The sequence below is a fragment of the Micromonospora sp. ATCC 39149 genome, assembly GCF_000158815.1.
GTDB lineage: Bacteria > Actinomycetota > Actinomycetes > Mycobacteriales > Micromonosporaceae > Micromonospora.
Map to the genome: position 1 here is coordinate 255,058 of NZ_GG657738.1, position 42,570 is coordinate 297,627.

Below are 42,570 nucleotides of genomic sequence, written 5' to 3' on the forward strand. Positions count from 1 at the left end.
CGCTGTTCCTGCCGGCCCGGGCGATGCTGCCCTTCGCCTACGCCACCGACCTGGTGCAGCGGGTGTGGCCGTGGCACATCCCGGCCGAGTACGGGGCCTGCTACGTCTGCGCCACCGACGCCCGCCCGCAGGACGTGACCCGGTCGGCGGGGCCCCCACCCCGGCCGATCGGCGAGACGATCGTCGACACGGTGCGTTGGCTGCACCGTACGGGACGGCTCACCGCCGCCCAGGCCGGCCGGGCCGGCGCACCTGTCGAGCCCGCCGCGCCCGCGTCGGGTTCCGTCGAAGCCGCGGCGCCGCCGCGGGAGGAGGCACGACCATGACCATCGTCGAACCGCACCGGCCCCACCCGTCCGGGGCCCCCGCCGTCGCCGCCTACCGTCAGGTCCGGCGGGCCACGGCGCAGCTAGTCGCCCAGGGGCCGCCCGGGGTGGGCGCGCTGCCGGTGGCGCACTGTCCGGATTGGACGGTACGGGATCTCGTCGCGCACCTGGTGGAGATCTGCGCTCGGGTGCACGGTCGGGTCGCCGGCTCCGCCGCCGCAGCCGTGCCCGACGGCGGGCTGCCGGAGTTGCTGGCCGAGTGGGAGCGGCTGAGCGGGCCGGTGGAGGAGTTCCTGGCCGGCGGGGAGTCGATGGACCGACACATCCTGGTGATGGACGCGTTCACCCACGAGTTGGACCTACGTCAGGCGCTGGGAGTCGCGCCGCCGGTCGACCACCCGGCGCTGCCGGTGGCCTCCGGCGTCCTGTTGAAGGGGTTGTCCGCTTCCCTCGACAACCATGGGCTGCCGCCGCTGGCGGTACAGACCGAGCACGGGCTCACCGTGGCGGGCACGGGCGAGCCGACAGTGACCATGGCCGGCCCGTGGCACGAGGTCTATCTGTCGCTGGCCGGTCGGCGCAGCACGGCGCAGATCCGATCGTTGCGGTGGAGCGCCGATCCGGGTCGCTGGCTGCCGGCATTCACCTGGGGGCCGTTCCGGGTGCCGGAGTCGTCCGTCGCCGGCTCCATGCGCTGAGTCTCTACCACCGCTGTCGGCTGACGGCCGGTGCCCCCGTTCCACCGGCCTGCCGCCATCTTCGAGAGGGGTGTGCCTGGGCGCGTGGCCGGGTCCCGTTCGGCCCGCGCCCTCATTCCCCGGTGGCAGCCGCGCCGCCCGGTCCGCGTCCCCGTCCCGGCACCGGCTCGCGGCTCGGGGTGCGGGTTCGCCACCGCCCGGGGGCGACGGTCAAGACTTGGCCCGGTGCAGCATTCGCGACGACCGGGCAGGGCGTCGGTCGTTGCGGGCGAAGGCGTGCCGGTTGCGGCTGACGGGGTCGGTGCTGTCCAGTTCCGGCAGCGCGATCAGGATGGGCAGGTCGAACACCCCGGTGTGGTGCAGTTCCAGGTCCACCGTGACGTTGGCGCCGGCGGCCACGGTGAGCGCGTCGTACGAGCCGACCGCCAGGGGGCGGCGCATGGACGGACGGGCCGCGATGTCACCGAGCGCTATCGCCGCGGCACGCAGGTACCACTCCCCCTCCGGCACGTCGCGCAGCACGTATTCGCCGGAGGCCTCCAGGATGTCGCAGGAGGCCGGCAGGCCCTGCACGATGGGGCTGTCGAAGACGCCGACGTACACCTTGACCGGCACGTCGACCGGGGGCAGTGCGAGCCGGCCGGTGATGGTGGCCCGCCGCCGCGGACCGGCCGTGCGGGTGCGGGACAGTTGCGGGATGCCGTGCTCGGCGAGCCAGCGGTAGCGGGCCGGTGAGATGCCCACGCTGCGGGTGAACCGGCTGATGAACGTGCCCAGGCTGTTGTAGCCGACCGCGTAGGCGATGTCGGTGACGCTCATGTTCGTTTCGAGCAGCAGGTTCTTGGCCTTGTAGAGCCGGATCGCGGTCAGGAAACGCCCCGGCGAAGTGCCCGTCTTGGACCGGAACAGCCGAGAGAAGTAAAAGCGGCTGAGAAAGGCAGAATCGGCCATAGCATCGAGTGACAGAGGTTCATGGTATCGATCCCACATGATCGAGATGGCTCTTTCGACGGCGTTGTGCATGGCCAATCACTCCATTCAGTGAACACGTTGCGGACACTCCGGCCATACCCGGCAATGCCTGACCGGGTATGGGGTCGCCGGTCGCGGGGGTGGCCCGCGACCGGCGACGTGGTCCTGCCAGGGTCGCCACGACATCGTCGTCGTCGCACCGCAGGGGAACAGGTGTTCGATCGCCCGACGAGAATTGCGGGAGAAATGCCAGCCCACCGACCTGGCCAGGCGGTGTAAGTACGGACCGAAAGTTATCGGACCGCACTTACTGTGAGTATCCCAAGTGGTCCGGATGGAGTAGGACGATACCATGCACAGAGATCAATCAATATGGGGTTTCAAATGTTCCCACACCCGGCGAGGCGATTTAATCTGACAGACGCAGCGAATATCCGAATTGGTCGGCGATGCGAGTCCTGTCCGGAGGCCATCAGCACGGACCCGTGAGCTTGCCGCCCAGCCACCGGGCCGCGGCCATCGCCGACCAGGAGGAGATCTCCACCAGCATCCGGTCGTCAGCGCCGGTTACCCGGCAGTCCCGCACGACCGTCGGGTCCACCTGGTAGGAGGCGAAGGCGACCAGCAGGGCCAGCCGGGCGACGGGCCGCTGAGGCTCGGGCAGCCCGGTGACCAGTTCCTCCACCCAAGCCCGGCTGATCCCCCGCGGACCGCCGTGCCAGCCCACCAGGTTGACCAGCACCAGGTCGCGGACCTCCTCGGGCACCGAACGCCGACCCGCCTCGTCGATCGCGGCGCACGCCCGGCCGAACGCCTCCGCGATCGTCGGGTGGCCGGCCGCCCAGGACAGGTCCGCCGGCAGCGGCGCGGCCGGCAGCAGGTCCAGCGAGAGACCCGGCCCGTGCGGGCGTCGGGACGCGCCCATCATGGCCCAGCCGAGCACCCGCAGCACCACGGGCAGCGCGAACTCCGGCACCCCCGGCGGCAACGGCACGTCGCGCAGGAACACGTTCACCACCCGGTTGAGGTAGTGCAGCAGCACCGCCACCCCGGCCAGTTCCGGTGTCTGGGCGGCGGGGAACGGCGGCCCGTCCAGCGGCGTCCTCCCGCCGGCCGGCATCGCCCAGCCGACGATCCCCTCCAGCTCCGCCCCGCCGCCGGCAGGCCCGGGGTCGGACCCGGCCGCCCCGTCGATGCCGGCGCCGGCGAGCAGACCCAGCGCGTTGTTGTGAATGGTCGCGCAGTACGGGCAGGCGTTGCCCAGCGAGACCGCGGTAGCCACCGCCTCCTTGGCCGCGCGCGGGGCGGCGCCGGTAACGATCAGCGTCTCCCGCAGCAGCACCCACGCGGCGGCCAGCACCTCCGGCGCCGGGGCGTGCAGGGCCACCGGTGGGGCCAGCACACCGAAGTCCCTTTCCACCTGCCTGTACACCTCGGCCACCAGACCACTGGCCCGCCCGCGACGCACCGCGTCGACGTATCGGATCTGCGTCAACCCGAGCGCGCCCAGCACCGGTCGCAGAACACTTGCCGGCATCACGCACCTCATCCATCTCTGCGAATTGAAAAACAGGTTATCTGCGAAAAGTGGCCTGAGCCAGTAGGCAGTACGGTTCAACCCCGCCGTCGGTTCAACCACCGGACAGTTCCCGCACTAGGCAATCTGGGAGAGCACTGGAGCTGCGACGACGTGCCATCATGGGCCAGCGGAATCGCTGCCCGACCGCCGTCGCCAGCGTTTCCGTGTTGCCCCGCAGCCCCGTCGGAGATTGCTGCGGCCAGCGCCGACAGCGACCATGCTTCGTCGTGGAACGCAACGTCGCTCGCCTGGCCCGGGATCGCCCGAGCAACGAGGAGATGGCTCATGGAAACGACGACGAGACAGCCGGGAATCAGAGTCCCGCTGATTGACGAGGATCAGGCGCAGGGCCGCACCGCCGAACTCTACGAAGAAATCAAGACGGTCACCGGGTTGCCATTCGTGCCCGACATGTTCCGGCTCACCTCCACCAACCCGCGGCTGCTCGCGGTGGTGCTCGCCGGCTACGGCGGCGTCTTCGGCGGGGACACCCTGCCCCGCGACATCAAGGAGCTGATCTCGGCCTGGACGTCCAAGCTGAACGGCTGCCCGTACTGCGTCGGGACGCACAGTTGGTTCCTGAGCCAGTTCGGCGGCAGCGACGAGTTGCTGGAGGCGGTGTCGAACGCCAACACCGCCGAGGAACTGCCGGTCGACGAGCGCACCATGCCGCTCATGCAGCTGGTGACGAAGGTGAGCACTGGCGCGTACAAGATCACCGACGCGGACTGGGAGAAGGCGGCGGCGGCCGGCTGGAGCGACGCCGAGATGCTGGAGGCGGTCTTCTGCGCCTGCCTGTTCGCGTTCATCAACCGGCTGGTCGACGCCACCGGACTGGGCTCGTCGGTCGACCGCAGCCGCATCGCGCGGCTGGGCGACGAGTGACCTCCGGCCGGGAAGGGACGCCCTCATGACCCTGTCACGCGCCATCCTGCTGACCGGCGCCTCGTCGGGCACCGGCATGTCCTCGGGCAGCGGCAAGGCCACCGCGCTGCGGCTGCACCGCGCCGGCTGGCCGGTCTACGCCACCGGACGCAACGTGGAGGCCCTGGAAGACCTGGCCGCCGAGGGCATCACGGTGCTCTACCTGGACGTCAACGACGAGGAGTCGATGGCCGCGGCGGTCAAGCGGATCACCGACGAGCACGGGGCGGTCGGCACGCTGATCAACAACGCCGCGTACAGCCTCAACGGCACCATCGGCGAGACCCCGATGGACGAGGTCCGCGCCCAGTTCGAGACGAACGTCTTCGGGCTGTGCCGGCTCACCCAGATGGTCCTGCCCGGCATGCGGGAGCAGGGCGGTGGCCGGGTGATCATGATGTCGTCGATCTTCGGCATGTTCGCCACCCCGGGGCGGGGCTACTACCAGGCCACGAAGCACGCGCTGGAGGCCATCAGCGACTCCCTGCGCCTGGAGGTGGCCCCCTTCGGCATCAAGGTGGTGGTGCTCCAGCCGGCACCCATCCTGGGCGGCTTCGTGCCCGACAGCGTCGCCGACCTGGGCATGGACTCGCACGAGAACCCCGCGCTGTACCGGGACTTCTGGGAGCACTTCGTCGACTGGCACCAGGCTTACCGGCTCAGTGACAACCCGCCGTTGCGCGGCAAGATCGCCGTGCGCGCGGAGAACGTCGCGAAGGTCCTCGAGACGGCGGTGTCCACCCCGAACCCGCGCATCCGCTACCGGCTCGGCATGCCGCCGCGGCTGCTGCCGAAGATGCGGGCGATCATCGGTGAGCGTGGGTGGGAGAAGTTCGTACGCGCGTTCTTCCCCATCCCCTGACCGCGAGCACGGGCGGCGCCGACGGATCTCGTCGGCGCCGCTCGGCGTTGCCCGGGGGTGCCGTCATGTGGTGCCGCCCGTCAGTTCCGGGAATTCGTCGACGCCGCAGGACCATCGGCCCGGGCCGCTGGCGCGGACGCAGCCACAGCAGGGCGAGTACCGCGGCCACGACCGCGCCGTCGACGAACAGCAGGAAACGCGCTGAAGCCGTCGATGCCGTGCCCGTGCGCGTCGACGACCACGTCCGTGCTGGCTCGGCGCGCGGCGTCGTCCAGGGGGGCCGGAGCGACGCCGGTGCCCACGCTGAACCGGTGCGCCCCGGTGACGGCCGTGCCGTCGGCGAAGGTGACGTGGTAGGCGACCGTGTAGTCGCCGGGGGCGTCGACGCGCAGCGGCAGCCCGCAGCCCGGCTGGAGCCGGCACGGATCGGCTCGGCGTCGGTGACCCGCCGGCTCGCGGCGTCGAGCACCGCGACGTGCGACTGCCCCTCGTCGACACCGGCGTCGAGGTCCAACGTCACCTCGGCCGGCGCGGCGGTGAGCACCGCGCCGGCCGGCGGGTCGGCGGAGACCAGGCCACCGTCGGCCCGGGCCACGCCGGGGGCGAGCGCGAGCAGCCCGGCGACCGCCGCGAGCACGGCGGCGACGGCCGCCCGTCGACGGCCGCCGGACGGAGGGCTCAGCTCACGCGGCATGGGGCACGAGGGACCGGCCGGCGACGTGGTGCCCGCCGCAGCTGCACGTCATGAGCTCCTGCTCGCGCCGGTTGGGGCGCAGGTGCAGGTACATCGCGATCACCATGGGGATGAACACCACCGAGTTGTAGAACAGGTGCAGCTCCACCCGCGGCAGCACGAGCTGGAGGATGCTGGTCGGCACCTTCTGGCCGAAGAACACGGTGCCGGCCTGCGCCTGCCACAGCAACAGGAAGTGCTCGACGTGGTGCCAGAACTGGATGGCCAGCGCCACCGTCCACCAGGTACGGGCGCGCCCGACGAAGCCCCGGCGTAGCGCGAACAGGAGGACCAGCATCACGATGGCGTAGCCGTAGTGCAGCCACTCGGAGGAAACCAGCCACGGGAAGAACTGGCCCAGCACGCCCCGCGACTTGGGGCGGGGCATACCGAGCACCCAGATCTGGTACGCCTGGACCAGGTGCTCGGCCCAGTGCGCCAGCACGACGACGAGGAAGACGTTGAGGGCCGCCCGGTGGTGGGCCCCGTTGAGCCGCGCGAGCAGCCCCGAGGACGGAGCGGCGGCGAGGGGTTGGGTCATCTTTGGCACCTTCCGTGGATACGTGGGGGATTCCGCACTACGGTCCGAGGAGGACGGGACAGCGGCTTGCCGCGAAGCTAACCGGCCGCCCCACTCCGCGGTTCCTCCAGATTGCCCAGCTGCTGTCGGCTATCTGCTCCTCCGGGGGACAACTCCGGATGCCGATCCGCCGGCAACACCGCCGCGATCGACCTCGATCGACCTCGACCGGAGCCGAAGCCGGGTCAGGACCCGATCCAGTTGGCGTGGAAGCCGCTGGGCACCCGGCCCGGCAGGTGCACCACGGCGACCGGCGGGCCGGTGAAGTCGCCGGCGTCGAGCACGACCAGGTCACTGCGGTCGGTGCGCCCGTCGTGGACGTAGGTCAGCAGCCACCCGTCGTCCTCCGCCGAGAGCGGGCCGCGCGGCACGAACACCGCCTCCCCCGCCTCCCGGTACGGCCCGAAGTCGTGCACCGCCACCTCCCTGCGCAGCAGGTCGTGACGCAGCAGCGCCGAGCCGCCCAGTACCCCCGCCCCGGACTGCATGGCGACGGTGTAGGCGTACCGGTGCGGCATCGTCTTGCGGCGCTCGTCGATGCGGGGGAACTCCTGCGGGATGTCGTCGAGCTGCTCGGCGGCGACGGTGCCGCGGGTCAGGTCCAGCGTCCAGCGCCACAGGGTCGGCGCGGACTCGCCGGGGGCGTGCAGGTCGCGGTCGAAGACCCGGTCGTGGCGCACCACGTCGACCACGCAGGTGTCGTCGAACTTCGTAAGGCTTTGACGGGGTGGAACACGTAGCAGGGGTCGACGTCGAACCAGCGCACGTCGGCCCCGCGCCCCTCCCGGGGCAGCAGCCCGATCCGGGCCGGCCGCCCGGGCGACCACGCGTACGGGAAGCGGGAGCCGGCCTGGGCCAGCGCCGGCCGGAAGGTGACCGGAAGGTCGAACAGCACCGAGTGCCGGTCGGTCAGCGCCAGCGAGTGCATCAGCGGCGGCCCGGTGACGTCGACGCGCTCGCTGCGGCGCACCCGCCCCTCGGGGGTCAGCACGAGGTGCTCGACGTACGGCAGCTCGTGGTAGTAGGCCACGGCGAACAGCTCCCCGGTGACCGGGTCGCACTCGGCGTGGGCGGCGAAGCCGTGCGGCAGGGTGGCGTCGAAGTCGAGCCGGGCCACCGAGCCCAGTTCGTCGTCCAGCTCGACCGGCAGCACGCCCGCCTCGCCGAGGGCCAGGGTGCGCCCGCCGTGCCGGATGACGTTGGCGTTGGCGTTGTCGGACAGCCCGTGCCGGGGGCCGGGCAGGGCGAGCTCGCCCAGGGCGCGGGTGGCGCGGTCGGTGCGGATCCACCGGTTGCGGTACCACAGCGCACGGCCTTCGCGCAGGCGCACCCCGTGCACCATTCCGTCGCCGACCAGGGCGTGGCCGGGCCGGTCACCGCCCATCGGGTTCGGCCCGATGCGGACGAAGCAGCCGTCCAGCTCGGCGGGCAGCCGCCCGGTGACCGTCAGGTCGAGCTCCGTCGCCTCGGTGGCGACGGGGCGCCGGTTGTCGTTTCGGGAGAGGGTCTTGGGGGCGGGGGCGACGACGCTCATTGGATCCTCCACAAGGTGGCGCGATCTTTTACGTATCGTGGTTACGTAACATTGTTACTCCATCGAACGTACGCCGGGCGTGAGATCATGTCAACGTGAGTCCGCGCCGAATCGACCCGACCCTGGCGACCGCCCTGCTGGAGGCCGCGGCCCGACTGCTGGCCGAGGAGGGCGCCGCCGGCCTCACCACGCGCCGCCTCGCCGCCGCCGTGGGCACCTCGACCACGGCGGTGTACACGCACTTCGGCGGCATGGACAACCTGGTCCGGGCGATGGTGCACGAGGGCTTCGCCCGCCTGCACCGGCGGATGTCGACCGTGCGGGCCACCTCCGACGCGGTCGCCGACGTGATGGCCCTCGGGTACGCGTACCGGGCCAACTCGCTCGACCACCCGCAGCTCTACCAGGTCATGTTCGGCGGCGCGGCGCTCGGCGGTTTCGCCCTGGCCGAGGGCGACCGACAGCACGGCAAGTACACGCTCCAGCCGCTGGTCGACGCGGTGGCCCGGGCTGCCGAGCAGGGGCGGTTCCGCGCCGGGGACCCGCTGCTGGTGGCCCAGAACATGTGGATCGCCCTGCACGGGCTGGTGAGCCTCGAACTCGGTGGCTACCTGATCGACCCGTACGACGCCGACGTCTGCTTCGAGGCGCAGCTGCGCTCGCTGATGGTCGGCGCGGGCGACGAGTACGAGGCGACCGCCACCTCGCTGGCCCGGGCCCGGCGCCGGCGTTCCCCCCGCGGCTGAGCCGCCCGCGACGCCCGGCCCGCCAGCGCCCGCCCCGCCGGCGCCCGGTGCCGTCCCTGGTGGAACGCGCCCTCAGCGCGTCGCCCGAGGTCGGTGAGCAACGGCGGAGAAGCGACGGCCAGAGCCCGGTGTGATGCTCAGGATGGGTCCCGAGCACGTCCGCAATGGAAGCGCATCCACTCCTGTCCGGCATGCCGGCAGGATCGCCCATCCCCCACGCACCGAAGGACGCCGATGATGCACGGAATCGATTATCTGGTGGTCGGGTCCGGCTCCGCCGGAGCCGCGCTGGCCGCCCGGCTCAGCGAGGATCCCGCCCGCCGGGTCCTGCTGCTGGAGGCGGGCCCCGACTTCGCTACGGTGGCCGAAACCCCACCCGATCTGCTCGACGGCAGCGCCATGTCGATGGACCTCCACGACTGGCACTTCAAGGCCGAGATCACCGACCGCCGACGGATCATCTTCCCGCGTGGCAAGGTCACCGGCGGTTCCTCCGCCGTCGGCGCGACCATCGCGCTGCGCGGCACACCGAACAACTTCGACGAGTGGGCCGAGTTGGGCAACCCGGCCTGGGCCTGGGACGAGGTGCTGCCGTTCTACAAGCGGCTCGAGGACGACCAGGACTTCGACAACGAGTACCACGGCAAGGGCGGCCCCATCCCGATCCATCGGTTCACCCAGGACGAGATGGCCCCGGTGCAGCGGGTGTTCCACGGCGCCTGCCTCAAGGCCGGCTTCCCCGACGTCGAGGACCACAACCACCCGGAGGCCACCGGCGTCGGCCCCGTCCCGTCCAACCGCCAGGGCAGCATCCGGGTCTCTACGGCGATGGGGTACCTGGGCGAGGCCCGGGGGCGGGAGAACCTGGAGATCCGCTCCGGGGTCCAGGTCAACCGGGTGCTGTTCGCCGGCAACCGCGCGCGCGGCGTCGAGGTCGCCAACCCCGGCGGCGGCACCGAGGTGATCGAGGCCGGCACCGTCGTGCTGGCCGCCGGGGCGGTCAACTCGCCCGCCATCCTCATGCGCTCCGGCATCGGGCCCGCCGGCGACCTGCGGCGGCTGGGCATCGACGTGGTGCTGGACCGGCCCGGGGTGGGCGCCGACCTGATCGACCACCCGCGCACCGGCGCGTTCATGGTGCCGCAGGAGGGGAGCTTCAACCCCGAGGACGCGTTCCTCCAGACGATCCTGCGCACCACCGCGCCGGGGTCGACGGAGTTCAACGACCTCCAGTACTACATGATCAACCACTTCGACCTGACGCTCTTCCCCGAGCTGCAGATGCTGGCCGCCGCGAAGACCATCTTCGGGGTGATGGTCGTGCACCAGCGGCCCGAGTCCCGGGGACGGCTCACCCTCACCTCTGCCGACCCCACCGCGCCGCCGGACGTCGTGCTCAACTTCCTCGACACCGAGCGCGACATCCAGACCCTCGTCGGCGCGGTGCGCCAGTGCTGGCAGTTCATGCAGACGGAGGGCATCAACGACAAGGGACAGCGGTTCGTGGTGCTCGGCGAGGACATGGTCGCCGACGACGAGCTGATGCGCCACTACGTCCGGCTCAGCCTCGACAGCGGTTACCACCCCGTCGGCACCGCCCGGATGGGCGCGGCCGGCGACGAGGGCGCGGTGGTCGACGAGCGGCTGCGGGTGCACGGCATCGAGGGCCTGTACGTCTGCGACGCCTCCGTGATGCCGTCGATCGTCAACTGCAACACCAACCTCACCTCCATCATGATCGGCGAGCGGCTCGCCGACTGGCTCAGGCAGTCCTGACCGGTCGTGCCAGGCACGGGCGTCCCGCGGTGCTGAACCCCGTGGGGCGCCCGTTTCGCTGTCCACCCCGGGAGGCGTGGGCCGCGAAATCCCGCAGCCGCTGCTCCGACCGTGGTCGCCACCCTGCCTTCACAGGGGACCTGCCCTGAAGGCAACCGCCATTAGCTGTCCGGCCGGTCTCCGGTCGCCTCGGCAAGCTGGCGACGCAACTCTGTTGCTTCGTCGGCACGGCCCAGCCCGTCGAGGACATCGGCGAGCGTCCGGTAGGCGGCGAGCAGTCGCCCGGCGAACAGCTGCGGCAACTGCTGCGCAAGGGGCTGGTAGAGACCGATGGCCTCAGCGACCGACTCCAGCGCCTGGGGCAGGTTGGCCTGCACGTTCACGCACACCCACGCGTATGCCCACAACGACATGGCGAGGTAGGGCAGGTAGGCGTCCGGGTTGACCTCGGCCAGCCGCCGGTAGATGCCGGTGGCTTCCTCGGCCGGGGCCAGGGCCTCCTGGCGCCGCCCCAACCCCGACAGCACAGTGCCGAGGTTGTTCAACGACATCGCGAGGTCGGGCAGGTAGGCGTCCGGGTTGACCTCAACCAGCCGACGGTACAGCCCGACGGCTTCCTGCGAAGGGCCCAATGCCTCCTGGCGCCGCCCCAACCCCAACAGCCAGATGCCGAGGTTGTTCAACGACATCGCGAGGTCGGGCAGGTAGGCGTCCGGGTTGACCTCAACCAGCCGACGGTACAGCCCGACGGCTTCCTGCGAAGGGCCCAATGCCTCCTGGCGCCGCCCCAGCTCCGACAGCCGGATGCCGAGGTTGTTCAACGACATCGCGAGGTCGGGCAGGTAGGCGTCCGGGTTGACCTCAACCAGCCGACGGCGGATCGTCACGGCTTCCTCGGCCGGGGCCAGGGCCTCCTGGCGCCGCCCCAGCTCCGACAGGAACGCGCCGAGGTTGTTCAACGACATCGCGAGGTTGGGCAGGTAGGCGTCCGGGTTGACCTCGGCCAGCCGACGGCGGATCGTCACGGATTCCTGCGAGGGGCCCAGGGCCTCCTGGCGCCGCCCCAGCTCCGACAGCACGGTGCCGAGGTTGTTCAACGACATCGCGAGGTCGGGCAGGTAGGCGTCCGGGTTGACCTCAACCAGCCGACGGCGGATCGTCACGGCTTCCTCGGCCGGGGCCAGGGCCTCCTGGCGCCGCCCCAACCCGAACAGCCGGATGCCGAGGTTGTTCAACGACATCGCGAGGTCGGGCAGGTAGGCGTCCGGGTTGACCTCAACCAGCCGACGGTACAGCCCGGCGGCTTCCTGCGAAGGGCCCAATGCCTCCTGGCGCCGCCCCAGCTCCGACAGCACGGTGCCGAGGTTGTTCAACGACATCGCGAGGTCGGGCAGGTAGGCGTCCGGGTTGACCTCAACCAGCCGACGGCGGATCGTCACGGCTTCCTCGGCCGGGGCCAGGGCCTCCTGGCGCCGCCCCAGCTCCGACAGCCGGATGCCGAGGTTGTTCAACGACATCGCGAGGTCGGGCAGGTAGGCGTCCGGGTTGACCTCAACCAGCCGACGGTACAGCCCGGCGGCTTCCTGCGAAGGGCCCAATGCCTCCTGGCGCCGCCCCAGCTCCGACAGCCGGATGCCGAGGTTGTTCAACGAGGCGGCGAGGTTGGGCAGGTAGGCGTCCGGGTTGGCCTCGGCCAGTCGCCGGTAGATGCCGGTGGCTTCCTCGGCCGGGGTCAGGGCCTGCTCCCGGAGGCCTGCGTTGGCGAGGCGCCAGGCGTGGGTGGCGTGCAGACGGGCTTGTTCGGCGGGGTCGGTGGTGTGGACCAGGCGGTGACGGGTGAGCGTGCTGGTGATGGCGGCGGCGGCGATGTCGAGGTCGGTGTGCCGGTTGGCGGGTAGCAGGGGTTCGAGGGCTTCCAGGATGGTGGGGTCGATGCCGGGGATGCCGGCCAGCCGGGTAAGGACCGACCCGCCCACGGCGATCGCCACCTGCGGATGTTCGCGGATGAGCGGGTACAGCACACCAGTGGCGAGGTGCGGCCAGCGGTGGCCGGTTTCGACGAGCACGGTGACCGCGGCGGCGGCCCACGCCGGGGGCCGTGGGCCGCCGGTGAGCAGGCCGGTGATCAACTCGGAGGTCCAGTCGCGTTCCAGGCGGGTAATGCCGGGGTGGCCGTGGCCGGGGGTGGACATGGCGATGAGGTCCTCGCCAAGCCGGTCGGGATGCAACGGTTCGAACACCGTGCGGGTGTCGGCCGGCGGGTAGCAGGTGGTGTGGTCGTCGATGATCCGGTCGGCGGCCGCGCCGGTGTCGGCGAACCCGGCCCGTTCGAGGGCCTGCCGGGCAGCCGGACGGGGTTGCGCCCCGGTCAGGGTCGCGGCGACGACCACCCGGTGCATCACCTCCGGCGGGCAGCCGATCGGCGCCTCGGCGCGGGTGTGCAGGTGCTGCCAGTACGCCTGTTCCCGGCGCAGCAGATACGCCGACACCGATCCCGGCCCGGTGGGCGGGGCCTCGCCGTGCCAGGCCGCGTCCACGGCGGCCAGCGCGGTCATGTGCACGGCCAGGACTTGCCCGAACCCGTCGGCGGTCAGCTCCGGCACCGGCCAGCCGCCGGCAGGCTGTTGCAGGCCCAGAGCCGACGCGAACCGGGCCGCCGCCGTGGTGAACAAGCCCGGCCGGTCGTCGCCGCTGTCGGCGGCCAACGGAGCCAGCGCCAGCTGGTCGACCTCGACGCCCAGGTCACCGTCGGCCCGGTCGGCCAGCGCCGGCCACCAGTAGCCGTCCGAGCGGGCCAGCATCAGCACCCGCACCCGGGTACCGGCCCGCGCGTGCAGATCCCGCAGCTGGGTGAGCAACGCAAGCAGGGCGGAGGCCGGCCACCGGTCGGCGTAGTCGACCACCGCCAGAACCGCACCGCCCGGCAGCTCGACCTGAGACACCACCCCAGCGGCCCCGACGACCGGAACCGGAAGGTGCGTCACCTGCCACACCGCCCACCCGGCGGCCGCACACTGGACCGTGACCTGCGCAGCGAGACGAGTCTTGCCCTGCCCACCCGCCCCATGCACCAGCAGCACCGCCACCGGCGCGTCCCCGCCAACCCAGGCGGCCAACACGTCCAGAGTCCGCTCCCGGCCGGTGAACGGCACGATCTGATGCCGGGCCAGCAACAGGCGACTCGGCTGCGCCCGCGCCCGCGCCACGCTCAACGGCACCGCGGCGTCATCGGCCGGGACGACCCGGTACCACGGCCGGTCCAGGCTGACCGTCACATCCCCACCGACACCACTGATCTGGACGATGTCGCCGAAGACGACGCTGCCGGTGACCGTCTGCCCCCCACCGGCGGCAGGCCCCCACCAACGCGTCACCGACCCAACCCCACACCGCCGCCGACATCGTCGACCTGCCGCACCGGACCCACAGTCGATGACCGCGTCACCGACTGCCCACCTCCACCGCCGTCCACGACGGCGTCGGCAGAGAAGGCGACGGCGACGGTGAGGACGAGGCCGCGGCCGGCGGCACAGCCGGTGTGGTCTCCGGGCCGACCCGCACACTGCCACGCACCCCACGGACCTGGGCCACACCACCACCGATCGTCGAATCGACGACCGATTGCCCACCGACCTGACGGCGGGCACCGACCCCACCGATCACCGTGAACCCCACACCCAACAAGCCAACGAACACACCGACAACACTGGCCCACTTATCGGCCCTATCCAGCTTTTGGATGGCCAGGAACACCCCCAACCCCATGGGCAGGACCCCGACGACCACCACCACGACCCACCTGCGCAACCGATCACCTACCGTCATCACACCATCGTGGACTGCTGCGGCCATCCGCGGCCATCGCCGCCTCGGCCGACAGCCGGCCGGAGACCGAGCTCGCCCGGCTCCACGCCGACCTGCCGGGCCACGAACTCGACCGCCTCGTCCGGCAGCTCCCCGCGGCCGCAGGAAAACCGGCCAGCCCGGGTGTAGAACCCAGCAGCAGCGCGAACCCGAGCCGGGTCGGCCCGCGCGCGATCAACTCCCGCTCGACATCCAGCAACGCCCAGTGCTCGACAAGCTCATCGAGATCCGTGGCGCGAACATGCGGTGTACGGAGCGCCCAGGGGGGTGGACCGACGCTCCGTACACCGCGCTCGGGAAAGACTACGGAGGCCTAGACGGTGTTCTCGCTGACGTTGCGCGACACCGGCACCGGGGCGGGCTGCTGCGCCTCGGCGGTCGGCACCGGCTCCTGCCGCTCGGCTGCGGCCGGCCCGGCCGGGACGACCCGGTCGCGCAGGCCGATCCAGATCAGCGCCACGGACACCAGGATCACGACGACCTGCACCTGCATGGCGAAGTGGACGCCGTCCAGCACGTCGGTGCGGGTGGCGACGAGCGCCCCGAAGATCGGAATGCCGATGGTGACCGCGATCTGCTGGGCCAGGGTGGCCAGACCGGTCGCCAGGCCCTGCTGCGAGTCCTCCAGACCGGAGGTGGCGGTCACCGTGTAGGCGACGACGGCCGTGACGTGCCCGAAGTACATCAGGAACAGCGACGGCACGATCACCGCCAGGCTCGGGGTGGTCGACGTGCCGGTCAGCAGCAGCGGGACGGTGGTCAGGCCCTGCACCAACAGGCCTACGGCGAGCACGTTGCGGTAGCCGTACCGGCCGATCATGCGGCCGGCGACGACGCCGGCGACGACGGCCACCAGGCCCGGCACGCCGAACACCAGACCGGTGGTGAACGGCGCCAGCTTGAGCACGTCCTGCATGTAGAGGGTGAGGCCGAAGTTGACGCCGCTGGCCATCACGAAGGCGACGATGCCGCCGTAGTTGCCCCACTTGATGTTCGGCCGGTTGAGCAGGGTGAGCGAGACCAGGGGAGCCTTGGCCCGCAGCTCGACGAACCAGAAGGCCGCGATGAGCACCGCGCCGACGACGAGGGCGATCCAGCTCTGCATGCTCACGCCGTAGACCAGGGCCAGCAGGCCGGCGGTGACCGTGACCGCGCCGGGCACGTCGAGCTTGACGCCGGCCGGGCGGACGCTCTCCTTGATCACCAGCGGGGTCAGCACCATGATGGCGACCGCCACCGGCACGTTGATCCAGAACGCCCAACGCCAGTCCAGGGCGCTGACCAGGCTGCCGCCGACCAGTGCGCCGACGGTGAAGCCACCGGAGAGCAGCGCGCCGTTGAGGCCGAGCACCCGGGCCCGGGCCCGCTCGTCGGCGACGGTCGTGATCAGCAGCGCCATCGCGGCCGGGATGGCGATCGCGTTGGCGAAGCCCTGCAACACGCGGGCGCTGAGCAGCATCGCCGCGTTCGTCGCGAAGCCGCCGAGCAGCGAGGCCACGGTGAGCAGCCCGATACCCGTCAGGAACAGCCGTCGCCGGCCGAACAGGTCGGCGATCCGGCCGAACAGGAGCGTGAAGCCGGCCGCGGGCAGCGCGTACGCGCTGGCCACCCACGGCAGGTCGGCCAGCGACAGGCCGACGCCCTCCCCCATCTGGGGCAGCGCCACGTTGAGGATGGAGAAGTCGACCGACAGCATGAACTGCGCGCCGAGCAGTACGAATAGGGCAAGTTTCTGCGCGGAGCTGAGCTGCTCCGACGTGCTCTGGTTCTCCGCCATGACCACGGACACTAGGCAGCCGCGGCTCCGCTACCCATCTCCCTGCCATGCGTACCACTGGCAGTGGCACCCTCCGCACCCGCTGTGCGGGCCCCGTTCCACGCTACCCCGTCCCGGCACTCTTCGACCTTGCTCTATTTCTCACGTGGTACCGCGCGGGGTGCCGGCCGCCCCGGGGACGGTGTCCGCCGGGGCGGCCGGCGACCGATCAGTCGACGAGGACTCCGCACCCGACGGTGGTGATCGAGCCGGTGAGGCCGCTGGACAGGTCCGAGGCGAGGTACACGGCGGTGCCGGCCACGTCGGCCAGGGTCACCGCCCGGCCCAGCAGCGGGTTCGGCAGGCCCGGCTTGGCGGCCAGCATGTCCTCCAGCGTCGCCCCGTTCGCCTCGGCCGCGCGCCGCCACGTCTCGCGCACGTACGAGCCGTGCTGCACGCTCTCCGGGATCGCGTCTGGGCGCAGGCAGACCACCCGCACCCCGAACGGGCCCACCTCGCCGGCCAGCTCCCGGGCGAGCGACTCGATGCCGGCGCAGGCCACGCCGAAGCCGCCCGAGGGCATCGGCGCCCGCGCGGCGGACGTCGACAGGACGACGATGACCCCGCTGCGCTGCTCCACCATCCGCCGGGCCGCCGCCGCGGCGGTGAGGAACTGGGTGCGGACGAAGGTGTTCATCGGCATCAGGAAGTCGTCCAGGCTCAGCTCGCGCAGCGGGACGCCCTGCACGTGGTCCAGGCCGACGGCGTTGAACGACACGTCGATGCCCCCGGCCCGCTCGGTGACCAGCGCCGCGTGCGCGTCGACCGACCCCTGGTCGAGCGCGTCGACCTGGTGGGCGTACGCCCGGCCCCCCTCGGCGACGATTTCCTTGGCGAGCACCTCGACCCGGTCGAGGTGGCGGCCGGCCAAATACACGGTGGCGCCCTCCCGGGCGTAGGCGCGCGACACCGCGCTGCCGAGCACGCCCGCGGCGCCGTAGACGATCGCCGTCCTGTTCTCCAGCAACATGTCTGATCCCCTCGTCATGGGCTGGTCCGGCGGTGCCGGACCGGGTTCGTCAGACCGACGGGCGACCCCCGGGGAAATATACATTTCCTGCCGATTTATTTGGCTTGATCCGCCGAGTTGCCAGTGACCTCCGCCAGCCGGTCCCACAGGTACCGGCGTTCGGCGTCGTTGCCGGCGAATTCCAGCGCACGCCGGTACGCCCCGGCCGCCTCCCCCCGCCGGCCCAGCCGGCGCAGCAGGTCGGCGCGTACTGCCGGGACGAGATGGTGGCCGGCCAGGTCACCCGAGCGTTCCACCTGCTCCAGCAGCGCCAGGCCCCGCTGCGGCCCGTACGCCATCCCGACCGCCACCGCCCGGTTGAGCCGCACCACGGCCGACGGCACCAGCTCGGCCAGCTCGGCGTAGAGCCCGGCGATCTGGGCCCAGTCGGTTCGCGCCGCGTCCGGCGCGGTGGCGTGGCAGGCCGCGATCGCCGCCTGCACCTGGTACGGGCCCGGCCGCCCGTGGCGCAGCGCCCGCTCCAAGCAGGTCCACCCCCCTTCGGGGACCCGGCCCCCGAATCCCAGTGACGTGGATCCTTGCCTCTTCCAACGGCACCAGGTCGCCGTGGCGTTCGGTGGCGGGCCGTCAAGCCGGGCCTTCGTGCAGCAGCATCAGCGCGAGCAGCCCGAGCGTCTCCGGGTCGTCGGGCAGTAGCCGGACCAGCCACCGGACCAGCCGCACGGCCTCCGTGCACAGCCCGCGCCGCAACAGGTCCGCGCCGGCCGTGGCGGCGTACCCCTCGGTGAACAGCAGGTACAGCACCGCGCGCACCGCCGTGGCCCGGCCGGGCAGCTCCGCCGCGGGCGGCAGCTCGCCACACAGGCCGGCGTCGCGGACGCCGCGCCGGGCCCGCACCAACCGCTGAGCGAGGGTCCCCTGCGGGACCAGCAGGGCGCGGGCGATCTCCGCCGGGGCAAGCCCCACGACGGTACGCAGGGTCAGCGCGACCTGCGACGGCAGCGACAACGCGGGATGGCAACAGGTGAAGATCAGCCGGAGCTGGGCGTCACGAATCAGCGGCGGCACCGGCGGGGCGTCGTCGTACGCCGGGAGGGTGGCCACGGCCTCGCGCAGCCGGGCGGCGGCCACCGTCTCGTGCCGCAGCCGGTCGACGGCCCGGTTGCGCGCCACCGTGGTCAGCCAGGCCCCGGGCCGGCGCGGCACGCCCTCGCCGCGCCAGCGCTCCAACGCGGCGGCGAACGCGTCCTGCACGCAGTCCTCGGCCAGGCTCCGGTCCCGGGTGAGGCCGACCAGGCCGCCGACGAGCTGGTGGTACTCCCGGCGGAACGCGCCGGCCACGGCGGCGTCGACGGCGAAGGTCACCGGGTCCAGACCGGCCGCACCTCGATGGCGCCCAGCTCGGCGAAGGGGTGCAGGGCGGCGAGTTCGGTCGCCTCGTCGAGGTCCGCGCAGCGCAGCAGGACGAACCCGCCCACCTGCTCCCGGGTCTCGATGAACGGCCCGTCGGTGATTAGCGTGCCCCCGGCCCGGGCGCGCACCGTCCGGCCGGCGCGGCCGGGCCGCAGCCGCTGCCCGCCCGCGAACGCCCCCCGCCGGCGCACCTCGTCCAGCCAGGCCCGGTGCCGGGGGTGCTCATCGATCTCCGCCGGGCTCAGCTCCCCGGCCTCGTCGTGAAAGATCACCAGTGCGTACTCCACGGTCTGCCTCCCAGGTCCGCGCATTACAACGACGAGGGGGCCGGGACAGACACGACCACCCGGCCTTTCACCGAATCGAGGGACAACCCGGTCGATGCCGCCCGCGCGGCGTCGAGGTGTGGTAACGGCAGCAAGCACGAAGAAGCGGGGTGCGGCCCACTCGGCCAGTCTTGGATGAATCCATGCCCGCCGAGGAGGCATCCCATGCGTCAATCACAGGTCACCGTCAACGGTGTCGACATCGCATACCGTGAGCTGGGCGAGGGTCCCCTGGCCCTGCTGTTGCACGGCTTCCCGTTCACCCCCGACTCGTTCCGGCACCTGGCGCCGGTGCTGGCCGACGCCGGATACCGGGTCGTGACCCCGTGGACCCGTGGCTTCGCCCCCAGCTCCGTCCCGCCGCCGGGCCGCGAGCACATCCGCGACATGGTGGCCGACGCCAACGCCCTGCACGAGGTCCTCGGCGGCGACGAGCGCGCGGTGCTGATCGGGCACGACTTCGGGGCCGCCGTCGCGTGGGCCGCCGTGGTGCAGCAGCCGCAGCGGTGGTCACGGCTGGTCGCCTGCGACGTGCCGCCGTTCCAGTTCTTCGGCGAGTACCTGCTCGACCCCCGGGGCATCAACATCCAGGCCCACTTCTGGTTCTTCCAGATGGCCGCCGCCGACGAGCTGGTCGCCGCCAACGACCTGGCCTTCCTGGAGTTCATGCTGCACAAGTACTCCCGCGACGGCTACGACGTCACCCAGGACCTGGCCGCCATCCGGGCCGCCCTCGGCAAGCCGGAGAACCTGCGCGCCGCCCTCGGCATGTACCGCACCAACTTCCCGGCGGCGACGTTCGGCACCCCGGACTGGGCGGCCGAGCAGGCCGCGCTGTGGGGGCCCCTGCCGACCCAGCCGACGCTGAACATCTTCGGGGTCGAGGACGTCGCCTTCGCGATGAACGAGGAGAGGCTCGCCCGGATCGTCGAGGCCCTGCCGAAGGGCTCGGCCGGCGCGCTGGTTCCCAACTCGCGGCACGTCCCGCTCACCGAGGAGCCGGACATCACCAACGCCCACATCCTGCGCTTCCTGGCCGAGACGGCCTGATCGGTCCGATCAGGACACTCGACCGGCTCCGGCCGGGCACGGCGGACCCCGCCCCCGCCCGGCCGGAAACCGTTGGTACTTCCACCGTGGGTACCACTGACAGTGTCATGCTGATCCGCCATACTGACTCGCATGAATCCGCTGGGCGAGTTCCTCCGATCTCGACGCGGCGTCATCCGTCCGCAGGACGCCGGCCTGACCCGCTACGGCGAGCGCCGGCGGGTCACGGGGCTGCGCCGCGAGGAGTTGGCCCAGCTCGCCGGGGTGAGCGTCTCCTACTACACCCGGCTGGAGCAGGGCCAAGCGCACAACGTGTCCGACGAGGTGCTCGACGCTGTCGCCCGGGCGCTGCAACTCGACGGCGACGAGCGAACGCATTTGTTCGTGCTGGCCCGCCCCGGCCGGGCGGCGGCCGAGCGGGGCACCCGGGCCAACGCCGCGCCGCCGGCCCTGCGGCAGATGCTCGCGATGATGCCCGACGTGCCGGCGATGGTGCTCGACGCCGCGACCGACGTGCACGCCTGGAACCCGCTGGGCCACGCGCTGCTCGCCTGGCACCTCGACGAGGCCCCCAACATGAGCCAGGCGGTGTTCCTCGACCCCCGAACACGCGAGCTGTACGCCGACTGGCCGGGCAAGGCCCGCTCGGTGGTGGCCTACCTGCGGATGGCCGTGGGCCGCTACCGCAGCGACCGACGGGTCGTCGGGCTGGTCGACGAACTGCTGTCGCGTAGCCCGGAGTTCGCCGCCATGTGGGCCGAGCACCCGGTCAGCACCTGCGAGACGATGGAATACGACATGGCGCACCCGGTGGTCGGCGCGCTGACGGTCAACCAGCACACGTTGCGGCTCGAGGAAACCCCGGACCTGATGCTGGTGACCTTCACCGTCGAAGCCGGCTCACCGTCGGCGGCGGCGCTGCGGATGCTCGGCGGTATCCCCCGGCGCGCCACCACCCCGGCGCCGGCCCCCCGACACAGCGTCGCCGTCCACTGAGCCGACCACCCGCACACACGGCGACGGCCGGCTCCCGGCAGACGGCCCGCGCCGCCCGGCCGGGAACCGGCCGCCCCAGCGGGTGGAGCGCCTCCGCGCCCCACCGCGCCGGCGTCACTTCGTCCCGGCCTCCGCCGCCTGCGCAGCCGCGCCCTCGTGGCGCACCCGGAACTTGTTCACCCCGGTCCACCAGTTCTCACCCGGGTTGGCGGCCTCGTCGGAGTCGTAGCGGTCGTGGTGCCGCCACCAGTCCCACGGGTGCGCCAGCCCCTCCTCCTGCCGGCCCAGCGGGGTGACATCGAGGTAGTTGTAGGTGTTGATGAACACCTCGCCGCCCCGGTCGAACACCGAGCTGGCGTGGAAGATCTTCTCGCCGTCGCGGATGAACGAGCTGACCGCCGGCAGTTCGCCCTTCTCCATGGTGACGTTGAAGTCGTAGTTGAAGTCGCTGCCGTACGACGAAACCCACGGGATGTGGCTCCAGCCCATCCGGGCCTTGAACTGTTCGATCTTCTCCAGCGGGGCCCGGGCGATCATCACGAACGAGGTGTCCCGCGCGTGCATGTGCGACAGGTTCCCGACGTTGTCGGCCTGCATCGAGCAGCCGACGCAGCCCTCCTTCGCCTCCGGGGCGAACATGAAGTGCCGCACGAGCAGCTGACGACGCCCCTGGAACAGGTCGAGCAACGTCACCCGACCGGCGGGCGAGTCGAACACGTACTCCTTCTCCACCGGCACGACGGGCATGGCCCGGCGGGCGGCGCTGAGCTGGTCGCGGGCCCGGGTCAGCGCCTTCTCCTCCTCGAGGAGCTTCTCCCGGGCGGCGGTCCACTCCTCGCGCGAGACGATCTGCGGAAAACTCATCGTTTCTCCCTCCACGGTCGCCGCCGGGCCGGGAAAGGGCCGGGCGACACCTGCGAGCCTGGCACGGCCCCGGCCTGCCGACTTCTCCGCTCGTGCCCTTCCACCGCCCGGGATCCGGCTTCCACCCCCAGTCCGGAAGGACACCGGGCAATCCGGAAGAGGCCACGGAACGCGCGGTGTGACAGCGTCGGGGATGCCTGGCCGACACGACCCCGGTCGATCCGGTCGCCCGTTGAGGAGGACACGTGCCCACGACCACCGAAGCACCCACCCGCGAGGAACTGGTCCAGCGGGCGGCGGATCTCGTCCCGCTGCTCCGCAAGCACGCGGCGTGGCAGGAGGAGAACCGTCGCCTCCACGACGAGACCGTAGCCGCGATCGAGGAGGCGGGGCTGTTCAAGCTCCGCACACCCCGCCGCTACGGCGGGTACGAGGTGGACGCCCGCACGCTCGTGGCGGTCGCCACCGAGTTGGGCCGGGGCGACGCCAGCACCGCCTGGGTCACCTCCGTGCTGTGGATCCCCACCTGGCTCGCCGGCCTGTTCCCCGACGAGGCCCAGGACGAGGTGTTCGGCGTGCCCAACGCCCGGGTGTGCGGCACCAACAGCGTCGGCGGCACGGCCGTGCCCACCGACGGTGGCATCGTCGTCAACGGTAGCTGGCACTTCATCAGCGGGGCCCACCACGCCCAGTGGCAGGAGATCGCGGTGGTCGTGCTGCGCCCCGACGCCGAGCCGGAGCCGATCATGGCGCTGGCGCCGATCGGTAGCCTGGAGATCGTCGACGACTGGTACACCACCGGCCTGAGCGCCACCGGCAGCGTCACCACCGTCGCCCGGGACCTGTTCGTCCCGACCAGCCACATCATCCCGATGAGCGCGGCGATGATCCCGCAGGGCCTGTCGCAGGGCAACGCCGACTCCCCCGTCTGGCAGACCCCGGCGGCGCTGAATGCGGCGGCGTCCGGCGTGGGCGCGGCCGTCGGCGTGGCCAAGGCCGCCCGCGACGAGTTCTTCGACCGGCTGCCCGGCCGGAAGATCACCTACACCGAGTACGAGAACCAGAGCGAGGCCCCGATCACGCACCTGAAGGTCGGCACCGCGCTCATGAAGATCGACCAGGCCGAGTTCCACGCGTACCACGCCGCCGACATTGTCGACTCGAAGGCGGCCAGCGGCGCCGAGTGGAGCCTGGAGGAGCGGGCCCGGGTCCGCGCCGACCACGGCTGGGCGACCCGGCTGGCCAAGGAGGCGGTAGACATCTTCGCCTCCGCCAGCGGCGGCACGTCCATCTACCGCGACGTGCCGATCCAGCGCATCGCCCGGGACGTCAACGCGATGAGCCTGCACGGGCTGATCAACCCCGACACCAACACCGAGCTGTACGGCCGGGTCGTCTGCGGCCTGGGCCCGAACACCATGTTCTTCTGAGCCCTCCCGTACGGCTCCTCTGAGCCTTCCGCCACGGTTCTTCCGACCTTCCCGCACGTGACGGGCCGCCCGGCGCACCCCCCTCGCCGGGGGGACCGTCGCACGTCCGCGCCGCCGACGCTTCTGCGCCGCCGGCACCTCGGGCCCTGCCGGGGCTGGTCAGCCCAGCGCGGCGACCCGGGGACGCAACCCGTCGATCAGCTCTGGCGGGGCGGCGAGCACCCGGCTGCCGCTCACCTCGACGGCGGCACCGGCCTCGACGGCGATCACCAGCCCGGCCGCCCAGTCCCAGCGGAAGGTGCGGTCCTCGACGTACGCGTCGCAGCGGCCAGCCGCGATCCAGGCCAGGGCCAGCGCGGTGGAGCCGAGCATCCGCACCCCGCGCACGTCGCCGGCCAGGTCGGTGACCACGGCCGCCTGGACCCTGCGGTGGGCGACGTCGTAGGCGTACCCGGCGGCGAGGATGACCTCGTCGAGCTTGGCACCGGCGGGCCGGGCCAGCGGCACGTCGTTGAGAAACGCGCCCCGGCCCCGGACGCCGCGGAACGTCTCGTCGTGCACCGGGTCGTGGACCACCCCGACGGCGGGTCGCCAGCCGTCCGGCGTCTCCTCCTCGCAGGCCACGCTGACGCACCAGAACGGCATCCCCGAGACGTAGTTCACGGTGCCGTCGAGGGGGTCGAGCACCCAGCGCAGGCCGGAGTGGCCGACGTGGTCACTGCCCTCCTCAGCGACGATGCCGTCGCCGGGCCGGCGGGCGCGCAGCAACTCGACGATGCGCGCCTCGCTGGCCCGGTCCGCCTCGCTCACCAGATCGGTGGAGGCCGTCTTGTAGTCGACCCGGCCGTGATCGCCGAAGCGCCGCAGCAGCTCCCGGCCACCGAGGCGTGCCGCCTCCTCGGCGACCCGCCGGCAGTCGTCCAGTTCCGCACCGGTGACCATCGCGCTCTCCTCGTGTCGTCGGCAGGGACGGCCGAGATCGTCGCACCCGCGCGGGCGAGGGCACCAGTCGCGATGCGCCGGCCCGGGGCGGGAGCGGAGCCGTTGGCCGGCTCGGGCACACTGGGGGCGGCGATCGGGACACCGACGCTCGCCCATGCGCCGTCGCCCCGCCCCGACGCCATCGCCACGGGGAGGCAGTGCGACATGGGTACGGCGGGCACGTCCAGGGTGGACCGGCTGCTGGCGCGGATCCGCGACGGGGTCATCGGCGAGGGTGAGGTGCTGGACGGCCCCTACGGGCCGCGCCGGATAACCTACGCCGACTACACCGCCTCGGGCCGGGCCCTGGACTTCGTGGAGGAGACCGTCCGGGACTGGGTGCTGCCCCGCTACGCCAACACCCACACCGAGAGCTCCGCCACCGGCCGGGCGACGGGGCGGCTGCGCGAGGATGCCCGGCGGATCGTCCACGGCGCCGTCGGCGGCACCGACGACCATGCGGTGATCTTCTGCGGTTCGGGGGCCACGGCGGCAATCGACAAGCTGATCGGGATCCTCGAACTGCGGTTGCCCGACGGGCCGACGCGACGCCACGGCCTGCTGGACCGCATCCCGCCGCAGCAGCGGCCCGTGGTGTTCGTGGGTCCCTACGAGCACCACTCCAACGAGTTGCCGTGGCGGGAGACGTACGCCGACGTGGTCGTCATCGGCGCCGACGCCGACGGGCACATCGACCGGGCCGAGTTGGCCGCGCGGCTGGTCCGGTACGCGGACCGACCGCTGCGGATCGGCAGCTTCTCCGCCGCCTCCAACGTCACCGGCATCCTCTCCGACGCCGACGCGATCGCCGCGCTGCTGCACGCACACGGAGCGCTGTCGTGCTGGGACTACGCCGCCGCCGGCCCGTACGTGCCGATCCGGATGGGTGAGTCGAAGCCGGGAGCCGCGGACGGCAAGGACGCGGTGTTCCTGTCCCCGCACAAGTTCGTCGGCGGCCCGCAGACGCCCGGCGTCCTGGTGGTGCGCCGGGACCTGGTCCGCAACCGGGTCCCGACGGTCCCGGGCGGCGGCACGGTGGCGTTCGTCGACCCGGTCGGGCACCGGTATCTCGCCGATCCGATCGCCCGGGAGGAGGGAGGCACACCGGCGATCGTCGAGTCGATCCGGGCGGGGCTGGTGTTCGCCCTCAAGCAGGCCGTCGGCACCGACGTCATCCAGGCCCGCGAGGAGCGACTGTGGTCGCGGGCGCTGCGCCGCTGGTCGGGGAACCCGGGGATCGAGGTCCTCGGCAACGCCCGGGCCCGGCGGCTGCCCATCGTGTCGGTGCAGATCAGCCACGGCGCCCGCCACCTGCACCACAACTTCGTCGTCGCGCTGCTCAACGACCTGTTCGGCATCCAGGCCCGAGGGGGATGCTCCTGCGCGGGGCCCTACGGGCACCGCCTGCTGGCGATCGACGAAGAGCGCTCCCACGCGTTCCGGGACGAGATCGACCTCGGCTGTGAGGGAATCAAACCCGGTTGGGCCCGGATCACCTTCAGCTACTTCATCTCCGACCTGGTCGCCGACTACCTGATCGACGCGGTCGATCTGGTCGCCCGCCGCGGGCATCGCCTGCTGCCCGACTACCGCTTCGACGCCCGCAGCGGCCTGTGGCACCACCGCCGTGGCCCGGGGCAATCGCTGCGCCTGGCCGACCTGGGCTCCCTGCTGGTCGGCGGACCGATGCCCACCGGCCAGCGCAAGTGGGCCGGCGAGGACGCCCTCGCCGGGTACCTGAGTGAGGCACGGGAGATCCTCGCGGGCCGGGAGGACCGCGTCGACGAGGGTCCGACCGGCCTGCCGCCCGGCGTCGAGGCGCTGCGCTGGTTCCACCTCCCGCCGGCCTGCACGGCACCCCTGGACGCACCGCCGTCACCGCCCGCCGGGGCGGCCGCATGACCGGCGGGTCCGCCGCCGGGCCGGATGACCGGGTCCGCCGCCGGGCCGGATGACCGGGTCCGCCGCCGGGCCGGATGACCTGCCGGCGGGTCCGCGCGAGCCGGCCGTCGGTTCCGTCACACCGAGGGGGCGCGGACGGGGCCGACGGCCGGGGTGCGGGCCGGCGTCAGTTGATGGTGACCGAGTAGGAACCGGTGGTGACCTGACCGTTGCCGGTGAAGATCTCCGGTCCCGCCTGGACGCTGGTCAGGTACTTCGAGTTGCTCATCCAGCCCCGGGAGACCAGGTCGTTGGTGAAGTCGCGGATGTTGAGGTTCGCGCTGGTGGTGTTGGTGGTCCGCACGTACGAGTAGACGTTCCAGGTGCCGACGTAGCCGCGCCAGATCTCCCAGGTGGTGCCGGCGATGGTGACGGTGCCCTGGCGGCTGCCGGCCGGCGACGCGTTGGAGCGGTACAGCCAGATCATCAGCTCGTCGGTGGGCTGGTCGGACGAGCCCGGGTTGGCCATCGGGTGCAGCCAGCAGTCGTAGGCGACGTTCTGGTTGACGGTGCCGCTCTGCGTGACGCTGAACTGCCAGCTGGTGTTGACGTTGCGGTTGGCCGACAGTTGCACCGGCAGTCCGGTGTTCTGCCGCCGCCAGCCCCAGTGCCAGCCGAGGATGGCCGCCGCGAACGACTTGACGGTACTCGCCTGGCCGCTCCAGTTGTAGCTGGTGCCCCACGAGATGCGGTCGCCGGACCCGCCGTTGGTCCAGATGCACTGGCTGCCCGAGCCGGTGCCGGCGCCCCACTGGTTGTTGGGGATCCAGTACTTACCGATGTCGATCACGTCGCTGCTGTTGCACAGCCGGCCGCTCGGCGGGTAGTCGCCGACCGGCGGTGGAGTCGTGCGGGGCGGAGTCGTGGGAGGAGGCGTCGTGGGGGTGATCGGGCCGTTGCAGGTCACCCCGTTGAGCGCGAACGTGGTGGGCACGGGGTTGGCTCCGCTCCACGAGCCGGTGAAGCCGAAGCCGGTGGTGCCGTCGGTGGCGATCGCGCCGTTGTACGCGACGTTGGCCGCGGTCACCTGAGCGCCGCTCTGGGTCACGGTGGCGTTCCACGCCTGCGTCACCTGCTGGCCGGAGGCGTAGGTCCAGGTGAGCCGCCACGAGGTCACCGGATCGCCCAGGTTGGTGACGGTGACGTCGGCGTTGAAGCCACCCGACCACTGCGACGAGACCGCGTAGCGTACGGCGCAGCCGGCTGCCACCGCCTGGGCCACGGCCACCCCGGCGGCGGCGACGGTGACCGTCGCGGCCGTCGTGACGGCAAGCAGGACGAGCCGCTTTCGATTCGCCATGATGCTCTCCTTCGATGCGCCACCCACCTACCCGCCCCCAACCACTCCCCCGCCGCCCACCACCTCGCCGATCTTGCAGTTGTGGCCCCGACAAGTGGAACTGACCAGCCCGAGGGCCCGAACTGCAAGGTCGCCGAGGCGGGTTGCGGGGTGGGAGGCGGGAGGCGAGCGGTGGGGTGCCGGGGTGTGGTGTCGCGGGAGCGGGTGGGACGGGGGTGGTGGGGGTGGGTGTTCACGTTCACGGTCGGGCGCGAGGGGTCGTTGCGCGTGGGGCCCGGTCGCCGCCGGGAGAGGCGACCTTGCGCCCTGCCGCCGCGCACCCGGGTCGACGCCGGCGGGCGCGGCCACGGGGTGGCGACCTGCCCGGAATCGCCAAGTGGATGCGGCGCCAGCCCGGACATCCCGCAAGCCATCGACACGTGCCGCTTGGACGTTACGACAGCCCTCCGGCAGCAGTCAACGCCGCCAACTCGCGTCCCGGCTACCCGCGTCCCGGCTACCCGCGTCAACGCCCAACCGCCCCGTCGCCGCGAGCCGACCACAGCCGCGCCGGATCCGACCGCGTGCGGACCCGGCGCGGGCCAGGGTCACACCCGGCTCGGGGCCGCCGAGAAGTCGCCGGCGGCGGTCCCCGCGCGTACGCGACGGGAGACGATGACGCCGAAGACAGCGGCGGTGAAGAACATGACGAAGCCGTACGTCACCGACGGCATCGCCATCGTGGAGTTGTCGAGCAGCGTCGGGCTCATCCCGATGGTGATGGCCAGGCTGGCGTTGTGCAGGCCGATCTCGAACGCCGAGGCGATCGACTCCCGCTCGCCGACGCGCAGCAGCCGGGGACCGAAGTAGCCGATCGCCATGCTGATCAGGTTGAACGCCACGACCACGAGGATGATCTCGCCGAGGATGTCGAACACCTCATCGCCGAGGCCGGCGATGACGCTGGAGATCATCAGGATCAGCACCACCACCGAGAGGACCTTCACGGCGCGCTCCATGCGCATGGCGGCGTTGGTGAACTTCGCGCGGACTGCCATGCCGATGGCGATCGGGATGAGGACGAGGGCGAACACCTGGATCACCTTGTCGAACTGGAGGCCGATCGAGCTGTCCGAGCCGACGAAGTTCGCCACCGACAGGTTCACGATGACCGGCAGCGTGAACAGCGCGAGCACCGAGTTGACCGCGGTCAGCGAGATGTTGAGCGCCAGGTCACCCTTGAACAGGTGGCTGTAGAGGCTGGCCGTGCTGCCACCCGGCGAGGCGGCGAGCAGCATCATGCCGACCGCCAGTTCCGGTCGCAGGTCGAACGCGACGACCAGGCCCAGGCAGATCACGGGCAGGATCAGCATCTGGGAGACCAGGCAGACCACCATCGCCTTGGGGTATCGCACCACCCGGCGGAAGTCCTCAAGGGTCAGCGTGAGTCCGAGCCCGAGCATGACGATGGCGACGGCGATGGGGAAAAGTATGAGCACGGTGTCGTTACTCATGATGACTCCGCCTTCCGGTGGTAAGAGATCCATGAGTCTCACACCGCCGGAGGGCACCCCGGTTCTCGACGATTGCCCTATGCGGGGCCCTTATCGGCGCCAGCTGCACCATGGACCAGGACCGGTTAAAACGGCATATGGTACGGCCGACGGAGCATGAGCGGGCCCTCCCGGGCCTGGTCGCGCCCCTGCAGGTCCTCACCCCCCGCCTGCCCAAGTCCTCGACAACTGTGCCAGTGTTACCAAATCGTGCACGCCGTACTCGACCAGGAACTACATCCGCGCGACTGGGCCATTCCCCTGGCCGGCGCGGTCGTGCTGCTTTTCGCCTCGTGGGCGCTGCTGATTCTGTTGGCTCGCCGGCTGCCGCCCGGCATCCTGCGAGACCTCGCCGCCTTCATCCCGGACTGTGTCACCACGATCCGCCGGCTCCGCAATGATCCCCGGGTGCCCCGCCGGGCGAGGATCGCCGTCCTGGTCGCCGGGCTCTGGGTGGTCAGCCCCGTCGACCTCATCCCCGAGTTCCTGCCCGTCATCGGCCCCCTCGACGACATCGTCGTGGTGGCGCTCGCCCTGCGTTACGCCGGTCGCCAGGTTCCCCGGGATGTCCTGCTGGCCGCCTGGCCAGGCGAACCCCGTCTCATCGAGCGACTCCTCGGTCGCCGCCAGCCCAGGGATGTCTCGTAAACGGTCGCGGCCCGCCCAGCGACACCGGGCCTGGGCGGGGTGGGGTGGGGTGTTCGGCGGGAGGCAACGCCGGTAACGTTGCGCCCCATCACGCCCGGCGGCCGCACCGCCGGCTCTCGGATAGGTCCGACTCTACGGAGGATGCCGGATGTCCCACGGCGGGGAAACCTTCGCGGTACGCAACGAGCCGAACGGGCGGCCGACCTTCGAGCAGGCGCTGCGCGGCTACGACAAACGGCAGGTCGACCGGTACGTCGAGCAGGTCGACGCCGCGGCCTCGGCGCTGACCGCCGAGCGGGACCGGGCGCAGCACCAGCTACGCAACCTGACCCTCCAGTTCCAATCGCTACAGGCCGAGGTGTCCGAGCTGCGCCAGCGGCCGGCGCAGGTGGACCGGGCGTCGTTCCGGGACCTGGGGCCGATGGTCGACCAGATCCTTGCCCTGGCCGAGAAGCAGGCGGGGGTGATCACCGAGACCGCCGCGCAGCGGGCCGGTGACCTACAGGCCGAGGCGGAGCGGATCCTGGTGGAGGCACGGGAGCACGCCGCCCGGGCCCTGAACGACCTGGAGGCGGAGCTGTCGGCGCGGCGCGCCGAGCAGGAGAAGGCGTACGAGGAGCGGCGCTCGGCGGCGGAGGCGCAGCTCGCGGACGTCCAGGAGTTGGTGGAGCAGCTTCGGGCCGACGGCGAGGCCGCGCACGAGCAGGCCCAGCAGGAGGCGAAGCGAGTCAACGAGCTGACCGCCCAGCAGGTGGAGCAGGCGCGGGCCGCGGCCGAGGCGCTGACCAAGGCCGCCCGCACCCAGATCCAGCAGGAGGTCCAGGCGGCGCGCGCGCAGAGCCAGCAGGAGCTGGCCCAGTGGCGGGTCAACGTGGAGCGGGAGATCAACGAGCGGCGGGCGGCGGCCGAGCAGGAGCTGGCCGAGCACCGGGCGGCGGCCGAGCGGGACGTGTCCGGGCAGCTCACCGCCGCCGAGGAGAAGATCGCCACGCTGATCGCCGAGGCGCAGCAGTACTCGACGGAGGTGCGCAAGCGCGCCGACGAGCAGGCGACCGCGAATCAGGAGCAGCTCACCGCCGTGCAGCAGGAGGTCGGCAGCCAGCGGCAGGCGTTGACGCAGCTACACGCCGAGCTGGACAGCGCCCAGCAGCAGCTCGCCCAGGTCCGCCGGGAGGCCGCGGCGCTGGAACACGAGGTCAACCAGTCGCAGCAGCGCCTCGCCGAGGTCCGTCAGGAGCTGACGGTCGAGGCGAGCCGGCTGGAGGAGGCGCGCAACGCGGCCGACTCGGCCGAGCGGCACGCCAAGGACGTGCGGGCCCGGGTGCAGCGGGAGGCGAAACGGGTGGCCGACCTGGCCGCCGCCGCCGTGATGGCCGCCGCGGCCGGTGGCGGGGAGACCGCCGAGTACCCGGTGGTGAAGAACCGGCCGGGCCCGGACCAGCCCGCCGAGAGGGCCGAGGAGACCGCGGAGGCCGCCGGGGAGGTCGCGGCGGCCGAGGCCGCGGAGACGGCCGTCAGGTGAGGTGCCCGCCGGTGCGGCGGGCGGCGGGAGGACGTACGAGATGTTGATCATCGCGGGATCGCTGTTCCTGGACCCGGCGGACCGGGACCGCTACCTCGCGGCGGTGGGCGACGTCGCCCGGCAGGCCCGGTCCGCGCCGGGTTGCCTCGACTTCGCGCAAGTGGCCGACGACCTCGACCCGGCCCGGGTCGTCATCTACGAGCGGTGGGAGTCCGAAGCGGACCTGCTGCGGTTCCGCGAGGCGGGTGGCCCGGAGCTGGAGCTGCCCCCGATCCGCTCGGCGGACGTGGCGAAGTACCGGGTCGCTGCCGTGGAGGCTCCGTGACGGGCTCCCGGCGGAGCCTACGGGGCGCAGCGGTACGGGTAGCGAAGCCGAGAATGTAGCCGACGTGGACGCCCGAGATGCAGTTCTGCACGCAGGTGGTCAGGCCGATGTCTACCTTTAGCAGGATGCCCGCAAGACATTGACGCTGACGACTTGATGTTTTGATTGTCGGCCCGGCCGGTGATCAGTTTGTCGGTACGGCCTGTTACGGTCGCGCCGCCGCTGCACCAGTCGAGCCGGAGGTTGGCGTGTTCCGCTCTCACCTGTCATCGTTCGCCGGGCTGCCCGTGCTGCCCTTCACCCCGGGAATGGCCCTGCCCGACGATCCGTCGGCCGTCGCCTGGCGGCTGGAGGTGGAGGACTTCGAGGCCGCCCCCGAGGAGTTCGCGGCCCTGGTCGCGGCCCTGCGCGACGAGGTGCCCGCCGACGCCGTACGAGCCCTCGTGATCGGCGAGTGGGGTACGGCGTACGAGCGGGCGCTGCCGGTGGATCTGCTCGTCGAGGCGGCGCAGCGGTGGACGTCGCTGCGGGCGGTCTTCCTCGCCGACATGGTCAGCGAGGAGTGCGAGGTCTCCTGGCTCACCCACGGTGACATCACCGGGCTGCTGGCGGCGTACCCGTCGCTGGAGGTGCTGTATGTGCGCGGGGCCGACCAGCTGCACCTGGACCCGGTGCGCCACACCGGGCTGCGGGAGTTGGTCTTCCAGAGCGGCGGGCTGCCCGGCACGGTGGTCCGCGCGGTCGGCGGCTGCGACCTGCCCGCGCTGGAGCGGCTGGAGCTGTGGCTCGGCCGGTCCGACTACGGCGGCGACACGACCACGGACGACCTCGCCGAGGTCCTCGCCGGCACCCGGCTGCCGGCGCTGCGCCACCTCGCGGTGTGCAACGCCGAGGAAGCCGACCGGGTCGCGGTGGCCGTCGCCGTCGCGCCGGTGGTCGCCCGGCTCGAGGTGCTCGACCTGTCCAAGGGGGTGCTCACCGACGCCGGCGCGGCGGCGCTGCTGGCTGGCGGGCCGCTGACCCACCTGCGCCGCCTCGACCTGCACCACCACTTCCTGTCCGAGGCCGCCGCCGAGCGGGTCGTCGCCGCCCTGCCCGGCGTCGAGGTCGACCTGTCGCAGCCGCAGAAGGCCGACGTCTACAACGGCCACGAGTACCGCTTCACCGCGGTCGGGGAGTGAGCCGGCCATGAGCGTCCTAGGCCACGCCGACGTCTTCGCCGGCCGCCCCGTCGTCGAGGTCCCCGCCAGCGGTCCACTGCCCACCGTCGACGGGCCCGTCGCCTGGCGGATCGACTACCCCGACTGGGACAACAGGACCGAGGAGGCGCCCTCCCCCGGCTTCCGGGACAAGTTCGACCGGTTCGTCGACGCCACCGGCGAGTCGGTGGAGGCCCTCGTCGTCGGCGCCTGGGGGTACGCGGCGTTCAACCCCGCCCCGATCGACCAGCTCTGCGCCGCCGCGCCGCGCCTGCCGAACCTGACGGCGCTGTTCCTCGGCGACATCGTCAGCGAGGAGTGCGAGATCTCCTGGATGCGGGTGGGCGACGTCAGCCGGCTGCTGGTCGCCTACCCGCGGCTGGAGTCGCTGCGGGTGCGCGGTGGCGAGAACTTCCGGTTCTCGCCCGTGCGCCACGAGCGGCTGAGCCGGCTGGAGGTGGAGAGCGGCGGCCTGCGGCCCGAGTTCGTCCGCGCGGTGCTCGACTCCGAACTGCCCGCGCTGACCGACCTGGAGCTGTGGCTCGGCGACCCCACGTACGGCGGCGACACCACCGTGGACGACCTGGCCCCGCTGCTGGCCGGGCAGCGGTTCCCCGCGCTGCGCCGGCTCGGGCTGTGCAACGCCCAGATCGCCGACGACCTCGCCGAGGCCCTGGCCGCCGCGCCGGTGGTCCGGCGGCTGGAGACGCTGGACCTGTCGCTGGGCAGGGTTTTTCGATTTTTCGGGGCGCGCTCGCCCTGGTTCGTGTCGGGCAGCCGCTGACCCATTCTCACGATGCTGGACCTGAGTCACCACTACCTCACCGACGAGGTCGTCGCGGCGGTCCAGGCCACCCTGGCCGGCGTGGCGGTAGACCTGTCCGACCCGCAGACGCCCTACATCGAGGGCGACGAGGTGTACCGGTACACGATGGTGTCGGAGTGACATGCGCCTGATCGTCGTCGGCAACCCCGACAACCGCCGCGTCTGGCCTGTTCACCGCCGCCGTGCTCGCCGCCGGGCTGCCCCGGCCGGCGGTGCTGCCCTGGGCCGACGTGCTCACCGGGGCGGCTCCACCGCCGGCCGGCGCGCTGGTGCGCGTCGACTCCCCCGGCGAGGACCCGCAGGTGGACCGCCTGTTGCGGCGGTCGGTCGCCTCCGCCCGGCACGGCGAGCTGATCGGCCTCGCCGACACGTACGCCGGGCTGGTCGACGGTCTGGCCCGGGTCGCCGCCGGCGGCGCGGAGCTGCTCAACGACCCCGCCGACGTTGCGGCGCTGTGCGACAAGCGCCGCTGCCACGCGCGGCTGTCCGCCGCCGGGGTCCCGGTCCCGGCGGCGCTGCCTTCAATCGGCGGGTACGGCGAGCTGCGCGCCGCGATGGCCGAGGCCGGGTGGGCGCGGGTGTTCGTCAAACCGGCACACGGCTCGTCGGCGGCCGGGGTGATCGCCCTCGCGGTCGGCCCGCGCGGCGTGCGGGCGGTCACCCCGATCGAGATCGCCCCGGACGGGCTGTTCAACTCGCTGCGGGTGCGCTGCTACGACGACGAAACCACCGTCGCCGCGCTCGTCGACCGGCTCGCCCCCGAGGGGCTGCACGTGGAGCGGTGGCTGCCCAAGGCCGGGCTCGGCGACCGGGTCGTCGACCTGCGGGTGGTGGTGGTCGCCGGGCAGCCCACCCACGCGGTGGTGCGGGCCGCCACCGGGCCGCTGACGAACCTGCACCTGGGCAACGCGCGCGGCGACCTGGCCGAGTTGCGCGCCGCCGCCGGGCCGGCGGCGTGGGCGGCGGCGATGCAGACCTGCGTACGAGCCGCCGCGTGCTTCCCGCGCAGCCTGCACGTCGGGGTGGACCTGATGTTCCTGCTCGGCTGGCGGCGGCACGCGGTGGCGGAGGTCAACGCGTTCGGGGACCTGCTGCCCGGGGTGCTGGCCGACGGTCGGGACACCTACGCAGAGCAGGTGCACGCGTTGACCAGCGGCCGGTGGCAGCGTTGGCGGGCAGCCACGAAGGTGCTTTCAGGGGCCGTCACGGGACGGGAGCCGGTCGCGTGCGGCACCTGATCGGAAGCCACGACATCTGCCTGGTCACCCTGGACACGCTGCGTTTCGACGTGGCCGACGCGCTGGCCGCCGCCGGCCGCACCCCCACCCTCGCACGGGCGTTGCCCGGCGGCCGGTGGGAGCGGCGGCACTCCCCCGCCAGCTTCACCTACGCCGCCCACCACGCGTTCTTCGCCGGTTTCCTGCCCACCCCGGCCGTTCCCGGCACGCACGAGCGGCTGTACGCGGCGGCGTTCCCCGGCAGCGAGACCTCCGGCGCGGACACCTGGGTGTTCGACGCGGCGGACCTGCCGACCGCCCTGGCCGGGGAGGGCTACCACACGCTCTGCCTGGGCGGGGTCGGGTTCTTCAACCGGCGCGGCCCGCTCGGGTCGGTGCTGCCCGGCCTGTTCGCCGAGGCGCACTGGGAGCCGGAGTTCGGCGTCACCGCCCCCGGCTGCCTGGACGCGCAGCTCGACCGGCTGGCCGAGACGCTGCCCCGGGTCCCGGCGCGGCGGGGGCTGTTCACGTTCCTCAACGTCGCGGCGCTGCACCAGCCCAACCGGCACTACCTGCCCGACGCCGACGCCGACGACCTGGCCAGCCACGCCGCCGCCCTGGAGTACGTCGACAGCCGCGTCGGCCGGCTGTTCGCCCTGCTCACCGGGCGGGGCCGGCCGGTGTTCACGATCGTCTGCTCCGACCACGGCACGGCGTACGGGGAGGACGGCCACACCGGCCACCGCATCGGCCACGACGTGGTGTGGACCGTCCCGTACGCCCACTTCACCCTGCGACCGGGAGAATGGTGACCAGCATCCGCACGGGCCTCGACGGCTCGCCGTACCAGCAGTACCTGTACGCGTACCCGCACAAGACGTCGTACCGGGCGTTGCGGCCCCGGCCGCTGCTCGCGGACGTGTGGCGGGCCGAGCCCCGCGACGCGCTGTTCCTCTACGTCCACGTGCCGTTCTGCGAGATGCGCTGCGGGTTCTGCAACCTGTTCACCCGAACCGGCGCGCCCGCCGAGCAGGTCACCGCGTACCTGCGGCAGCTACGCCGGCAGGCCGAGCGGGTCGCCGACGCCCTCGGCGGCGACCCGCGCCATGCCCGGGTGGCGTTCGGCGGCGGCACGCCGACGTATCTGACGGCCGGCGAGCTGACCGAACTGTTCGACATCGCCACGTCGACGCTGGGCGCGCGGCTGCCCGGCGTACCGCTGTCGGTGGAGACGTCGCCGGCCACCGCCACGCCGGACCGGCTCGCGGTGCTCGCCGCGCACGGCGCGACGCGGGTGAGCATCGGGGTGCAGAGCTTCCTCGACGCAGAGGCCCGCGCCGCCGGCCGGCCGCAGCGGCGCACGGAGGTGGAGGCGGCGCTCGGCGCGATCCGCGACGCGGCGATCCCGCTGCTCAACGTCGACCTGATCTACGGCATCGACGGGCAGACCGCCGACACGTGGCGGCGGAGCCTGGACGCGGCCCTGGCGTGGCGGCCGGAGGAGCTGTACCTGTACCCGCTGTACGTGCGCCCGCTGACCGGGCTGGGCCGGCGGGCACACGCCCGCGCCGACTGGGACGCCCAGCGCCTCGCCCTGTACACGCAGGCGGTGGAGGTGCTGGGCGCAGCCGGGTACCGGCAGGAGTCGATGCGGCAGTTCCGCCGCGCCGACGCGCCCACGCCGGACGGGCCGGACTACTGCTGCCAGGACGACGGGATGGTGGGGCTGGGCTGCGGCGCGCGGTCGGACACGACGGGCCTGCACTACTCGTTCGACTACGCGGTGAGCGTGACCCAGGTGCGGGCAGTGCTGGACGACTACCTGGCCCGCCCGGCCGACGACTTCCGGCACGCCGAGTTCGGGTTCGCCCTCGACGGCACGGAGCAGCGCCGCCGGTGGCTGCTCAAGTCGCTGCTGCGCGCCGAGGGCGTCGACCCGGCCGCCTACGCCGCCCGGTTCGGCACCGCGCCTGTTTTATTACTTCCCCGAGTTGGGGCGGCTGGTTGAGCGGGGCTGGGCCACCGACGGCGGGCTGCGGCTCACCCCGGCCGGGCTGGTCCGCTCCGACGCCGTGGGCCCGTGGCTGACCTCCGCCCGGGTGCGCCGCGCGATGACCGGGTACGTGCCCCGGTGAGCGCGGCCGACCGGTGCGGCGGGGGCAGCGGCCTGGCGATCCTCTACCGGGGCCCCCTCGCGAGCTGCAACTACGACTGCCCGTACTGCCCGTTCGCGAAGCGGAACGACCCGCCGCAGGTGCTCGCCGCGGACCGGGCGGCCCTCGAACGGTTCACCGGCTGGGTGGCCGCCACCACCGACGTGCGGCTGTCGGTGCTGTTCACGCCGTGGGGCGAGGGGCTGACCCGCCGCTGGTACCGGGAGGCGATGGTGGCGCTGTCGCACCTGCCGCACGTCGACCGGGTGGTCATCCAGACCAACCTGGCCGCCCGGGTGGACTGGCTGGCCGACGCCGACCCGACCCGCGCCGCGCTGTGGACGACGTACCACCCGGGGCAGGTCACCCGGGAACGGTTCCTGGCCCGCTGCGCCCGCCTGGCCGAGTTGGGGGTGCGGTTCTCCGTCGGGGTGGTGGGTCTGCCGGAGCACCTCGACGAGGCGCGGGCGCTGCGCGCCGCGCTGCCACCGCAGGTGTACCTGTGGGTGAACGCCGCCGAGCACCGCCACTACGACGCCGCCGAGGAGGCGACCTGGACGGAGCTGGACCCGCTGTTCGGCTACAGCGTGCGCCCGCACCTGTCGCTGGGCCGGCCCTGCCACGCCGGGGAGACGGCGATCTCCGTGCGCGGCGACGGCACCGTGCGCCGCTGCCACTTCGTCGACCAGCCCATCGGCAACCTGTACGACGGTTCGTGGCGGGCCGCGCTGCGCCCCCGCACGTGCGTGAACGGGGCCTGCGACTGCCACATCGGGTACGTCCACCTCAAGCCACTCGGGCTGCGCGACGTGTTCGCCGGCGGGCTGCTGGAACGCATCCCCGCCGGCTGGCCGCGCGGCTGACCCGGGGCCCGGCCGCCGGCCCTGTCCGGGCCCGACCCGCGCCGCTGGCCCGGGGCCCGGCCGCCGGTCAGGCCCGCAGCGGCTGGCTGGGCGGCTGGCCCCGTGCCGTCCACCGGCCGGGACGGCGGCACGGCGCCCAGCTGCGGGGCGGGCCGGTCGGCTACCTTGGGCCGCCGGTGCACCTCGGGAAGGGAAGCGGCACGTGCGAGACGAATTCCCGCGCCACCTGGCCAAGGAGCTGGACGCCGCGGACCCGCTGGCCGACCTACGCGACCGGTTCGTGATCGCCGACGACGACCTCGTCTACCTCGACGGGAACTCCCTCGGCCGGCTGCCGGCGGCCACCCCGGGGCACCTGGACCGGCTGGTCCGCGAGGGCTGGGGCGACGGGCTCGTCCGGTCCTGGCCCACCTGGATCGAGTGGGGCCGGCGGATCGGCGACCGGCTCGCCGCGCACGCCCTCGGCGCCCGCGTCGGCGAGGTGGTGGTTTCCGACTCCACGTCGGTGAACCTCTACAAGCTCGCCGCCGCCGCGCTGGACGCCGCCGGCGACCGCCGGACGGTGCTCGTGGACGCCGAGGACTTCCCCACCGACCGGTACGTCCTGGAGGGGCTGGCCGCCGCGCGTGGGCTCACGCTGCGGATGCTCCCCTCCGATCTCGACGAGGGGCTGCGGTTCGACGAGCTGCGCGCCGCGCTCGACGGGGACGTGGCGCTCGTGGTGCTCTCGGCGGTGGCCTACCGGTCGGGCGCGCTGCTGGACATGGCGGCCGTCAACGCCGCCGCCCGGCAGGCCGGCGCGACGGTGCTGTGGGACCTGTCGCACGCCGTCGGGGCGGTGCCGATCGAGCTGACCGCCACCGGCGCGGACCTCGCCGTCGGCTGCACGTACAAGTACCTCAACGGCGGCCCCGGCGCGCCGGCCTTCCTGTACGTCCGCCGCGAGTTGCAGTCCCGGCTGCGTCAGCCGATCCAGGGCTGGTTCGGCAGGCGCGACCAGTTCGGCATGGGCGCCGGCTACGACCCGGCCCCCGACCTGGACCGCTTCCTGGTCGGCACCCCGTCGATCCTCGCCCTCGCGCCGCTCGACCCGGCCCTGGACGTGCTCGCCGAGGCCGGCATCGAGCGCGTACGCGCCAAGGGTCGCCGCCTCGGCGAGCTGATCGTGACGCTGGCCGACGCGTGGCTGACCCCGTACGGCTTCCGGGTGGCCTCCCCGCGCGAGCCGGACCGGCGCGGCAGCCACGTCTGCCTGCGCCACCCCGACGCGCTGCGGATCTCCCGGGCCCTGGCCGAGGTGGGCCGGGTGGTGGGCGACTACCGTGCCCCGGACCGGCTGCGGCTGGGGCCCGCGCCGCTGTACACCCGGTACGTCGACGTGTGGGACGCGATGGACCGGCTGCGTGACCTCGCCGAGCGGCGTGCCTGGGAAGGGGTGTCGGGCGGGCCGTCCCGGGTCACCTGAGCCGGCCGAGGCGACGCGGTCAGCCAGCGCGGGGCAGGGCGAACCAGACGGTGGTCCCGCCGGCCGGCGGGGACTGAAGGCCGACCTGGCCGCCGTGGGCGGCGACGATGCCGGCGACGATCGCCAGGCCCAGCCCGCTGCCGCCGCCGCGCCCCGGCTCCGCCTGGGTGAACCGGTCGAACGCCCGCTCGGCGAGCCCGGCGTCGACGCCCGGCCCGCCGTCGGTGACCCGGACCGTGACGACGTCGCCGTCGGGCTCGACGGTGACGGTGACGGGAGCGTCGGCGGGGGTGTGGGTGCGCACGTTGGCCAGCAGGTTGGCCAGCACCTGCCGCAGGGCGTGCTCGTCACCGCTGACCGGCGCGGGCACGGGTGCCAGCAGCCGGGCCGGCCGGCCGGGCTGGGCGGCGAGCAGGTCCGCGACGGAGTCGCGGGCCAGCACCGCCAGGTCGACCCGGTCGCGCCGCAGTTGCGGCTCGGCGTCGAGTCGGGCCAGGTAGAACAGGTCGTCGAGGATGCGGCCCATCCGGACCGCCTCGTCCTCGCTGCGGGCCAGCACCTCCGCCCGGCGCTCGGGGGCGACCATGTCGTGCCGCAGGATCTGCAGGTATCCGCGGATCGAGGTCAGCGGGGTGCGCAGCTCGTGGGAGGCGTCGGCGGCGAAGTCCCGCAGCCGCTGCTCCGACCGGGTGCGCGCGGCGATCGCCGCCTGGAGGCGGGTGAGCATGCCGTTGACCGCGAGGGTGAGCCGGTCCACCTCGGTGCGCGGGTCGGCGACCCGTACGCCGTGCAGGGGCACCCGGCGGTCGAGGTCGCCGTCGGCGATGGCGGTCGCGGTGGCGGTGATCCGGTCCAGCGGGCGCAGCCCCCGCACCAGCAGCAGCCGGGCGGAGCCGGCCAGCAGGAGCAGTACCGCCGCGCCGCCGGCCAGCTCCACCAGCAGCAGCCGGCGTACGGTCTGGGCCACCGGGGCCAGCGGCAGCGCGATGAGCACGACGGCGTCGCCGGCGCGTACGGTGACCACCCGCCACCGGCCCGCCACGTCGACCGGCGCGGAGGGGCCCTCGGCGGGCGGCGCGGGCGCCTGGTCGAGCAGCGGAGCCGCCGGAGGGGTGGTCGCCGAGAACCGGGTGAGCGTGCCGCGGTGGCGGATCTCCACCAGGTAGTCCGACGGCGCGACGGCGGCCCGGACCGTACCGGGGGGCTGCCCGGCGAGCTGCCCCACCCGGGTGGCGACCACGGCGGCGGCCGAGCGCAACTGGTCGTCGGTGCGCTGCATCAGGTACGCGTACAGCGCCAGCGCGCTGACCAGCCCGGCGGACACCAGCGCCGTCGCGGTGAGCCCGACCAGGCCGAGCAGCAGGCTGCGGCGCAGCGGCAACCGGTTCACCCGGGCGCACGCAGGGCGTAGCCGAAGCCGCGCCGGGTCTCGATCAGGGGCGGCCCGAGCGGGTCCAGCTTGCGCCGCAGGTAACCGATGTAGGTGTCGACCACGTTCGACGCGCCGTCGAAGTCGTAGCGCCACACGGCGTCGAGGATCTGGGCCCGGGAGAGCACCCGGCCGGGGTTGAGCATGAGGTGGCGCAGCAGCTTGTACTCCGTCGGCGACAGCGACAGCAGCCGGCCGCCCCGGCGGACCTCGCAGGTCTCCTCGTCCAGTTCGAGGTCGGCGTAGCGGAGCACGCCGGTGGCGGGTACCGGGGTGGAGCCGATCCGGCGCAGCACCGCCCGCACCCGCGCGACCAGTTCCTCGACGGAGAACGGCTTGGTGACGTAGTCGTCGCCGCCGTAGGTGAGGCCGGCGATCCGGTCGCGCGGGGCGTCGCGGGCGGTGAGGAACACGATGCCGATCTCGTGGCCGGCGGCCCGCAGCGTCCGGCACACCTCGAACCCGTCGCCGTCGGGCAGCAGCACGTCGAGGACGACGAGCCGGGGATGGCTCTCCCCGGCGCGGCGCAGCGCCTCGGCCGCGGTGGTCGCGGTCACCACGTCGAAACCGTGGAACCGCAGCACCGTGGCGAGCATGTCGACGATGTTGGGCTGGTCGTCGACGACCAGGACCCGGACGGCGGCGTTCATCTCGACCAGATCAGACCACGGGCGGCTGAGAGTTCGATGAGAGTCCGGCGAGAGCCTGCGCCCTTTCGGGCGCGGGGACGGTCCGACCCCGGCGGCCCGGGTGCCACCAGTTCGCCCGGCCGAGCAGCGCCATCGTGGCCGGCACCAGCAGCCCCCGCACCACGGTGGCGTCCACCGCCACGGCCACCGCCATACCGAGGCCGAACATCTTGATCACGGGGTCGGTGTGCAGCACGAAGCCGGCGAAGACGGTCACCATGATCAGCGCGGCGGAGGTGATCACGCGGCCGGTGCCGGCGAGGCCCTCCCGGACGGCGACCCGGTTGTCCCCGGTCGCCCACCACGCCTCCTGCACGGCGCTGAGCAGGAACACCTCGTAGTCCATGGAGAGGCCGAACAGCAGGGCGAACAGCATCATCGGCACGTAGCTCTCCACAGGCACCGGCCCGGACAGGCCGGTCAGCTCCACCCCCCAGCCCCAGGAGAACACGGCCGTGAGCACCCCGTACGCGGCGCCGATCGAGACCAGGTTCATCACTGCGGCCTTGACCGCCAGAACGGGGGCGCGGAACGCCACGTACAGCAGCACGGTGGACAGCCCGACGACCACGGCGATCACCCACGGCATCCGCTCCCGGACACGTTCGGCCAGGTCGGCGCGGGTGGCGGTGGCCCCGCCGACGTGCACCCGCACGCCGTCGACCCGCACGTCGCGCAGGTCGGCCACCAGGGCGGCGGTGGCCGGGTCGCTCGGGCCGGTGTCCGGCTGCACGCTGGCGGTGGCGACCCGGCCGCCGTCGGTGAGGCGTACCGGGGCGACGAAGGCGACGCCGGGCGTGGCGGCCAGCTCGCGGGCCAGCTCGGTGAGCCGGGGGTCGGCGGTGCCGGCCGCCGGGGGGTCGACGGCGGCGACCACTGCGAGCGGGCCGTTGACGCCGGGCCCGAAGCCCTCGGCGAGCAGGTCGAAGCTGGTGCGGGTGGCGCTGCCCGGGGGATCGTCGCCGGCGTCGAGCTGGCCGAGGCTGAGCGTGGCCGCGGGGGGCGGCGAGCGCGGCGAGCA

41 protein-coding genes and 2 pseudogenes are annotated in these 42,570 nt (G+C 72.7%); 22 read left to right on the forward strand and 21 right to left on the reverse strand.

Annotation, left to right across the window (positions count from 1 at the left end; all coding sequences use genetic code 11):
- Positions 1–326: pseudogene (locus tag MCAG_RS01130) on the forward strand (hypothetical protein); the annotation flags it as partial.
- Positions 323–1,024, forward strand: coding sequence for a maleylpyruvate isomerase family mycothiol-dependent enzyme (locus MCAG_RS01135; protein ID WP_083802152.1), 702 nt, complete (start codon positions 323–325; stop codon positions 1,022–1,024). The pseudogene MCAG_RS01130 and the gene MCAG_RS01135, both read left to right, overlap by 4 nt.
- A gap of 210 nt (positions 1,025–1,234) precedes the next feature.
- Here MCAG_RS01135 and MCAG_RS01140 read toward each other — a convergent pair whose 3' ends face one another.
- Positions 1,235–1,975: a helix-turn-helix transcriptional regulator gene (locus tag MCAG_RS01140; RefSeq protein ID WP_198141459.1), complete on the reverse strand. Its 741-nt coding sequence runs from the start codon at positions 1,973–1,975 to the stop codon at positions 1,235–1,237.
- Between the two features lie 493 nt (positions 1,976–2,468).
- Complete coding sequence (locus tag MCAG_RS01145; RefSeq protein ID WP_036375912.1) at positions 2,469–3,533, reverse strand: alkylhydroperoxidase; 1,065 nt, start codon at positions 3,531–3,533, stop codon at positions 2,469–2,471.
- A 327-nt stretch (positions 3,534–3,860) separates the two neighbouring features.
- On the opposite strand from MCAG_RS01145, the gene MCAG_RS01150 reads away from it, so the two are divergent.
- Positions 3,861–4,460, forward strand: a complete 600-nt coding sequence (locus tag MCAG_RS01150; protein ID WP_036371842.1) for a carboxymuconolactone decarboxylase family protein — start codon at positions 3,861–3,863, stop codon at positions 4,458–4,460.
- A gap of 25 nt (positions 4,461–4,485) precedes the next feature.
- On the forward strand, positions 4,486–5,361 hold the full coding sequence (locus MCAG_RS01155; protein WP_007071165.1) for an SDR family NAD(P)-dependent oxidoreductase: 876 nt from the start codon (positions 4,486–4,488) through the stop codon (positions 5,359–5,361).
- An 80-nt stretch (positions 5,362–5,441) separates the two neighbouring features.
- Here MCAG_RS01155 and MCAG_RS36010 read toward each other — a convergent pair whose 3' ends face one another.
- From MCAG_RS36010 to MCAG_RS01165, 5 genes and pseudogenes are all read right to left on the reverse strand, one after another.
- Positions 5,442–5,759, reverse strand: a complete 318-nt coding sequence (locus tag MCAG_RS36010) for a copper resistance protein CopC (RefSeq protein WP_083802153.1) — start codon at positions 5,757–5,759, stop codon at positions 5,442–5,444.
- 44 nt (positions 5,760–5,803) lie between these two features.
- A pseudogene (locus MCAG_RS36015) lies at positions 5,804–6,055 on the reverse strand (copper resistance protein CopC); the annotation flags it as partial.
- Positions 6,045–6,635, reverse strand: coding sequence for a hypothetical protein (locus tag MCAG_RS01160; RefSeq protein WP_007071166.1), 591 nt, complete (start codon positions 6,633–6,635; stop codon positions 6,045–6,047). The pseudogene MCAG_RS36015 and the gene MCAG_RS01160, both read right to left, overlap by 11 nt.
- A gap of 224 nt (positions 6,636–6,859) precedes the next feature.
- Positions 6,860–7,366 carry a carotenoid oxygenase family protein gene (locus MCAG_RS35545; RefSeq protein ID WP_255348971.1) on the reverse strand — a complete coding sequence of 169 codons (507 nt, stop codon included), beginning with the start codon at positions 7,364–7,366 and terminating at the stop codon, positions 6,860–6,862.
- Entirely contained in the window at positions 7,270–8,208 is a 939-nt protein-coding gene (locus MCAG_RS01165) for a carotenoid oxygenase family protein (protein ID WP_007071167.1), read from the reverse strand. The genes MCAG_RS35545 and MCAG_RS01165 overlap by 97 nt, the downstream gene beginning before the upstream one ends.
- 95 nt (positions 8,209–8,303) lie before the next feature.
- Here MCAG_RS01165 and MCAG_RS01170 point away from each other — a divergent pair, with 95 nt between their 5' ends.
- Together MCAG_RS01170 and MCAG_RS01175 are read left to right on the forward strand one after the other, a co-directional pair.
- Complete coding sequence (locus MCAG_RS01170) at positions 8,304–8,954, forward strand: TetR-like C-terminal domain-containing protein (protein WP_007071168.1); 651 nt, start codon at positions 8,304–8,306, stop codon at positions 8,952–8,954.
- A 234-nt stretch (positions 8,955–9,188) separates the two neighbouring features.
- Entirely contained in the window at positions 9,189–10,730 is a 1,542-nt protein-coding gene (locus MCAG_RS01175) for a GMC family oxidoreductase (RefSeq protein ID WP_036371844.1), read from the forward strand.
- A 161-nt stretch (positions 10,731–10,891) separates the two neighbouring features.
- Here MCAG_RS01175 and MCAG_RS01180 read toward each other — a convergent pair whose 3' ends face one another.
- The 7 genes from MCAG_RS01180 to MCAG_RS01205 form a co-directional block, all read right to left on the reverse strand.
- Positions 10,892–14,104 carry a tetratricopeptide repeat protein gene (locus tag MCAG_RS01180; protein WP_050777811.1) on the reverse strand — a complete coding sequence of 1,071 codons (3,213 nt, stop codon included), beginning with the start codon at positions 14,102–14,104 and terminating at the stop codon, positions 10,892–10,894.
- Positions 14,105–14,171: 67 nt separating this feature from the next.
- Positions 14,172–14,522: a hypothetical protein gene (locus tag MCAG_RS31975; RefSeq protein WP_232290030.1), complete on the reverse strand. Its 351-nt coding sequence runs from the start codon at positions 14,520–14,522 to the stop codon at positions 14,172–14,174.
- Between the two features lie 385 nt (positions 14,523–14,907).
- Positions 14,908–16,371 carry an MFS transporter gene (locus MCAG_RS01190; protein WP_157547792.1) on the reverse strand — a complete coding sequence of 488 codons (1,464 nt, stop codon included), beginning with the start codon at positions 16,369–16,371 and terminating at the stop codon, positions 14,908–14,910.
- 208 nt (positions 16,372–16,579) lie between these two features.
- The gene (locus MCAG_RS01195; RefSeq protein WP_007071172.1) at positions 16,580–17,380 is read right to left on the reverse strand and encodes an SDR family NAD(P)-dependent oxidoreductase; all 801 of its coding nucleotides are present in this window, start codon (positions 17,378–17,380) and stop codon (positions 16,580–16,582) included.
- A gap of 95 nt (positions 17,381–17,475) precedes the next feature.
- Positions 17,476–17,904 carry a hypothetical protein gene (locus MCAG_RS36020; protein ID WP_369751287.1) on the reverse strand — a complete coding sequence of 143 codons (429 nt, stop codon included), beginning with the start codon at positions 17,902–17,904 and terminating at the stop codon, positions 17,476–17,478.
- 103 nt (positions 17,905–18,007) lie between these two features.
- Positions 18,008–18,745: an RNA polymerase sigma factor gene (locus MCAG_RS36025; protein ID WP_369751288.1), complete on the reverse strand. Its 738-nt coding sequence runs from the start codon at positions 18,743–18,745 to the stop codon at positions 18,008–18,010.
- Positions 18,742–19,080 carry a YciI family protein gene (locus MCAG_RS01205; RefSeq protein ID WP_036371847.1) on the reverse strand — a complete coding sequence of 113 codons (339 nt, stop codon included), beginning with the start codon at positions 19,078–19,080 and terminating at the stop codon, positions 18,742–18,744. The genes MCAG_RS36025 and MCAG_RS01205 overlap by 4 nt, the downstream gene beginning before the upstream one ends.
- 204 nt (positions 19,081–19,284) lie before the next feature.
- On the opposite strand from MCAG_RS01205, the gene MCAG_RS01210 reads away from it, so the two are divergent.
- Together MCAG_RS01210 and MCAG_RS01215 are read left to right on the forward strand one after the other, a co-directional pair.
- Positions 19,285–20,169: an alpha/beta fold hydrolase gene (locus MCAG_RS01210; protein WP_007071175.1), complete on the forward strand. Its 885-nt coding sequence runs from the start codon at positions 19,285–19,287 to the stop codon at positions 20,167–20,169.
- Between the two features lie 132 nt (positions 20,170–20,301).
- Complete coding sequence (locus MCAG_RS01215) at positions 20,302–21,165, forward strand: helix-turn-helix transcriptional regulator (RefSeq protein ID WP_036371849.1); 864 nt, start codon at positions 20,302–20,304, stop codon at positions 21,163–21,165.
- 114 nt (positions 21,166–21,279) lie between these two features.
- Here the strand turns inward: MCAG_RS01215 and MCAG_RS01220 are convergent, their stop codons facing one another.
- Positions 21,280–22,029 (reverse strand): DUF899 domain-containing protein, encoded by a 750-nt coding sequence (locus MCAG_RS01220; RefSeq protein WP_050777812.1) that lies wholly within the window; start codon positions 22,027–22,029, stop codon positions 21,280–21,282.
- 245 nt (positions 22,030–22,274) lie between these two features.
- Here MCAG_RS01220 and MCAG_RS01225 point away from each other — a divergent pair, with 245 nt between their 5' ends.
- A complete protein-coding gene (locus tag MCAG_RS01225) occupies positions 22,275–23,459 on the forward strand; it encodes an acyl-CoA dehydrogenase family protein (protein WP_007071177.1) in 1,185 nt (394 codons plus the stop codon).
- A gap of 159 nt (positions 23,460–23,618) precedes the next feature.
- On the opposite strand, the gene MCAG_RS01230 is transcribed toward MCAG_RS01225, so the two are convergent.
- Complete coding sequence (locus MCAG_RS01230; protein WP_007071179.1) at positions 23,619–24,401, reverse strand: inositol monophosphatase family protein; 783 nt, start codon at positions 24,399–24,401, stop codon at positions 23,619–23,621.
- Positions 24,402–24,605: 204 nt separating this feature from the next.
- Here MCAG_RS01230 and MCAG_RS01235 point away from each other — a divergent pair, with 204 nt between their 5' ends.
- Positions 24,606–26,342, forward strand: a complete 1,737-nt coding sequence (locus tag MCAG_RS01235; RefSeq protein WP_036371852.1) for an aminotransferase class V-fold PLP-dependent enzyme — start codon at positions 24,606–24,608, stop codon at positions 26,340–26,342.
- 166 nt (positions 26,343–26,508) lie between these two features.
- On the opposite strand, the gene MCAG_RS01240 is transcribed toward MCAG_RS01235, so the two are convergent.
- Complete coding sequence (locus MCAG_RS01240) at positions 26,509–27,681, reverse strand: cellulose binding domain-containing protein (RefSeq protein ID WP_036371854.1); 1,173 nt, start codon at positions 27,679–27,681, stop codon at positions 26,509–26,511.
- Between the two features lie 587 nt (positions 27,682–28,268).
- The gene (locus MCAG_RS01245; protein ID WP_007071182.1) at positions 28,269–29,174 is read right to left on the reverse strand and encodes a bile acid:sodium symporter family protein; all 906 of its coding nucleotides are present in this window, start codon (positions 29,172–29,174) and stop codon (positions 28,269–28,271) included.
- A 249-nt stretch (positions 29,175–29,423) separates the two neighbouring features.
- Between MCAG_RS01245 and MCAG_RS01250 the strand changes: the two genes are divergently transcribed.
- The 12 genes from MCAG_RS01250 to kynU all read left to right on the forward strand — a co-directional run bounded on the left by MCAG_RS01250 (position 29,424) and on the right by kynU (position 39,431).
- Positions 29,424–29,861: a YkvA family protein gene (locus MCAG_RS01250; RefSeq protein WP_232290031.1), complete on the forward strand. Its 438-nt coding sequence runs from the start codon at positions 29,424–29,426 to the stop codon at positions 29,859–29,861.
- Positions 29,862–30,009: 148 nt separating this feature from the next.
- Positions 30,010–31,383: a hypothetical protein gene (locus MCAG_RS01255; RefSeq protein ID WP_007071184.1), complete on the forward strand. Its 1,374-nt coding sequence runs from the start codon at positions 30,010–30,012 to the stop codon at positions 31,381–31,383.
- A 40-nt stretch (positions 31,384–31,423) separates the two neighbouring features.
- On the forward strand, positions 31,424–31,708 hold the full coding sequence (locus MCAG_RS01260) for a putative quinol monooxygenase (protein ID WP_036371855.1): 285 nt from the start codon (positions 31,424–31,426) through the stop codon (positions 31,706–31,708).
- 248 nt (positions 31,709–31,956) lie between these two features.
- The gene (locus MCAG_RS01265) at positions 31,957–32,889 is read left to right on the forward strand and encodes an STM4015 family protein (RefSeq protein WP_007071186.1); all 933 of its coding nucleotides are present in this window, start codon (positions 31,957–31,959) and stop codon (positions 32,887–32,889) included.
- A gap of 7 nt (positions 32,890–32,896) precedes the next feature.
- A complete protein-coding gene (locus MCAG_RS01270) occupies positions 32,897–33,691 on the forward strand; it encodes a hypothetical protein (protein ID WP_007071187.1) in 795 nt (264 codons plus the stop codon).
- A gap of 12 nt (positions 33,692–33,703) precedes the next feature.
- The gene (locus MCAG_RS34250) at positions 33,704–33,853 is read left to right on the forward strand and encodes a hypothetical protein (protein ID WP_232290032.1); all 150 of its coding nucleotides are present in this window, start codon (positions 33,704–33,706) and stop codon (positions 33,851–33,853) included.
- 62 nt (positions 33,854–33,915) lie between these two features.
- On the forward strand, positions 33,916–34,971 hold the full coding sequence (locus MCAG_RS31980; protein ID WP_007071188.1) for an STM4014 family protein: 1,056 nt from the start codon (positions 33,916–33,918) through the stop codon (positions 34,969–34,971).
- On the forward strand, positions 34,959–35,762 hold the full coding sequence (locus tag MCAG_RS31985) for an STM4013/SEN3800 family hydrolase (RefSeq protein WP_007071189.1): 804 nt from the start codon (positions 34,959–34,961) through the stop codon (positions 35,760–35,762). Before MCAG_RS31980 ends, MCAG_RS31985 begins: the two co-directional genes overlap by 13 nt.
- Positions 35,756–36,958 carry an STM4012 family radical SAM protein gene (locus MCAG_RS01285; protein WP_369751289.1) on the forward strand — a complete coding sequence of 401 codons (1,203 nt, stop codon included), beginning with the start codon at positions 35,756–35,758 and terminating at the stop codon, positions 36,956–36,958. The genes MCAG_RS31985 and MCAG_RS01285 overlap by 7 nt, the downstream gene beginning before the upstream one ends.
- Positions 36,942–37,085 (forward strand): hypothetical protein, encoded by a 144-nt coding sequence (locus tag MCAG_RS34255; RefSeq protein ID WP_232290033.1) that lies wholly within the window; start codon positions 36,942–36,944, stop codon positions 37,083–37,085. The genes MCAG_RS01285 and MCAG_RS34255 overlap by 17 nt, the downstream gene beginning before the upstream one ends.
- The gene (locus MCAG_RS01290; RefSeq protein WP_007071191.1) at positions 37,082–37,966 is read left to right on the forward strand and encodes an STM4011 family radical SAM protein; all 885 of its coding nucleotides are present in this window, start codon (positions 37,082–37,084) and stop codon (positions 37,964–37,966) included. Before MCAG_RS34255 ends, MCAG_RS01290 begins: the two co-directional genes overlap by 4 nt.
- 202 nt (positions 37,967–38,168) lie before the next feature.
- Positions 38,169–39,431: a kynureninase gene (gene kynU / locus MCAG_RS01295; RefSeq protein ID WP_007071192.1), complete on the forward strand. Its 1,263-nt coding sequence runs from the start codon at positions 38,169–38,171 to the stop codon at positions 39,429–39,431.
- Positions 39,432–39,450: 19 nt separating this feature from the next.
- On the opposite strand, the gene MCAG_RS01300 is transcribed toward kynU, so the two are convergent.
- The 3 genes from MCAG_RS01300 to MCAG_RS33180 form a co-directional block, all read right to left on the reverse strand.
- A complete protein-coding gene (locus MCAG_RS01300) occupies positions 39,451–40,821 on the reverse strand; it encodes a cell wall metabolism sensor histidine kinase WalK (RefSeq protein ID WP_007071193.1) in 1,371 nt (456 codons plus the stop codon).
- Positions 40,818–41,519 (reverse strand): response regulator transcription factor, encoded by a 702-nt coding sequence (locus tag MCAG_RS01305; protein WP_369751347.1) that lies wholly within the window; start codon positions 41,517–41,519, stop codon positions 40,818–40,820. Before MCAG_RS01305 ends, MCAG_RS01300 begins: the two co-directional genes overlap by 4 nt.
- Position 41,520: 1 nt before the next feature.
- Positions 41,521–42,570 (reverse strand): MMPL family transporter (locus tag MCAG_RS33180; protein WP_007071195.1); only part of this gene is annotated, 1,050 nt, incomplete at its 5' end.

What these genes read in the sequence shown, in the direction of transcription:
- MCAG_RS01135 (WP_083802152.1), top strand. Translation starts at nt 323, where the DNA reads ATGACCATCGTCGAACCGCACCGGCCCCACCCGTCCGGGGCCCCCGCC.
- MCAG_RS01140 (WP_198141459.1), bottom strand. Translation starts at nt 1,975, where the DNA reads ATGGCCGATTCTGCCTTTCTCAGCCGCTTTTACTTCTCTCGGCTGTTC.
- MCAG_RS01145 (WP_036375912.1), bottom strand. Translation starts at nt 3,533, where the DNA reads ATGCCGGCAAGTGTTCTGCGACCGGTGCTGGGCGCGCTCGGGTTGACG.
- MCAG_RS01150 (WP_036371842.1), top strand. Translation starts at nt 3,861, where the DNA reads ATGGAAACGACGACGAGACAGCCGGGAATCAGAGTCCCGCTGATTGAC.
- MCAG_RS01155 (WP_007071165.1), top strand. Translation starts at nt 4,486, where the DNA reads ATGACCCTGTCACGCGCCATCCTGCTGACCGGCGCCTCGTCGGGCACC.
- MCAG_RS01160 (WP_007071166.1), bottom strand. Translation starts at nt 6,635, where the DNA reads ATGACCCAACCCCTCGCCGCCGCTCCGTCCTCGGGGCTGCTCGCGCGG.
- MCAG_RS01165 (WP_007071167.1), bottom strand. Translation starts at nt 8,208, where the DNA reads ATGAGCGTCGTCGCCCCCGCCCCCAAGACCCTCTCCCGAAACGACAAC.
- MCAG_RS01175 (WP_036371844.1), top strand. Translation starts at nt 9,189, where the DNA reads ATGATGCACGGAATCGATTATCTGGTGGTCGGGTCCGGCTCCGCCGGA.
- MCAG_RS01190 (WP_157547792.1), bottom strand. Translation starts at nt 16,371, where the DNA reads ATGGCGGAGAACCAGAGCACGTCGGAGCAGCTCAGCTCCGCGCAGAAA.
- MCAG_RS01195 (WP_007071172.1), bottom strand. Translation starts at nt 17,380, where the DNA reads ATGTTGCTGGAGAACAGGACGGCGATCGTCTACGGCGCCGCGGGCGTG.
- MCAG_RS01210 (WP_007071175.1), top strand. Translation starts at nt 19,285, where the DNA reads ATGCGTCAATCACAGGTCACCGTCAACGGTGTCGACATCGCATACCGT.
- MCAG_RS01215 (WP_036371849.1), top strand. Translation starts at nt 20,302, where the DNA reads ATGAATCCGCTGGGCGAGTTCCTCCGATCTCGACGCGGCGTCATCCGT.
- MCAG_RS01220 (WP_050777812.1), bottom strand. Translation starts at nt 22,029, where the DNA reads ATGAGTTTTCCGCAGATCGTCTCGCGCGAGGAGTGGACCGCCGCCCGG.
- MCAG_RS01230 (WP_007071179.1), bottom strand. Translation starts at nt 24,401, where the DNA reads ATGGTCACCGGTGCGGAACTGGACGACTGCCGGCGGGTCGCCGAGGAG.
- MCAG_RS01235 (WP_036371852.1), top strand. Translation starts at nt 24,606, where the DNA reads ATGGGTACGGCGGGCACGTCCAGGGTGGACCGGCTGCTGGCGCGGATC.
- MCAG_RS01240 (WP_036371854.1), bottom strand. Translation starts at nt 27,681, where the DNA reads ATGGCGAATCGAAAGCGGCTCGTCCTGCTTGCCGTCACGACGGCCGCG.
- MCAG_RS01245 (WP_007071182.1), bottom strand. Translation starts at nt 29,174, where the DNA reads ATGAGTAACGACACCGTGCTCATACTTTTCCCCATCGCCGTCGCCATC.
- MCAG_RS01255 (WP_007071184.1), top strand. Translation starts at nt 30,010, where the DNA reads ATGTCCCACGGCGGGGAAACCTTCGCGGTACGCAACGAGCCGAACGGG.
- MCAG_RS01260 (WP_036371855.1), top strand. Translation starts at nt 31,424, where the DNA reads ATGTTGATCATCGCGGGATCGCTGTTCCTGGACCCGGCGGACCGGGAC.
- MCAG_RS01270 (WP_007071187.1), top strand. Translation starts at nt 32,897, where the DNA reads ATGAGCGTCCTAGGCCACGCCGACGTCTTCGCCGGCCGCCCCGTCGTC.
- MCAG_RS34250 (WP_232290032.1), top strand. Translation starts at nt 33,704, where the DNA reads ATGCTGGACCTGAGTCACCACTACCTCACCGACGAGGTCGTCGCGGCG.
- MCAG_RS01285 (WP_369751289.1), top strand. Translation starts at nt 35,756, where the DNA reads ATGGTGACCAGCATCCGCACGGGCCTCGACGGCTCGCCGTACCAGCAG.